A 56841-nucleotide genomic window follows, 5' to 3' on the forward strand; every position below is an offset into this window, starting at 1 on the left:
CTCGGCCGCCGGGATGACGATGACCGCGTAGTCGACGGCACGCTTGACGACGCGGTCGTAGACCCGGTCGCGGGCCTTGGCCGTGAGCACCTTCGAATCGGTGAGCTCGGGCAGCCGGGCGGCGTCACCGGGACGCAGGACGCAAGCGGCCACGACGAGCGGGCCGGCGCAAGCGCCGCGCCCTGCCTCGTCGACTCCGGCGACGGGCCCGAGGCCCCGCCGGTCCAGCGCGCCCTGCAACCCCCAGAAGAGGTCGCCACGCACCACTGCCCGCGGCGGCCGAAGCGGATCGGCCGGTGTGAGCGGTACAGGAACTCTCAAGGCCTTACCGCCTCCGGTCGACCGCCTTGCGGACTCCGGACGACATCCGCCTGCCGAGGAACACGACGGGCCACGCCGCGGCGATGCCGACGCCCAGGGGAAGCCCCTGCTGCCAGGCCGACGCTCCGAGCGCCACCGGCTGCGCGCTCGCCTGCGGGTTGTGGTCCGAAACGCCACCCCAGCGGCCGGGCGGGAGCACGATGACGCGCGCCTTGCCGATGATGTTGTCGACCGGGACGGCGCCGTTCACGCCACCGCCGCCCTGGAAACGGGAGTCGCTCGAATTGTTGCGGTTGTCGCCCATCACCCAGACGTATCCGGCGGGCACCTTGACCGGCTCGAACGTCTTCTCGGTGGGCGCGATGCCCTCTTCCCAGTGGACGTACGGCTCGTCGAGCGCTTTGCCGTCCACGACGACCCGGTTGTTGTCGCAGCACTGCACCGTCTGGCCGCCGACCGCGATGATCCGCTTGACGAAGTCGCGCTCGTCCGGCGGCGCGAACCCGATCAGCGAACCGAGGGCGCGGAAGCCGGTGACGAAGATGTTGCTGGACTCCGGCGTCTCGATCTCGCCCGCCCACGCCGGCGGTCCCTTGAAGACCACCACGTCGCCCGGGCCGGGATCGGTGAAGTCGTACGTGATCCGGTCGACCAGGATCCGGTCGCCCGTGCACCCGGCGCAGCCGTGCAGGGTGGTCTCCATCGATCCCGAGGGGATCATGTAGACCTTCGCGAGGAACTGCTGGATCAAGATCGTCAGCACGAGCGCGACGACGATCAGGATCGGCAGTTCCTTCCAGAACGACCGCTTCTTGTTGACCTTGCCGAATTTCTTGGAACCGGATCGGCCCCGTCGGGAGGCCCGGGTGGGGCGCTCCTCTTCGGGGCGATCGGGTTCGTCATCGGAGGTGCTCTGGGACACGGGTTCGACCACGACGCCAGGTTACCTGTAACCGTGTGGCTACCTACTTGGCGGAGGTCGTCTCGCGGTTTTCGCGGCGTTCCTTGATCTTGGCGGCCTTGCCGCGCAGCTCGCGGAGGTAGTACAGCTTCGCCCGGCGGACGTCGCCGCGCTTGAAGACCTCGACCTCGGCGATGTTCGGCGAGTGCACCGGGAAGGTGCGCTCGACGCCGATGCCGAACGACACCTTGCGGACCGTGAAGGTCTCGCGGATGCCGCCGCCCTGGCGACGCAGCACGACGCCCTGGAAGATCTGGTTACGCTCGCGGTTGCCCTCGATGACGCGGACGTGAACCTTGAGCGTGTCGCCCGGTCGGAAGTCCGGGATGTCGGAACGCAGTGACTGCGCGTCCAGCGCGTCCAGGGTGTTCATCGGTGGTCCGTCCTCGTCTTCGTATGGCTTACGTACAGCTTGGGCGCGCAGTGTCGGGCACTGCGACCTACCCGGGGGCTGATGGCGTTCCGGTGTACGGCGCCGGCTGCGAAGCCGCGCGTCCACTCACGCCAACCTGTCAAGTATTGCAGACCGGGACTCAGGTGCTTGACCCGGCCTGGCCGCTGCCCTCGTCCAACCGGTCGAGGACCTTGAGATCGTGCTTGTCGAGACTACCTTCCGGCAGCAGGCCGATCAGTTCGGGCCTGCGCCGTACGGTGCGTTCCAGTGCCTGGTCGCGGCGCCAGCGGTCGATGAGCGCGTGGTTTCCGGAGCGCAGGACGTCCGGTACGGCCAGGTCCCGCCAGACCTCCGGACGCGTGTAGCTGGGGCCTTCGAGCAGGCCGTCGGAGAACGAGTCCTCCTCGGCGGAGCGGGCGTTGCCGAGTACGCCGGGCAGTAGCCGGACGACGGCTTCGACCATGACCAGTACCGCGGCCTCGCCGCCGACGAGCACGTAGTCGCCGATGGAGACCTCGTCGACGGGCATCCGCTTCGCGGCGTCGTCGATCACGCGCTGGTCGATGCCCTCGTAGCGGCCGCAGGCGAACACCAGGTGTTCCTCGGCGGCGTACTGGTGGGCCATGGCCTGGGTGAACGGGCGACCGGCGGGGGTCGGGACCACGAGGCGGGTGTTCTCGCCGCAGACGTCGTCCAGGGCGGGGCCCCAGATCTGCGGTTTCATCACCATGCCGGGTCCGCCGCCGTACGGCGCGTCGTCGACCGCGCGGTGGACATCGTGCGTCCAGTTTCGCAGGTCGTGTACGCCGACCTCGATGAGGCCGCGGTCGATCGCGCGGCCGAGCAGCGCGGCGCGGAGGGGGTCGAGGTATTCGGGGAAGATCGTGACGACGTCGAGGCGCATCAGGCGTCCAGCAGGCCTTCCGGCGGGTCGAGGACCACACGGCCGCCCGCGACGTCGACGGCCGGGACGATCGCCTTCACGAACGGCACCAGCACCTCACGTCCGTCGTGCTCGATCGACAGCAGTTCGCCGGCGGGCGAGTGCACGATTTCGAGCACCTTGCCGACGACCGTGCCGTCGGCGAGTTCGGCCCGCAGGCCTTCGAGTTCGTGGTCGTAGAACTCGTCGGGGTCTTCGGTCGGCGGCAGCGTCGAGGTGTCGGCGATCAGCAGCGCGCCGCGGAGGGTTTCCGCGACGTCCCTGGTCAGCACCTCTTCGAAACGCACCAGCAGCCGCCCGCTGTGTTCGCGGGCGGCTGCGATGGTGAGGTTTCTGCTGCTGCCGTCACGCAGCTTCGTCGTGACGGCCGAACCGACCGCGAACCGCTGTTCCGGCGAGTCCGTGCGCACGTCCACCGCGAGTTCCCCGCGGATTCCGTGCGCCTTGGCGATCCGGCCGACTACGACGTCCATCCCGATGTGTTCCTGTGTCCCTGGTCAGCGATCGGTGTCGACGACGTCCACGCGGACGCCGCGGCCACCGATGCCGCCCATGACGGTGCGCAGGGCGGTCGCGGTACGACCGCCCCGGCCGATCACCTTGCCGAGATCGTCGGGGTGCACGTGCACCTCGAGCGTGCGGCCACGACGCGTGGTCAGCAGCTCGACCCGGACCTCGTCCGGGTTGTCGACGATCCCGCGCACCAGGTGCTCGAGGGAGTCAGCGAGGAAGCTCACGCCTCGGCCTTGTCACCCTCGGCGGCCTCGGCCTTGTCGGCTTCGGCCTTCTTCGGGGCGGACTTCTTCTTCGGCGTGGTGGCCTCGGCGGAGGCCGAGTCACCGGCGGCGGCGAGCGCGGCGTTGAACAGGTCCTGCTTCGACGGCTTCGGCTCGGCGACCTTCAGGGTGCCCTCGGCGCCCGGCAGGCCCTTGAACTTCTGCCAGTCACCGGTGATCTCGAGGATGCGCTGGACCGGCTCGGTCGGCTGGGCGCCGACGGACAGCCAGTGCTGGGCCCGCTCGGTGTCGACCTCGATGAAGCTCGGCTCTTCCTTCGGGTGGTACTTGCCGATCGTCTCGATGGCCTTGCCATCACGGCGGGTGCGCGCGTCGGCGACGATGATGCGGTAGTACGGCGCACGGATCTTGCCGAGACGCTGCAGCTTGATCTTGACGGCCACGGGTGTGGGTACTCCTCAGTTCTCTCTGATGCATGTGGAAGGCGCACGCCTGCCGCGTGGGGACACGGCTGCGCACACCCGAAGGGTGAGCTCGGGCGCGGTGAGAGGGTCCGGCCAAAGCAGGCAAGCGAACATTCTGCCAGATGCCGGTCGGCCGTCAGAACGCGGCTATGCCGAGCGAGGCGAGAAGGATCGTCACGGCCGGGAGGAAGTTGTTCACCTGATGGGCGACCACGCTGCCGAGCAGCCGCCCGGTGAACACCCTGGCCAGCCCGATCGGGATCGCGATCACCAGCAGCAACGTGGTGCGCAGCGGTTCGAGGTGGCTCGCCGCGAAAACGGCCGTGGAGACCAGGAACGCCGCGATCCTCCCCCAGCGTTCGGTGCGCCACGTCAGCCGCTCGACCGCTCCCCACAGCAGGCCGCGGTAGATGATCTCCTCGCAGATCGGCCCGACCAGCCACAGGTAGATGAACATCACCACGGCCGCCGAAACCGACATCCGCCGGTCCTCCACGAGCGCGCTGATCGCCGACGTCGCGTTCTCGTTGCCCACGACCTGCGTCCAGGCCCACGCGGCGAGCGAGGTGAACCCGAGCCCGAGCACCCCGAGCTTGAGACCGACCTTGACGTCGGCCCAGCTCCAGCCGATCCGCAGGTCGATGACCGGGCCGTTCCCCCGCAGGCGGGTGATCAGCAGCGCGACCCCGGCCGCGATCATCGTCGGCACCATCGTGCCCAGCAGCACCATGCGCATCGGCAGGGGCTGGCCTGGCTGGACGTCACCGAGCAGGACGCTGATGAACGCCGCCGACGCCAGCAGGACGGCCTCCACCAGGAGGAAGGCCCCGAATCCCCAGCGATGCGGCGGTGGCGTGTCGGGCGCGGCCACCTCACCTCCGGCAGCGAGTTCGTCCGGCGGCGCGGCCTCGGGGATCGGCTCCCTGGGCTGAGATACGGTCACGCCGATCCTCCGGTGATCGTTCGGTTACTCACAGACTCTAACCGCCGCGTGCGGCGATCACCTCGCCGCGAAGAGCAATACAGCCGGAGGGAGGTTGTTGGCGGCGTGCGCGATGACGGCCGCGCTCACCCGCCCGGAGAGATAACGGGCGAGACCGATGGCGATGCCCTGGCCGAACAGCGCGATCGTGCGCGCGGCCTCCCCGTGCAGCTGGGCGAACACCAGCGCGGTGACCAGCAGGATCACCCACGAGGGCAGGCGATGGAAGCCCATCGCGTTCCAGAGCGAGCCGCGGAAGAGCAGTTCCTCGGTGACCGGGGCGGCGAGGACGACGATGACCGCGGCCAGCACCAGCCAGACGGTGTCGCCTTCGGCGGTCCCGGACAGTTCGGTGATCGGGCCCGGCGAGACGTCCGAGAAGGTCCTGTCGTCGCCGTCGGTCCCATAGACGGCGAGCAGGAGCAGGTTGAGGAGGTAGCCGGCGGCGAGCGCGGCCGCTCCGCAGGCGAGCCCGATCCGGACGTCGCGCCAGGTGGGTCTGAGCCCGAAGTCCGTGCGGAGCCCCTGCCCCCAGACGCGGGAGCCGATCGCGGGGCCGAGGCCGAGCACGAGGGTCGGCAGGAACGCGAGGATCAGCAGCGGGCCGACATCTCGGAGTTCGAGCGGGTCGTAGCCGCCGAAGCGGCCTGACAGCAAGAAGCTCATGACGAGCGTGACGAGGTGATATCCGGCGATGCCCGCGAAGAACGCTACGAATCCCCAGTGCGCTCCGAGCACCAGACGCTCGCGAGCCTGCCCGTCGTCCACCACGCCTCCACGCTAAGTGCCGCTCCGGTCACGGGTGGAGTCGGGTCAGGCGTAGATCTTGCCACGCAGCACGATGTGACTCGGATGGCGCAGTACGGCGAGGTCCTCACGCGGATCTTCGGCGTAGACAAGGAGATCCGCCGAAGCGCCGTCGACGATCCCGGGTACGCCGAGCCACTCGCGTGCGGCCCACGAGGCCGACGCCAGTGCCTGTTCCGCGGACATGCCCGCCTTGTGCAGCGCCTCGATCTCGTCGACGAGCCTGCCGTGCTCGACCATGCCGCCCGCGTCGCTGCCCGCGTACACCTGGACACCGGCCTCGATCGCCGTCGAGACCATGTCGCCGACGCCCGCGTGCAACGCGCGCATGTGGCCGGCGTACACCGGGTATTTGCCCGCCTTGTCGGCGATGCCGGGGAAGTTCTCGATGTTGATCAGGGTCGGCACGAGCGCGATCCCGCGTTCGGCCAGGACACCGAGCTGGTCCGAGGAGAGTTCCGTGCCGTGTTCGAGGCAGTCGATCCCCGCGTCGATCAGGCCCGGCAAGGCGGCCTGGCCGAACACGTGCGCCGTCACCTTGGCGCCCTCGGCGTGCGCGGCGGCGATGGCCTCGGCGAGGACGTCGTCGGGCCACAGGGGCGCGAGATCGCCGACGCCGCGGTCGATCCAGTCGCCGACGAGCTTGACCCAGCCGTCGCCGTCACGGGCCTGCTCGGCGGCCGCCTTCGGCAGCTCGGAAGGATCTTCGAGCTCGATACCGAGACCGGGGATGTAGCGCTTGCGCAGGGCGAGGTGCTGTCCGGCGCGGATGATCCGAGGCAGATCCGCGCGAGCCTGCAACGGCCGGACGTCGATCGGCAGCCCGCAGTCGCGGATCAGCAGCGTCCCGGCGTCGCGATCGGTGATCGCCTGTTCGGTGGCCTCTGCGAGCGTGGTCGGGCCGCCGACCCCGATCCCGGGATGGCAGTGCGCGTCGACCAGGCCGGGAACGAGAAAGCCTTCCCGGACAACGGTTTCCGCTCCGGCGACCGGTTCCGTGGTGATGCGGCCGCCGGTGACCCACAGCTCGCGGTGCTCGCCGTCCGGCAGGACGACCCCCGCCAGGTGCAGCGCCTCCACGGGCTACTTGTCCTTCGGCAGCTTGAACTTCTTCGGGTCGAACCCGGGTACGTCGTTCATGCCGCCGAGCTGGGAGAGGTCGGGCATGCCGCCGGGCATCCCACCGCCGGGCATGCCGCCCGGGGGCAGCATCGGCATGCCGCCGGGGAAGCCGCCGCGGACCTTGGGCTGCGTCGGGCCGCGCCCCTTGCCCTTCTTCCCCTTCTTGCCCTTGCGGTTCTTGCTGCCGCCGCCTCCGCCGCCGAAGCCGAAGCGGCCCGCCATCTGCGCCATCATCTTGCGCGCCTCGAAGAACCGGTTGACCAGGTCGTTGACGTCGCGGACGGCGACACCGGACCCCTTCGAGATCCGGACCCGGCGCGAGGCGTTGATGATCTTCGGATCCGCCCGCTCGGCGGGGGTCATGCCGCGGATGATCGCCTGCAGCTTGTCGAGCTGCTTGTCGTCGACCTGGGAGAGCTGGTCCTTCATCTGACCGGCGCCGGGCAGCATGCCGAGCAGGTTGCCGATCGGGCCCATCTTGCGGACCGCGAGCATCTGCTCGAGGAAGTCTTCGAGGGTGAGCTGGCCGCTGCCGAGCTTGGCCGCGGTCTGCTCGGCCTTCTCCTGGTCGAAGTGCTGTTCTGCCTGCTCGATGAGGCTGAGCACGTCACCCATGCCGAGGATCCGGCTGGCCATCCGGTCCGGGTGGAAGAGGTCGAAGTCCTCGAGCTTCTCACCGTTCGACGCGAACAGGATCGGCTGGCCGGTGACCTGGCGGACCGACAGCGCGGCACCACCGCGGGCGTCACCGTCGAGCTTCGTGAGCACGACGCCGGTGAAGCCGACACCGTCGCGGAACGCCTCGGCCGTGGTGACCGCGTCCTGACCGATCATCGCGTCGACGACGAACAGCGTCTCGTCCGGCGAAACGGCGTCACGGATGTCCGCGGCCTGCTTCATCAGCTCTTCGTCGACACCGAGACGACCGGCGGTGTCGACCAGGACGATGTCGTGCTGGGCGCGCTTGGCCTCGTCGATGGCACGGCGGGCGACGTCGACCGGGTCACCGACACCGTTGCCGGGCTCGGGCGCGAAGACCGCGACCCCGGCCCGCTCGCCGACGACCTGCAGCTGGGTGACCGCGTTGGGACGCTGGAGGTCACAGGCGACCAGCATCGGCGCGTGGCCCTGCTTCTTCAGCCACATCGCGAGCTTGCCGGCGAGCGTCGTCTTACCGGCACCCTGGAGACCCGCGAGCATGATGACCGTCGGCGGGTTCTTCGCGAACGTGAGCCGCCTGGTCTCGCCGCCGAGGATGGTGACGAGTTCCTCGTTGACGATCTTGATGACCTGCTGCGCCGGGTTCAGCGCGCCGTGCACCTCGGCGCCCTTGGCGCGCTCCTTGATGCGGGCGATGAAGTCCTTGACCACGGAGAGCGCGACATCCGCCTCGAGCAGCGCGATACGGATCTCGCGCGCGGTGGCGTCGATGTCGGCGTCGGAGAGCCTGCCCTTGCGAGACAGGGTCTGCAGGGCGGACGTGAGCCGATCGGAGAGGGTGTCGAACACGGGTGTGCACGCTCCAGCTGGGTCGTTTGTGGCTTGCCGGTACGGACCGGCGGCTTCCCAGGGTAGTCGGTGTTCGACGCAGGCGTTGACACGGTTGCGGACTCGGGCCGCACGCAAAACAGGGCTCCGGGACCGGTCGCCCCTCGCGGACCGGTACCGGAGCCCCTACGGAAGGCTCGCCTCCCCGCGAGCCGACCGTGAGCACACTTGGCGAGTTTCGCGGGATTCGGTATCGCCGGACCCCCAGTACCAGGCGATTTCGCTCCCCGCGCTTCTCTCCGCGCGATGGCATAACCTTGCCTGGTCACCACAGGGTCACGGCAGCGTGAAGACCCCCAACTGTCCCTGGGTAGAACTACTCAACTGGTCTTGGCCGACGACGAGGCCCGCTTCGCCCGCGTCCGCGCCTGACGCGCCTTGTCCGCGGCCTCCCTGGCCTTCTCGACCGGGGCACGGTCGGCTTCGACGGCACTCTGCTGCAGGGCCGCCAGCAGCCGCGTCACCCCCTCCGCCTGTTCGGCGGCTGTCGGCTGGAGGACGTCGTCACCGTCCAGTTTGGCCTGGATGAGCGCTTCGAGCGCTTCACGGTAGCGATCGGTGTACCGGGCGGGGTCGAAGTCCTGCGTGAGGTCCTCGATCAGCGCGACCGCGTGCCGCAGCTCTCCGCGCCGCAGGTCGACGTCCTCGTGCAGGAACGGGAAGTCGGGCCGCCGGATCTCGTCGGGCCACAGCATCGTCTCCAGCAGGATCACCTGGTCCCGCACGCGCAGCGCGCCCAGGGTCTCGCGCTGCCGCAGCGTCACCTTCACGATCGCGATCCGCCCGGACTGCTGCAGCGCCTCGCTCAACAGCACGTACGGCTTGGTCCCGGTCGGCTCCGGTTCGAGGTAGTAACTGCGCGCGAAGTACATCGAGTCGACCTGCTCGGCGGGGGTGAAACCGACGACGTCCATCGACTGGGTGGTCGGCCCGAGCAGCGACGCGAAGTCACCGCCGGTCAGCAGGACGACGTCGCCGTTGGGCACGGGGTGGCCTTTGGCGATCTCGGTCGTGGGCACCTCGGCTCCGTCGACCTCGCAGACCCACTTCACCCGCACCCTGCCGCCGTCCGGCTCGTGCACCTGGTGGAGGGGGATGTTGTGCTCTTCGGTCGCGCTGTACGCCTTCACCGGGATGGCGTAGGTCCCGAAACCGATCGTGCCTTTCCACACCGCGCGCATGGCCCACCTCCGCCTGATCAGCGTATCCACGCGCCGAAGCGGCGGGACAGCTACAAACGGGTGTCAGGGGCCACTGATTCGCTCACACATTCGAATGACGGGCGTGATTCGGCGAGCGCTTCCGCCGAACAGTCGACAGCGGTGGCGGCCGCTCGGAGCACCTCCGCGACGACCTCGACGTCGACGACCGGGGCGGTCGACAGCGCGCCTTCGCTTCCGACCTCGACCCGGCCCGCCATGCCTTCGAGCGCGATGGCCAGCGCCTGCTGGCCCGCGACGAGGTGCCGGACCACCTTGAGCAGTTCGGGGACGGTCGCGGCGGTGCCGGACGCGGTCAGGGAGACGGCCAGGTCGTCCGCGCAGGCCCGGAAGTGGGAGGCGACGACGGTCGGCGGCAGCGAGGTCCGGTGTGGTCCGGGCGGGTTCTGCTCGTGACCGAGCACGCGCTCACCGCCCTCCGGCGCCTTCGGGTTTCGACCGCGCACATCCTGCCACCGTCACCCTCCGCACTTCGCGCGACACCCCGGGGCGGGAGCAAGGGACCTTTGCTCCCACCCCCGGGGGCCGTCAGGAAGCGGCCGCCAGCAGCGCGGCTTCGATCTTCGACCGCCACGCCTGGTCGACCCGGCCGGTACGCGGCGCGACGGCGAACGAGTCGACGACGGCGCCACCGAGGGTGGCCACCTTCGCCCAGCGCACCTCGGCTTCGCATCGCCGCAGCGCGCCCGCGACCCGGTACAGCAAGCCGATCCGGTTCGCGGCCCGCAGCTCGACCACGACGGTGTCCTGTCCGCTGGTCTCGTCGTCGAACCAGATCACCTTCGCGTTCGCCGTGGGAGTCTCGCCGTAGTCCCGTTCCTTCGCGGCGAGCCGCTGGGTGAGCGGCAGCGTCCCGGCCACCGCCCGCGCGAACTGCTCGCGCAGCAACGTGACGTCGGGCAGCGAGCCGAACTTCGGCGATGCCGTGAACACGCCCGCCCGTCCCCCGTCGTGCCCGCGCAGCACCGCCGCGTGGACTTCCAGGGAGTTCAGCGCGAGCACCCCGGCGGCGGGCGCCAGGAGTTCGGCGCGGGCGGGGACCGCGAGCACCACGGTCACGACCTTGCCGGCGGCGGTGATCCGCACCTCCCCGCGGCCGGACTTGACGGCTTCGGCGACGAGCTCCCGTTGTTCGGCGCCCATCGGCTCCGGCGGAACGAAACCCTTGCCGTGCAACGCTTCCTCGCAACCGGACACGAGTTCGGCGAGCAGCCGGGCCTTCCAGTCGGTCCACACGCCCGGACCGGTGGCCAGCGAATCGGCCGTCGTCAGCGCGTGCAGCAGTTCCAGCAGGACCAGGTTCTCGTCGAGGGTCTTCGTCACCCGCTGGATCGTGGCCGGATCGCTGATGTCCCGCCGGGTCGCGGTGTGCGGCAGCAGCAGGTGATGCCGGACCATCGCCGACACCAGCGCCGCGTCGGCCGATGTCAGCCCGAGCCGGGCCGCGACCTGGGCGCTGATCTTCGCGCCGAGTTCGGAATGGTCCGTGTCGCGGCCCTTGCCGATGTCGTGCAGCAGCGCGCCGATCAGCAACAGGTCCGGCCGCGAGACGGTGGTCGTCAGTTTCGACGCCTCCACGGCGGCGCGCACGAGATGCCTGTCGACGGTCCACGAATGCACCGGCGACCTCGGCGGGAGATCCCGCACCGCACCCCATTCGGGGAACAGCCGCGCCCACAGGCCCGTGCGGTCGAGCGCCTCGACGGCGTCGACCAGGCCCTCTCCCGCGCCGAGCAGTTCCACCAGCGCCTTGAGGGCGTCGGCGGGCCACGACGCGCGCAGTTCCGGCGCGGTGTCGGCGAGTGCCCGCAGGGTCCCGTGCGCGATGGGCTTGCGGATCCGCGCCGACGCCGCCGCGACCCGCAGCAGCAACGCCGGGTCCTTGGCGGGCAGCGCGTCCCGCGCCAGCGCGACCTCGTTCCCGTGCAGGACGACACCTTCGTCGAGCGGCGTCCGCGCCGGCCGCCGCCCGAACCGCGCCTTGGGCGGCTCCACAGTGGACCGGAGCGCCACGTCGACGGCGTACGCGATCGTCCTGCCGACGCCGGAAAGCTTGCGCGCCAAGGTGAACCTGTCCCCGAACCCGAGTTCACCGGCGACCGTCTCGGCCTCCGGCGCGCTGAGGATGTCCCGTTCCCGGCGCAGTTCCCGGCGCAACTCCGTCCGGACGTCGAGCAGCAGGCTCTTGGCCGCCAGCAGTTCCTCGCCGGGTCTCGCCGTCAGCTGTGCCGCCGCCAAAGCCTCCAGGACCGCGAAGTCGCGAAGCCCGCCTCTGCCGTGCTTGAGGTCCGGCTCGGCGGACTGCGCGATCTCGCCGCTGCGGGCCCAGCGCTGCCGCACCGCGTCCGACAGTTCGCCCACCCGTTTCCGGGCGGTTCGCCGCCACTGGTCCCGCGCCGCGGCCGCCAGCCTGGCGGTGATCTCGGCGTCCCCGGCGATGTGGCGGACGTCGAGCAGCCCCATCGCGGTCCGCAGGTCCTCGGACGCCACCTTCAGCGCCTCACCCGGGGTGCGGACCGAGTGGTCGAGGCCGATCTTGGCGTCCCACAACGGATACCAGATCGCGTCGGCGATCTCGCCGACACGGGAGTTTCCGTTGTGCAGCAACAGCAGGTCGAGGTCGGAGAAAGGCACCAGTTCGCGGCGCCCCAGGCCGCCGACGGCGGCCAGCGCGACACCGGGTTCAGCGGTGTCGACACCGGCCGCCGCGGCGCCCTTGCCCAACCAGAATTCGTAGAGGTCGACCAGGGCCGCCCGCAGCGCGGCCGCCCCTAGCCTCCCGTGCCTGCCCTCGAGCAGTCGCTCGGTGGCCTTGACCAGTTCACCCCCGTCGGCCATCCGTGACGCCTATAGAGCGTCCGAGCCGCGCTCGCCGGTGCGTACCCGGATGACCGTCTCGACCGGCGTCACCCAGATCTTCCCGTCGCCGATCTTGCCGGTGTGGGCGGCGGTGGTGATCGCGTCGAGGACCTTCTCGACGTTGGCGTCGTCGGTGACGACCTCGACCCGCAGCTTCGCCACGAAGTCGACGGAGTACTCGGCGCCCCGGTAGACCTCGGTGTGGCCCTTCTGCCTGCCGTAGCCCTGCACCTCGCTGACCGTCATGCCGAGCACGCCCAGCTGTTCCAGCGCGGAGCGGACGTCGTCGAGCGTGAACGGCTTGACGATCGCGGTGATCAGCTTCATGCCTTGCTCTCCTCGAGTTTCGTGGCCGCGCTTCCGGTGGGCGCCTTGACCGGGATGCTGGTCGGCTGGCCGAGGCCGCCGCCCGAACCGGTGAAGTCGTACGCGCTCTCCGCGTGCTGGGCCTCATCGATACCACTGACCTCGTCCTCCGCGCTGACGCGGAACCCGCCGAGCTTCTTGATCACCCAGCCGATGACGAAGGTGAGCACGAACGAGTAGCCGAGGACCACGGCGGCCGCGAGCGCCTGCTTGCCCAGCTGGCCGAGGCCGCCGCCGTAGAACAGGCCGTCGACGCCGAGCGAGTTGACGCTGGTGGTGCCGAAGAAGCCGATGAGCAGCGTACCGACGAGACCGCCCACGAGGTGGACGCCGACGACGTCGAGGGAGTCGTCGAAACCGAAGCGGAACTTGAGGCTGATCGCCAGGGCGCACAGGGCACCGGCGACGAGACCGATGGCGATGGCACCGAGCGGGTTGACGAACCCGGCGGCCGGGGTGATCGCGACGAGACCCGCGACGGCACCGGAGGCGGCGCCGAGGGTGGTCGGCTTGCCGATCTTGATCTGCTCGACGAGCAGCCAGCCGAGGATCGCGGCCGCGGTGGCGACGGTGGTGTTGGTGAACGCGACGGCGGCGAGGTCGTTGGCGGCCAGCGACGAACCGGCGTTGAAGCCGTACCAGCCGAACCACAGCAACGCGGCGCCGAGCAGCACGAACGGGACGTTGTGCGGACGTCCGGTGCCCTTCGGCCAGCCCTTGCGCTTGCCGAGCACGATCGCGAGCGCCAGGCCCGCCGCGCCGGCGTTGATGTGGACCGCGGTGCCACCGGCGAAGTCGAGCGCCTTGAGCTGGTTGGCGATCCAGCCGCCGACCGAATCGGCGCCGATGAAGCCGTTGAACGAGAACACCCAGTGCGCGACCGGGAAGTACACGATGGTCACCCACACCGCGACGAACAGCGTCCAGCCCCAGAACTTGGCGCGGTCGGCGATGGCGCCGGAGATCAGCGCGGGCGTGATGATCGCGAACATCAGCTGGAACATCACGAAGGCGAACAGCGGCAGCGCGTCGGCGCCGGGCCAGGCGACCTCGGGCGTGCTGCTCGTCGCGGCGGTCGCGAACCCGGCGAGCTTGCCGGAGATGTTCGAGAGTCCGGCGAAGTCGAAGTTACCGAGCAGCCCTCCGCCCACGTCGTTGCCGAAAGCCATCGTGAAGCCGTACAGCGTCCAGAGGACACCGACGACGGCCAGCGCGATGAAGTTCATCATCAACATGTTCAGAACGCTCTTCGCGCGGACCATGCCGCCGTAGAAGAACGCCAATCCCGGTGTCATGAGCATGACCAGCGCGGCGCTGATCAACACCCATGCGGTGTCTCCTGCGTTCAGCACAATCTTCCTCCCGTGCCTGGGGTGTACTGCGCAGAAATCTTTGGACCGGGGTGTTTCCTCGGGCCGCGATTCAGGTTTCACCCGCGTGAACTGTCGGTACGGCGTTGTTACGTGCAGGTTTCCGGAGACCGGGTGCGTTCTGTCCGGTTGCGAAACGTCGTGGTCGAATATCCCCATGAACGCGCGTGAGCACGGCAATGACCCACTGCCACCGGAGGTCGTCCGGTCGCTGCTGTGCTCGGTCTGCGGCGACCCGGTCGGGTCAGCCGATCGCACGGTGCGTTGCGGACGGGGTCACTCGTTCGACGTAGCGAAGCAGGGTTACGTCAATCTTCTGCACGCGCGCATCCCGGCCGGCACGGCGGACACCGCGCCGATGGTCGCGGCCCGTGTCGACCTTCTGTCATCGGGTGCTTATCTCCCTCTCGCCGATACCCTCGCGAAGGTGGCTTCGGAGCACGTCGGGAACGGGCTGATCATCGACGCCGGCGCGGGCACGGGGTACTACCTCGCGCACGTGCTCGACGCCGTCCCCGCCGCGTACGGACTGGCGCTGGACGTGTCCGCCGTCGCCCTGCGCCGGGCCGCTCGCGCGCACGCGCGCGCGGGCGCGGCCGTGTGGAATCTGTGGGAACCCTGGCCGGTGGCGGACTCGAGCGCCTCGCTGATCCTCAACGTCTTCGCGCCCCGCAACGCCCCTCAGTTCCACCGCGTCCTGGCCGCGGAAGGGCTGCTGGTCGTCGCGACGCCGAATCCCGGGCACCTGCGGGAACTGGGCGACCTGGTGATCTCCGTCGACGGCGGCAAGGACGCGCGGCTGGAGGAGACCCTCGGCGAGCGGTTCGGCCGAGTGGACCGGCACGAGGTCACCCAGCGAGTGACGTTGTCGCCCGCCCAGGTCCGCCAGGTCGTCGAGATGGGCCCGAGCGCGCACCACCTCCACCGTGACGGACGCCGGGAACGCCTCGACGCGATCACCGGTCCGGTCGACGTCACCACGTCGTTCAACGTCACGCTGTACCGGCCGGTGCCCTGATGGAGGCGCCCGCGACCCTGCTCGCCGACGCCGCCTGGGTCAGCGCCCGCATCGGCGGCGCGGCGAAGCTCTACGGCTGCTCGCGGCCCGAAGTGCTCGGCACGATCTGGTGGTACTCGCTGTCCTCGGTCCTCGTCGCACCGTCGGTGGAATCCCTCGTGCGCGACGACGCGCCGTTGGACCCGTCGCTCGACGCCGTCACGATCGATCTCGTTCCGGACGGCCGCTTCACCGGTGCCCGGTCGTCCCGGGTCCTGGACGGCGGCCTGGCCGGACTCGGCGAGGCGTTCGCCGCGACACTGGGCACCGCGATCGGGACGATCTCGGGCGTCACGGGAGCGAATCCGCGAGCTTTGGGCGCGATCGCGACGGATTCGATCGGCAACCGTCTCCTGTGGACCGGCGACACCGACCGGGCGATCGCGCTGGCGGCGCCGCTCGTGGCCGCGATCGGACTCGGGATGCCGGAGCCGCGGTTCTCGCGGATCGGGCGGAACACCGTGGTGCGCCGTGCTTCCTGCTGCCTGATCTACGAAGCGGGCAATCCGAAATGCACCAGCTGTCCCCGGCAGACACCGGAGGAACGGGACCGCCGGCTTCGCTCGGCCCTCGGGTAGCGCGGGTGTCGTGAGTGTTTTGGGTCGTTCTAACGACACTTACCACTCACGACCACCTCGACCGAAGATCCGGCGCATAGGGGCGGAAACCGTGATCACCTTGGACCGCGAGTAGCCACGAGCTGGGAACGATGGCCACGGAGTGGGACGCGAGGTAGCGTCGGGCGCGATGAGTGAACGCACCTGGGGTTTCCGCACCCGCGCCCTGCACGCGGGCGGGACACCCGACCCGGCGACCGGCGCCCGCGCCGTGCCCATCTACCAGACCACGAGCTTCGTCTTCGAGGACGCGGCCGACGCGGCGAACCTGTTCGCGTTGCAGAAGTACGGCAACATCTACAGCCGCATCGGCAACCCGACGGTCGCGGCCTTCGAGGAGCGCTTGGCCAGCCTCGAAGGCGCGATCGGCGGGGTCGCCACGAGCAGCGGCCAGGCGGCCGAGTTCCTCACCTTCTCGGCCCTCGCCGAGGCGGGCGACCACATCGTGTCCGCCGGCGGGCTCTACGGCGGGACGGTCACCCAGCTCACCGGGACGCTGCGCCGCTTCGGCATCGAGACCACCTTCGTCAGCGGAGACGGCATCGAGGACTACGCGGCCGCGATCACCGACCGGACGAAGCTGCTCTTCACCGAGATCATCGGCAACCCGGGCGGCGGGATCGCCGACATCGCCGGGCTGGCCGAGCTGGCGCACTCCCACGACATCCCGCTGGTCGTCGACGCCACGCTGGCGACGCCGTACCTGTGCCGTCCGATCGAGCACGGCGCGGACATCGTGCTGCACTCCGCCACGAAGTTCCTCGGCGGGCATGGCACCACACTGGGCGGGGTGGTCGTCGAATCCGGGAAGTTCGACTGGGGCAACGGGAAGTTCCCGCGGATGACCGAGACCGTCGAGAGCTACGGCGGCCTGAAATACTGGGAGAACTTCGGCGAGTACGCCTTCTGCACCCGGCTCCGGGCCGAGCAGCTGCGCGACATCGGCGCCGTCCTCTCCCCGCATTCGGCCTTCCTCCTGCTGCAAGGGGTCGAGACCCTGCCGCAGCGCATGGACGCCCACGTCGCCAACGCGCGAGCCGTCGCGGAGTACCTCGCGAACGACAGCAGGGTGGCCTGGGTGAATTACGCGGGCCTGCCGGATCACCAGCACCATGACCGCGCGAAGAAGTACCTGCCCGCCGGGCCGGGCGCCGTGTTCTCCTTCGGTGTCGACGGCGGCCGCGGGGCCGGGGAAACCTTCGTGAACTCCGTCGAGCTGCTGTCGCATCTGGCGAACGTCGGGGACGCGCGGACGCTCGTCATCCACCCGGCGTCCACCACCCACCAGCAGCTTTCCGAGGACCAGCTGCGCGCGGCCGGCGTCGGCGCGGACCTGATCCGGCTGTCAGTCGGTCTGGAGGACGTCGACGACATCCTGTGGGACCTCGATCAGGCACTCGGCAAGGCGGTGGCCGGATGAGCCACGACGTCGGCGCGGTCGAACGCCGCCGCATCCTCTCGCGCACGAGGTCGGTGACCATCGTCGGCGCTTCGAACAACCCGGCACGGCCGAGCTACTTCGTCGCGACGTACCTGCTCTCGTCCAGCAAGTACCAGGTCAACTTCGTGAACCCGCGGCTGGACGAACTCCTCGGGCAGCCGGTGTACCCGTCCTTGGCCGACGTCCCCGGGGAGGTCGACCTGGTCAGCGTGTTCCGCAAGCACGACGACCTCCCCGGCGTCGCCGAGGAGGTCGTCAAGGCCGGGGCGCGCACGCTCTGGCTCCAGCTGGGCCTGTGGCACGAATCCGTCGCCGATCAGGCGAAAGAGGCCGGACTGGACGTGGTGATGAACCGCTGCGTCAAGATCGAGCACGCCCGGTTCGCCGGTGGGCTCCACCTCGCCGGTTTCAACACCGGCGTGATCAGCTCCCGCCGCCAGTCCGCCCCCTGACCGCTATCGCACCGAGGTGCTCACCGTGAACGGCAGCCACTGGACGGTGACCCCGTTCGCCGGGGACACGGGCATCCGCCAGTTCTGGCAGCCACGGCCGGGAATCCGGTCCCAGATGAACAGCGGAGCACCCTGGGTACCGGTGCAGCCCTGGTCCAGCAGCTTGCCCGCGTTCTGGACGGCGTACCGGTACACCCCCGTGCCGACGGTCTGCGGTTCGATCGTCCACTTCTGACACGCGCCGGCGACACGATCGTAGGTGGTCACCGGGTTCCCGCTGGCCGTACTGCAGCCGGTGTTGTCCAGCACCTGCCCGGAATGCTTGGCCCGGAACTGGTAGTAGCCGTCACCGGTGCCCCACGGGAAGAACTTCTGGCAGTCCGCGCCGTTCGACGGCCACTGCTGCACCTTGGTCCCGTTGTTCCAGCCGCACGCGGCGACGTCGGCGTAGAGACCGCTCGACACCGCTTGCAGCGAGACCCAGGCGTCGTCGCCGAACTCCCCGCCCGGGTCGAACGTGGTGGCCCGGAACCGGTAACTGTGGTTTTCCTGCAGCAATCCCGGTGGCACCGTCCAGGTGGCCGTCGAACCTGAAGGGACGTCCCACTGCCAGTAGTCCCCGATCATCGTTTCGCCTTCGTAGACGTAGAAGACCGCGGTGACGTTGCCACCGTCGGGATCCGTCGGCGTGAAGCGCAGCGTCGGAGTGAGGGACTTCGTGTGGATGACGCCGCCGACGTCGACGCGGTCGGAGATGTCGTGCCCGGCGGCGGGATTCGGCCGCTGGTTCCGGTACGTCACCTCGATGTACGGCGACTTCCCGCCTTCACTGGACGAGAACTTCTTCCAGCCGAAGGAATCCGACTCGTTCTCCGCTTTCAGCACCATCGAACCGGTGGTGACCCCCGCGCCCGCCCAGGCGCCGATCAGGTTCCCGATCGGGGTCCGGACCCAGTCGGCCGGGCAGGCCGCGCTGTTGCCCTGGGTCGCGTTCGTCGTCGCCCAGCGGGTGTAGGGCGGCGGCTGGTTCGCCCAGCGGGTGCCGGTGCCGACGAGGGCGGTGTCCCAGATCTCCCAGTTGCGCGGCGAGCACGAGTAGGAATGATTGCCCCACAAGGACAACGTGGCCGATTCGATCTCCGTGCCACGGAACCTCGCCACGTCGAAGTGGAGATACGACCGGGCCTTCGTGGCGCCGCCGTCATAGGTGCCGATGCGGAGTTCCGTGGCACCCGACTGATCGGTGTTGGCGATGTTCGACTGCGTGAAGGTGTCGAAGTTCGTCCACAACGAGACCCCGGGATCGACGATGACGGGGTAGGCCCGCGCCGGGTCGTCGAAATACCCGGCGTCGGGTGTGACGTTCAGGCCGAGGGTCCCCCGTTCCTTGGCCGACATGACCTTCCCGACCTTCACCTTCGCGGCCGGGTCGCCGCTGCGCCGGTCGATCCGCGAGTCCCACATCTCGGCGGCGGGCACGCCGCCGACCACCGCCCCCGACGCCGTGACGAGCTGGGTGTTCCCGTCCGCGTCGGTGCGCGGCGTGAGCCCGGTGGCCCGCAGTGGCAGCGCGAAGGTCAGCGCGCGATCAGGACGGCGCTTGACGACGAAGAACTGCTCGAACCCGGTCCGGGTGGCCTTGACCTGCAGGTCTACGCCGGGCTGGACCTCCGGGTACGTGGCGACCTCGCCGTTCAGCACCGGTTCGGGCAACGCGTCCGGATACTGCAGGGCGACCTTCCCGTCGGGGCCCGCCACGGTGGCGAGATCACCCTTGCCGCCCGCGCCCGCCAGCACGAGATCTCGCGGATGCGCCTTCGGCCGGACGAGACCGTCGGCGCCCTTGACCAGCGTCAGGTCGACCGGGACCCAGTCGCCGCCGCGGCGGACGTGGACCGGGCCGCCGTGCACCTGGGTGGTGAAGGAGCCGTCGGGATTGGCGAAAGTGGCCGAGTTCTCCGTCCGTTCAGAGAGGATCTCGACCGGCTTGTTCTGCGCACGTGCTGCCGTTTGGGGCGACGTCGCTTGCGCGGGAACGGTGAACACGGCGCTCCCGGCCAGGCACGCGGCGACGAGCGTGAGGCCCCGCCGCGGGATTCTTCGGGCTTCGACTGACACTTGGTTCTCCCCAGCAGAAGTGACAAGTTGACACATCGCTTACGCATGTCACATCTGCGGGGTTGCCCGCCGCTTGGAAAAATCCGGACACGTGAGAGGGTGGCGGTATGGCCAAACCGACGCCGCTGCAGCTCAGGAACATCGTCATGGCCCTGCTCATGGCAGGTGCCCTGGTGTGGAACCTGTCCATCGACGGCGCCGTGTGGCTCACCGCGATCTTCTCGGTCGGGATCGTCCTCTCGCTGTTCTCCGCGTACCTGAACCGGCCCGGCGCTCAGCCCTGAGCACCCTCGAAGCGCGCGGCGACATCGGCACGGCCGCGTTCGGAGAGCGCTCCGAAGAGGCGTAGGCGCGCCATCCCGCCATCGGGATAGATGTCGAGCCGGACTTCGGTCACCTCGGGCCCCGAGGCGAGCGCGAACCGGTGCCGCGTGTCCGGCTGCAGCCGCGTCTTCGGCAGCAGCTCGACCCACTCGCCGTCACCGTCCCGGCCACTCAAGGCCGCCCAGCCCGGCGCGTTGCCCTTGAGGTTGCTGTTGTCGAACTCGGCGAACCGGACGACGCCCGCGCCGGCGAGGCGCACGGTGACCCAGTCGTTCCCGTCGTCCCGGCGCCGCGCCGTCTCCCAGCCCTCGGCCTGATGCGCGGCGAGACCGGGCGAGAACAGGTTGTTGGGCGAGGAATAGAACATGTTGCTGCACCCGGTGACCACCGCGCCGTTCTCCAGCGCGGCGAGGTCGAGCGCGCCGAGGTCGAGCAGGCGCGGATCCGGGATCGGGGTGCCGTGCACCCGCAGCCGGGCCACTCCGCCGTCCGGATGCATGGTCAGCCGGACGTGCGTGTAGCGCTTGCTCCCGCCGATATCGAAGTAGTTCTCCTGGTGTCCCCCGGCCGCGCCGCGCTTGACCAGCACATCCCAGTCCACTGTGGATAGTTCGGCCGCGCTGGGGTACCCCTCGACGGCGCACGCCTCGACCGAGACGAACGGCGGGTAGTTCCCCTTGAAGAACGCGGTGTCCACGATGACACCGGTGATCACGCCGGCCAGGCCGAGCCGGACGACGGCCTGGTCGTCGCCGGGCTCACGGTGCCGCCGGGTCTCCCAGCCGTCGTAGACCTGCCCCTTGGGCCCGAACGTCTCGGTCTGATGCGCGGGCGCCCACGGATTGACCAGGTTCTCCTTCTCGGCGAACAACTCGTCCGTCGCCCACATCACGGTCCCGCCGAATTTCCGCGAGGCCAGGTCGGGCAGTGCTGTCCACTCAGGACGGTCGTTCACGGTCTCCTCCATCTCAGCAGTCACCCCGGGTCAGCAGAACGCCTGCCGGGTCGTCACCGGTGATCTCCTCGCCCCGCAACCACGTGCTCCGGACAACGCCCGCGAGCGGACGTCCGTGGTAGGCGCTGACCGGGTTGCGGTGCTTCAATTTCGCGACGTCGACGACGAAAGCCTCGTCGGGCGCGAACACGCTGAAGTCGGCGTCGTAGCCCGGCGCGAGGTGCCCCTTGCGCCGCATCCCCGCCTGCGCGGCCGGATGTTCGGCCATCCAGCGGACGACGTCGGTGAGCGCGAACCCGCGCTGCCGCGCCTGGGTCCAGACCGCGGGCAGGCCGAGCTGCAGTCCCGCGATCCCGCCCCAGGCGAGGCCGAAATCGCCGCTGTCGAAGCGTTTCAGCTCCGGCGTGCACGGCGAATGGTCGGTCACCACGCAGTCGATGACGCCGTCCGCGAGGCCTTGCCACAGCAGTTCGCGGTTCCCGGCCTCACGGATCGGCGGGCAGCACTTGAACTGCGTCGCCCCGTCCCCGATCTCCTCCGCGGTGAAACTCAGGTAGTGCGGACAGGTCTCGGCGGTCAGCCGGACACCGTCGCGCCGCGCGCTTTCGACCATCGGCAACGCGTCCGAGGACGACAGGTGCAGGATGTGCGCGCGGACGCCGGTCTTCCTGGCGAGCTCGATGACCTGCGCGATCGCCACGTTCTCCGCACCGCGCGGACGCGAGTGCAGGAAGTCCTCGTACTTCTCGCCGTGCGGGTCGGGCGCGTGCTCGATCGCGTCGGAGTCCTCCGCGTGCACGATGATCATGCCGTCGAAGGTCCGCAGTTCGGTCATCGCCTCTTCGAGCCCGCGCGCGTCCAGCGGCGGGAACTCGTCGACGCCGGAATGCAGCAGGAACGACTTGAAGCCGAACACCCCGGCCTCGTGCAGGCCGCGAAGATCCGCGAGGTTGCCGGGGATCGCGCCGCCCCAGAACCCGACGTCGACGTGCACCCGGCCCTCGGCGGTCTTGCGCTTCACCTCCAGCGCCGCGACGTCGACCGTCGGCGGCAGGCTGTTCAGCGGCATGTCCACGATCGTGGTGACCCCGCCCGCCGCGGCCGCGCGGGTCGCCGAAGCGAAACCCTCCCATTCGGTGCGGCCGGGGTCGTTGACGTGCACATGCGTGTCCACGAGACCCGGCAGTACCACGACGTCTTCGCCGAGTTCGAGCACCCGATCGCCGTCGAGCGCGGCTCCGGCGGGTTCCACCGCGACGATGCGGCCTTCGTCGACACCGATCGTCGCGGGTACCTCTCCGGCGGCCGTCACGGCTCGCGCGGCCTTGATCACCAGGTCCATCTAAGCCTCCAATTTCCACTCAGTGGAATCGGGGTTTCGCACTCCGACATTAACTCCGGCCACCCTGCTCGTCAACGAGCCCGGGCGGCGCTACCTTCGCTTGGTGCAGTTAGAAGCCGAGTTCACCAGCGAACCGTTCCACGGCGAGGGTCCGCCACCCGAGCATGCCGTCAAAGCCCGCGACACCGCGGAAGACGCGGGCCTGTCCGCCGACTTCGGCCCGCTCGGCACCCTCGTCCGCGGCGACGCCGACACCCTGCTCGACGCGCTCCCCGCCATCGCCAGAGCGGCGCTGGACGGCGGCGCGACCCGCGTGACCCTCCAGCTCCGGCAGGTAGGCGACGACTCGGCCGAACCCGCGGTCGAACTGCACAGTGCTCTCGCCCGGCTCATCGGCGATGTCGAACGCGAACTGGGCGGCAAGCTCGACACCCTCGACCGCGCCGCCAAGCAGCGCGCGGTGCGGCTGCTCAAGGAACGCGGCGCGTTCGGCCTCCGCAAATCGGTGTCGACCGTCGCCGAGGCGCTGGGGGTCACGAGGTTCACGGTCTACAACTACCTCAATCGAGACCAGGACTGAAGAGCTCTTTCAACAAAATGTTGACGGCAACGGAAGCGCCACCGTACCGTCAGTTCCCGTGCCGCTCACCATTCGAGAGTTCGACGAGGCTCCCGCTCAGGACGTCCGGCCGGCGCTGACCGCCTGCCTCGACGTCCCACGCTGGGTGGAATCCCTGCTGGCCAGGCGCCCCTACGGCGACGTCGCCGCGCTGCTCGCCGCGTCCGAGGCGCTCACCCCGTTGCGCCCCGAAGAGGTCCGGCGCGCCATGGCCGCCCATCCCCGGATCGGGGAGAAAGCGGGCGGCGAAAGCACCGAAGCGGGCTGGTCACGCTCGGAACAGTCCGGTGTGGACGGTGACGCGGCGCGCGAGTTCGCCGCGGCCAACGCCGAGTACGAAGCCACGTTCGGGCATGTGTTCCTGGTCTGCGCGAGCGGCCGAAGCGGTGCCGAACTGCTGGAGAACCTGCGTTCGAGGCTTTCGAACGGTCCGGAGAAGGAACTCGAAGTGGCCGGTCAAGAGCTGGCCAAGATCGCCGCGCTGCGGCTGGAAAAGGCGGTGACGGCATGAGTCTCGTGACCACGCACATCCTCGACACCGCCGCGGGACGGCCGGCGTCCGGCGTCGGAGTCCGGCTCGAAACCGGCGCGGGCGAACCCGTCGCCGCGGGGCGGACCGACGCGGACGGCCGGATCCGCGACCTCGGCCCCGACACCCTGGAACCCGGGGTGTACCGGCTGGTCTTCGACACCGGCGCCCACCTCGGCCCGGACTCCTTCTTCCCCGAAGTCACCTTGACCTTCCGCATCGCCGACGGGACCGAGCACCACCACGTGCCGTTGCTGCTGAGCCCGTTCGCCTATTCCACCTATCGAGGGAGCTGATCGCCCGTGGCCATCACCCTGGGCCCCAACCAGTACGGCAAGGCCGAAGTACGGCTCGTCACCGTGCAGCGCGAAGGCACCGTCCACCACCTCAAGGACCTCACCGTCTCGACGTCGCTGCGCGGCGACCTCGCGGCCACGCACCTCACCGGCGACAACGCCGACGTCGTCGCGACCGACACCCAGAAGAACACCGTCTACGCCTTCGCCAAGGAGGCCCCGGTCGGTGAGATCGAGGACTTCGCGCTGCGCCTCGGACGGCATTTCGTCGACTCGCATCAGCACATCTCCGGCGCCCGGATCCTGATCGACGAACACGGCTGGAACCGCATCTCCGGTCACGATCACGCGTTCTCCCAGGCGGGCAGCGAAAAGCGGACGACCGCAGTGACCGTTCAGGACGGTCAGGCCTGGGTCGTGTCCGGTTTGGACGGTCTCGTCGTGCTCAAGTCGACCGGTTCGGAGTTCCACGGCTTCCCCCGTGACGGCTACACGACGCTGGCCGAGACGAACGACCGGATCCTCGCGACCGCCGTGACGGCGCGCTGGCGCTACCAGGGCGACGGGATCGACTGGGCCACGAGCCACGCGGAGGTCCGGCGGATCCTGCTGGAGACCTTCGCGGACAAGCACAGCCTCTCCCTGCAGCAGACGCTGTACGCCATGGGAGAGGCTGTGCTCAAGGAACGCGAAGAAGTCGCTGAAGTCCGGCTCTCACTGCCGAACAAGCACCACTTCCTGGTGGATCTCTCGCCGTTCGGGCTGAAGAACGACAACGAGGTGTTCTACGCCGCCGACCGCCCGTACGGCCTGATCGAGGGTGTGGTCCTCCGCGATGACGCCGAAGAGGCCGGCCTGGCCTGGCACACCCTCGCCGCTTTCTAGAAGTTCGTGAGTGGCAAGTGGGTTATCGAGGGGTAAAGGCAGAGATGACGTGTTGTGAAAGCCACTTTCGCAACGTTGAAGGTTGCGAAAGTGGCTTTCACAACATGTCCGCTGACCGGCACATCCTGTGAGACGTCGGTACAGGGGGTCGTGAGTGTTCCAGGTCGTTCTAACGACACTTGCCACTCACGACCCCCCGTACCGAACACGCCACCTTTGCCTTACCCCTCAAGAGAACCCGAATCGCCACTCACGACACACTCGCCGCCTTCTAAGGCGTCGGCAGCGGCATTCCGGTGACGCTCTGGTCGGCGGGGACGACCCCGTCGACCAGGTAAGCGTCCACGACCTTGTCCACGGCCGGGTTGCCGCCCGCGTAAAGCCCGTGGTCACCCTCACCGGTCACGGTCAGCATCCGCGAGTTCGCGAACCCGGCGTGTGCCCGTCGGGCGCCCTCGATCGCGGTGGCCGGGTCGTGCTCGGACTGCACGATCAGCACCGGCGGCACGCCCTTGCCGTCCAGCTTCGGCAACGGACGCGGCTGCTTGTCCCAGAACAGGCAGACCGACCCGCTCAACGTGCCACCGCCCGCCAGGAGCAGACCGCGGTCGAGGTTCCGCTGCGAGTCGCGGATCCGCGACTCACGGGTGCCGACGAAGCGCCCTTCGCCGCAGACGGTGTTCCAGAACGTGGCGTCCGCCGCGTCGGGGAAGTCACCCGCGGCCTCGACGGCGGCCTTGGCGTCGGCCTTCGCCTTCGGAGCGGGGTTCTCCATCGCGTCCCGGACCTTGACCATCAGGTCGGCCAGCGCCGGGAAGCTCGTCTTCTTGTACAGCAGGTAGATCATGACGTTCTCGAGCTGGATCGGCCCCTTCCCGTCCATCGGGTTGCGGGACAAGGCGTAGCGGACCCGTTCGTAGGTCTGCCGGACCTCTTCGCCGCTGGTGCCGAAGTGGTACTTGGCGTCATAGCGCGCCATCCACGGCAGGAAGTCCTGCCGCCAGCGCCGTTCGAAGCTGACCGGCTGCCGGTCGAACGTCTTCTGCCAGTCGGTGGTGAAGTCCGTCGACGAGTCCAGCACGAACCGTCCCGTCCGCTGGGGGAACTGCTGCGCGTAGTGCGCCCCCAGCCAGGTGCCGCCCGAGTAGCCGACCCAGTTGATCTTGTCCCGGCCGAGCAGGACGCGGAGCAGGTCGTAGTCCTTGATCGTCTGGTACGTGGTGATCAGCGGCCCGAGTTCGCCGTTGGCGTTCTGACAGGACTTGGCCGCGTGCTCGGCGTTGGCCAGGATCTGGTCCAGGTTGCGCGGGTCGCGGTCCCGCGGGTCCAGCTGGCGGATGGCGTCGGCGGCGCCCCGGCAGGTGACGTTGGTGCTCTTGCCGGTCCCGCGGACGTCGATGCCGATGACGTCCTGGTGTTCGCGCAGCTTCTCCTGCCCGCGGAAGGTCACCGGGAACCAGCGGCCCTCCCCGCCCGGACCGCCCGGGTTGGTGAGCACCGACGCCGTCGACGGCCCGGTGGACTTCAGCCTGCTGACCGCGATGGTCAGGTCCTGCCGCTCCCCCGCACGGTCCCAGTCGCGGGGTGTGCGATAGGACGCGCATTCGAGTCCGCCGATGTCGGTGCCCGGCGGCAACGAGACCAGTTCCTCCGCCGCGCAGGGATGCCAGTCCAGGGTCTGGCCGGTGTAGTAGCCGGGGATTCCCGTCGTGTTCAGCGTGCTCGCCGAAGCCGGCACGGCTCCGGCGAGCAGTCCGCCCACGACCACCGGGATCACCCCGGCGGTCAGTAGCCGCTTCATCTGCTGCCCCCTTCTTCCTTGATTCCCAACGGCTCCCGACGCTAGGGCGGGGCACACCCGGCGAACATCGACCGCAGGTAGCGCCGGAAGGTGAACCAAGGGTTGAGGGGCGGCTAGGACCGGGGCACAAGTCCGGCCGCGGCGGCCTTGCGCTGGAGTTCGGCCGGAGTGCTCGCGTTCCGCGCGTCGGGCGACTTCGTGGACGCGGCGGCGGTGCCGCCCAGCGCCTTGAAGATCAGGTCGGCTTCGGCCTTCATCCCGGCGGCGTACGGGTGGTAGGCCACCGCGCGGAACAGGTTGGTGTCCTTGCCGCTCACCCAAGCCGCGTCGCCTGAGCAGGCGTCGTGACCGCTGCTGGGCCCATAGGTGTCGACGTAGCGGGCGCCCTGTTTCCGGGCGGCGGTCGAGACGGCCTTGTTGAGCGCGCGCTCGACCTCGTCGGCCCAGGCGTAGTCGCCGTCCGCGAACGGGAGGACGCTGGGGCAATAGCCCTTCGACGGCGTGATCCGCGGATACCCGACCAGCACGATGGTCGCCGCCGGCGAACGCTCCCGGACACCCTTGACCACGCGTTCGAGGTTCCGCTCGGTGTTCTTGAGCGCGGCGAGCAGGGTGTCCGTGCCGTTGATCGTGAAGTGGTCCTTGCACGGCGAACCGGTCGGATCGTCGTCGCGCAGACCGGGGCAGGTTCCGATCAGGCTGCCGAAGACGCCGTAGTCGTTGCCGCCGATGCCGATCGTCACCAGGTCGGTGTCCAGGGTCAGCGCGTCGAACTGCGCCGGCGCCGACCCGAGCGCGAGACTCGGCGAGGGAACCGTCTGCGGGCTGAGCATGTTCGTGGTGTCCGCCGACGAGCAGCTGACGTCGGTGAACGCGCCGGACTTGTAGTAGAGCCCGAGCTTGGTGGCAAGCCAGGCCGGGTAGTTGTTGTTCGACCGGAAGCACCAGCTCGCCTGCTGCCACGGGATCAGCGGACCCGCGGTGTAGGAGTCGCCGAGCGCGACGTACTTGCGGAACGACGGGGTCTCGGCGGCGCTCGCCGGTACCCCCAAACTCGCTAGTGAGAAGACCGCCAGCAGCGTGGCGAGGACAAGTCGGGTGGTGCGGCGCATGGCGACCTCGTGATCCGTCGTTGGACTACCGGCCGATCCTGACAAGTTCCCACCTCCGTCCACAATAGAAGTGAGCATCTTTCACGTTTCAGGGGTTAGATAGAACGCTCTATCATGGGGACGTGACTGGAACGCGGGAACGCATCGTGAACGCCGGCGCCGAGCTGCTCCGGCGGAACGGGTACACCGGCACCGGTGTGAAGCAGATCGTCGAGGCCGCGAACGCGCCCTTCGGCTCGCTCTACCACTTCTTCCCCGGTGGCAAGGAGCAACTCGGCGAGGAGGTCATCCGCACCTCCGGGATGATGTACCTCGCGCTGTTCGAGATCTTCTTCGCCGACGAGCCGGACCTGATCCACGGGATCGAAGCGGCCTTCGCCGGCGCCGCCGACACGCTCGTGGCGACCGACTACGCCGACGCGTGCCCCATCGCGACGGTCGCGCTGGAGGTCGCCAGCACCAACGAGAAGCTGCGGATCGCGACGGCCGACGTCTTCACGGCGTGGATCGAGACCGGCGCCGAGAAGCTGGGCAAGTACGGCCTCGGCCCCGCGGCCGCCCGGCGGCTCACGATCGCCTTGGTGAACAGCCTCGAAGGGGCGTTCGTGCTGAGCCGATCGCTGCGTGACACCGAGTCGCTCGAGATCGCGGGGGCGTCGACGGTCGCCTTGGCGCGCACGCTGCTCCCCGACGCGTGAAGCACCGACGGCCGGTTGCTGAACACCGGGATTTCCCCGCAACGGGCAACGACTTCCGGCCGACCTAGCGGTCGTCAACTCCGGAATGCCTTTGGGGAGCACATGATCATCAGGAAGCTCGTGATCAGCACCATCGCCGCGGCCGCGCTGCTCACCGCGGGCGCGGTGCCCGCCACCGCCGCCGAGGTCCAGCCGTCCACCCTCACCACGTCCACCAGCAGCACCAAGATCGACGCCGGGAAGACCGTCACGATCTCCGGGAAGCTCACCAAGTCCGACGCGACCCCGATCGCGGGCGCCGAGGTGGGCATCTCCTTCTGCTTCAACGGCTTCTGCGGCGAGGCCCAGGCGAAGCCGGTCACCGACGCGACCGGCGCGTACACCGCGACGCTGTCCCCGATCCGCACCGGCAACTACCACGCGGACTTCTTCTCCACCGACCCGGCGATCGCGAACTCGCGCGCCGACACCCCGAAGATCGTCGTGCTCCACCCGGCGAAGATCACGTCGTTCGCGGCGGGCCGGAACGCGGCCAAAGCCGTGACCGGCGCCGGCACGATCGACTTCCCCGGCCGGTACACCGCGAACCCGATCCCGGTCGAACTCCAGTACTTCTCGTTCGGTGACTACCGCTGGACCACGGCGGCGACGGTCGACGCCACCTGGAACGGCACCACCTGGGCCTTCTCGGCCTCGGCCGAGCACCGCAAACCCGGCGTCTGGCGGGCCTTCTACGCGGGCGCGCCCGAAATGTTCCACGCGGCGGCGAGCGACCTCGTCTTCGTGCTCTGACGTTCCGTGAAGGACTCCTTGAGGGACCCTGGGTCCCTCAAGGAGTCCTTCACGGACAGCTAGCGGGACGCCAGGTAGGCCCGCCAGTCACCGACGGAGGTGATGTCGGTCAGCCCGGGCGAGTCCGCAAAGGACGGACGCAGGACCGTGGCGAGGCAGGCCGCGCCGTCCTCCAGTTCGACGACGCCCAGCTCCAGTTCCGGCGGTTCCGCGGGGACGAGGTGGTCCCGCAACACCGCCAGCGGCAGGTCGTAGACCTCCCCGACCACGGATCCGGAACCGCCTTCGTACATCGCCGGGAACCGGTCGCCCACGGAGAAGTAGTGGTACTTCGGCGCGGACCGGGCCACGCAGCACAGCGGCGCGCCCTGCAGCTGTTCGTGCAGCGGACCGCCGCGCATCCCGCCGCCGTTGAGGAACATCAGAACCACGACATGATCCCTTCGATCCCGAAGTACACCCCGAACACCGCGGCCAGGATCCCGAGGATCCAGCCGATGTCACGGATCTTGCCCTTGCAGATCTTGATCAGCACATAGGCGACCAGCCCGGCGCCGATCCCATTGGTGATCGAGTAGGTGAACGGGATCAACGCGATGGTCAGGAACACCGGGATCGCGAAATCCAGGTCCCGCCAGGGGATCCGCGCGCACTGGGCCATCATCATCCCGCCGATGACCACCAGCGCGGGCGCCGCGGCCTGCGCCGGGACGACGGCCGCGATCGGCGTCAGGAACAGCGTCGCGGTGAACAACCCGCCGGTGACGATGCTCGCCAGCCCGGTCCGCGCGCCTTCGCCGACACCGGCGGCCGATTCGAGGAACACCGTGTTCGGGGCCGAACCGGTCACGCCGCCCGCGAGTGCGCCGGCGCCGTCGACCAGCAGGATGCGGCCCATCCCCTCGACCTTGCCGTCCTTGGTCAGCCCCGCCTCCTCGGAGACGCTGGTGATCGTGCCCATCGCGTCGAAGAACCCGGAAAGCACCAGCGTGAACAGGAAGACCGCCGCCGTCACCGCGCCCGCCGACCCGAAGCCGCCGAAGAGATCGATGTCGCCCAGCAGGCTGAAGTCGGGATGCGCGACGACCTGATCGGGCACCTTGGGCTCGACCAGTCCCCAGCCTTCGACGTGGAAAACGCTGTTGACCAGCACCGCGAGCCCGGTCGCGACGGCGATGCTGATCAGCACGGCGCCCGGCACGCCGCGGCTCACGAGCACGATCATCAGCAGCAGACCGAGGCAGAAGATCGCGATCGGCCAGCCTTCGAGGTGGCCGCCGATCCCCATCCGGACCGGCACCGTCGACTGGGCCGAGTCCGGTGTCCGCGTGACGAATCCGGCGCTGACGAGCCCGACCAGCGCGATGTAGAGCCCGATGCCGACGGTGATCGCGACCTTCAGCGGCATCGGGATCGCGTTGATGATCCGTTCCCGGATCCCGGAAACGGCCATGAACACGATGCAGACGCCTTCGAGGACGACGAGCCCGAAGGCCTGCGCCCACGTCATGGTCGGCGCCATCTGGAACGCGACGACACCGTTGACACCGAGACCGGCGGCGAGCGCCAGCGGCGCGTTGCCCACGAGTCCCATCAGGATCGTGGTGACACCGGCGGCCAGCGCGGTCGCGGTCGTGATCGCCTCGGTGGTCAGCTTCGCGCCGGTGATGTCGGCCGACGCGCCGAGGATGAGCGGGTTGAGCAACACGATGTAACACATCGCGACGAACGTGGTGATCCCGCCGCGCACTTCGCGGCCGATCGTGCTGCCGCGGTGGGAGATCTTGAACCAGCGGTCGAGCCCGGACAGCCGCCTCGGCTCGGACGAGGGCAGGTGGGGACGCTCTGTACCTAATTGGGTCATGCCTACTCCACAACGTTGTGGGGCGGGAAGAGACTAGTAGGCCTTCTTGTCGGGTTTCGACAGCCAGGCTTGGAAAGGCGCGAAGGAGTCCGGAAGGGACAGTTGGCCGACGGGTAGCGACCAGGTCTCGCGCGGGCGGGAAAAGAGCTCGTAGAACTCGCGGTCGTCGAAGCCCGCCTCGGCCGCGTCATGGCGGTCCGCGGCGTAGACGACCTTGCCGACACGCGCCCAGAGCGCGGCGGAAAGGCAGAGCGGGCAGGGCTCGCAGGAGGTGACGAGGACGCAGCCGTCCAGCTTGTAGTCGCCGATCGCCTGGCAGGCCGCGCGGATCGCGACGACCTCGGCGTGCGCCGTCGGGTCCAGCGTCGGCGTCACCTGGTTGGTCCCGGTGGCCAGCACCGAACCGTCGCGGACGATCATCGCGCCGAACGGGCCGCCCCCGCGTTCGACGTTCGTGGTGGCCAGCTGGACGGCTTCGGCGAGCCATTTCTGCTCGTCGGACTCCGAAATGGACAGACGGGTACCCACGGATGTGCTCCTAGCTCGAAAAAGTACGGGTTGTCAGGTGCCGGTGAGGTGTTCGGGACGCACCGGGACCCGGGGCAGCGCCAGCCCGGTGGCCGCGCGGATGGCCGCGACGATCGCCGGGGTGGACGAGATCGTCGGCGGTTCGCCGACCCCGCGCAGACCGTACGGCGCGTTGGGGTCGGGCCGCTCCAGGACGTCGATGTCCATCGGCGGCATGTCCAGCACGGTCGGGATCAGGTAGTCGGTGAACGACGGGTTGCGGATCTTCCCGTCCACGGTCTGGATCTCCTCCATCACCGCGAGCCCGAGGCCCTGCGCGGAGCCGCCCTGGATCTGGCCGAGCACCGCCTGCGGGTTGAGCGCCTTGCCGACGTCCTGCGCGCAGTCGAGCGCGACGACCTTGATCAGCCCGAGTTCGGTGTCGACGTCCACGACCGCGCGGTGTGCCGCGAAACCGTACTGGACGTGCGCGTTCCCTTGTCCTGTCTCGGGATCGATGGGCGTCGTCGGCCGGTGACGCCATTCGACGGTCTCGTCGAAGATCTCGTCGCCGAGGACGTCGGCGAGGTCCGCCAGCACGCTGCCGTCGGCCGAGACGACCTTGTTCGCGACGACCTTCAGCTTGCCGTCGGCGGCGAGTTTGCCCGCCAGGTGCTTGTGCAGCCAGGAGCGGACCGCGACGCAGGCGGCCTGGACGGCGCCGCCGGTGACGTAGCTCTGCCGGGAGGCCGACGTCGAACCGCCGTTGCCGATGTTGGTGTCCATCGGCAGGATCGTCACCTGCTCGATGCCGAGTTCGGTCCGGACGATCTGCTGCATGATCGTCACCAGGCCCTGGCCGACCTCGCACGCGGCGGTGTGCACGGTCGCCGCGGGTTCGCCGCCGACGAGCTGCAGCCGCACGCGGGCCGTCGAATAGTCGTCGAAACCCTCGGAGAAGCAGATGTTCTTGATCCCGACCGCGTACCCGACGCCCCGGACGACACCCTCGCCGTGCGTGGTGTTGGAGACGCCGCCGGGCATCCGGCGCAGGTCCAGCTCCTCGTGCGTGACCGGCAACGGCTTGGCACGCAGGCGTTCCAGCAGTTCGGCCACCGGCGCGGCCGAGTCGACGATCTGCCCGGTGGGCATGACGCTGCCCTCGGCCATGGCGTTGCGGATCCGGATGTCGACCGGGTCGATGCCGCACGCTTCGGCGAGTTTGTCCATTTGGGACTCGTAGGCGAAGCCCGCCTGCACCGCGCCGAAGCCGCGCATCGCACCGCAGGGCGGGTTGTTGGTGTACACGCCCCAGCAGTCGACCGAAGCACTGTCCACATTATACGGACCGACGCCGAGCGTGGCGGCGTTCGCGACCACCGCGCCGGTGGACGAGGCGTACGCGCCGCCGTCCAGGTACAGCTTCGCCCTCACATAGACGAGCCTGCCGTCCTTGTCCGCGCCGTGCTCGTAGTACATCTTCGCCGGGTGGCGGTGCACGTGGCCGTAGAAGGATTCCTCGCGGTTGTAGACCATCTTGACCGGCTTGCCGGTGTGCAGCGCCAGCAGGCACGCGTGCACCTGGATCGAGAGGTCCTCGCGGCCACCGAACGCGCCGCCGACCCCGCCGAGCGTCAGCCGCACCTTGTCCTTGGGCAGGCCCAGCGCGGCGACGATCTGCTGCTGGTCGACGTGCAGCCATTGCGTGGCCACGTAAAGGTCGACGCCGCCTTCGGTGTCCGGGATCGCCATGCCGGACTCGGGCCCGAGGAAGGCCTGGTCCTGCATGCCGACCTCGTAGACGCCGGACACCACGACGTCGGCCTTCACCGACTGGTCGCCGTGGCGGATCTTGGCGTACCGAACGACATTCCCACCGGGGTGCAGCTCCGCGCCCTCGCCGGCGACGGCCTTCTCGGAGTCCGTCACCGGTTCGAGAACCTCGTACGAGACCTTGATCCGCTTCATGGCGCGGCGCGCGGTCTCGGGATGGTCCGCGGCGACGAGCGCGACGGGCTCGCCCTGGTAGCGCACGACGTCGACGGCGAGCACCGGCTGGTCGGCGTGCTCCAGGCCGTACTTGTTCACGCCGGGCACGTCTTCGTGCGTCAGCACCGCGTAGACCCCTTGCACGGCAAGGGCGTCGGTGATGTCGACGCCGGTGATCCGCGCGTACGGATGCGGACTGCGCAGCGTCGCGCCCCACAGCATGTCCTCGTGCCACAGGTCCGAGGAGTACGCGAACTCGCCGCGCACCTTGACCGTGCCGTCCGGGCGCAGCGGGCTCGTCCCCACCCCGTTTTCAGTGGTCCGTGTGGAGACTTCAGTGGTGGTCATACCGTCTCCCTCAGCCGCGCACCGGCCACGGCCAGCTCGCGGGCGATCTCGTCTTCGGATTCCTCGCGCAGGGTCCCGCCGGTCACCACGGTGGCGCCGCCCACGAAGAGCCGCTCGACCGGCGGGGTCGCGCCGAGCACCAGTGCGGCGACCGGGTCGATGATCCCGGCGTAGTTCAGGCCGTTCAGGTTCCAGACCGCGAGGTCGGCGAGCTTGCCGACCTCGATCGAGCCGAGGTCCTTTTCCCTGCCCAGGCAGCGTGCGCCGCCCATCGTGCCCATCCACAGCGCCTCGCGGGTGGTCAGCGCACGCGGCCCGCCGCGCTGCCGTGCTTGCAGCAGCGACTGGTGCAGTTCCTCGCCGAGGCCGCCGGATTCGTTGGAGGCGGCGCCGTCGACGCCGAGCCCGACCGCGACGCCCGCGTCGAGCAGTTGCCGGACCGGGGCGATCCCCGCGCCGATCCGCCCGTTGGACGTCGGGCAGTGCGCCGCTCCCGTGCCCGTGGCGCCCATCCGCCGGATCGCTTCCGGGGCGAGGTGGATCGAGTGCGCGAGCCAGACGTCTTCAGCGAGCCAGCCGAGCTTGTCGGCGTACTCGGCCGGGGTGCAGCCGACTTCGGCGAGGCATTGCTTTTCCTCGTCGATCGTCTCGGCGAGATGCGTGTGGAGGCGGATTCCCTTGCGGCGCGCCAATTCCGCGGCCCCGGTCATCAGCCGCTCGCTCACCGAGAACGGCGAGCACGGACCAGCGGCGATCTGCAGATGAGCACCGGCCGAGGTGTCGTGGAACCGGTCGATCGCGGCCTCGGTGCCGAGCAGCGCGGCCTCGGTCTCCTCGACGAGGTTGTCCGGCGGGAGCCCGCCCTGCGATTCGCCGCGGTCCATCGAGCCGCGGACGACGTGCAGCCGCACGCCGACCCGGATCCGGGCGGCGGCGAGGGCTTCGACCTGGTCTCCGCCGTCACGCGGGAAGACGTAGTGATGGTCGGCGACGGTCGTGCAGCCGGTGGTCGCGAGCCGCGCGAGCCCGGCGGTGGCCGCCGCGTGCGTGATTTCGGCGTCGAGCCTGCCCCAGATCGGGTACAGCGCGACGAGCCATTCGAACAGCGTGTGGTCGGCGGCGAGGCCGCGCGTGGCCCACTGGTAGAGGTGGTGGTGGGTGTTGATCAGACCGGGGGTGACCAGGCAGCCGGAGCCGTCGACGCGTTCGTCGTAGTCACCATAGGGTGCCTTTCCCGCACCGACCGCCGTGATGCGGTCGTTCTCGACGACGACGTGCCCCGAGGCGTGCTCGGCGCCCGCGCCGTCGACGGTCGCGATCGCCGCGTTCTCGATGACGGTCTTCACGGCGTCTCCCCCCTGGTCGCGGCCAGCCGGACGGCGTCGAGGATCTTCTCGTATCCGGTGCACCGGCACAGGTTCCCCGCCAACGCCTCGCGGATCTCCTCGTCGGCGGGGTTCTCGACCCGGTTGAGCAGATCGTGCGCGGCCACCACGAGGCCGGGCGTGCAGAAGCCACATTGGACGGCACCCGCGTCCACAAAGGACTGCTGGACACGGTCCAGCTTGTCGCCCTCGGCGAGTCCTTCGACCGTGCGGACCTCGCGGCCCTCGACCTGACCGGCCGCGACCAGGCACGAACACACCGGGACCTCGTCGAGGTACACCGTGCAGGAACCGCATTCGCCCTGCTCACAGGCGTTCTTGGAGCCCGGGAGGCCGAGCCGTTCCCGGAGCACGTAGAGCAGGCTCTCGCCCTCCCAGACGTCGTCGGCCTGGCGGGACTCGCCGTTGATCGTCACGTTCACGCGCACTCGCGTTCACCCTTCTGGAAGTCGTTCCACGCCCAGGTCAGCGTGCGCCGCGCCAGGACGGACAACGCGTGCTTGCGGTAGTCGGCGCTGCCGCGGACGTCGTCGATCGGCGACGCCGCCTCCGACACCAGCTCCCCGAACCGGCGTTTGACCGAATCCGTGACGGACGCCTTGGTGGACCAGGGAAGTTCGGCGGAGAGGAATTCTTCGGCCGCGCTCGCCCGGCGCGGGGTCGGGGCCGCGGAGCCGACGGCCGCGCGGATCTCGCGGGTGTCCAGGTGCAGGGCCAGCGCGAACGAGCAGACCGCGATGACCATCGCGTTGCGCGTCCCGACCTTGGCGAACTGCTGCGGCCCGGCCTCGGCGGGCAGGTGCACCGCGGTGATCAGCTCGTCGGGTTCGAGGGCGTTGCGTTTGACGCCGAGGTAGAACTCCTCGGCCGGGATCCTCCGCGTCCCGCGTACCGACGCGGCCTCGACCTCGGCGCCGAGCACGAGCAGCACAGGGTGCGTGTCACCGGCGGGCGAAGCGGCGCCCAGGTTCCCGCCGACGGTGCCGCGGTTGCGGATCTGCGGCGACCCGACGGTGCGCGAGGCCATCGCCAACGCGGGCAGAACTTCACCCAGCTCAGCGATCACCCGAACGTAGGGCACGGACGCGCCGAGCCGGATCATGCCGTCGGCTTCGCTCCACTCGGCGAGTTCCGTGACACGGTTCAGGTCGAGCAGCGCGCCGGGGCGTCGGTGGTCGAAATTGAGCTCCACCATGACGTCCGTGCCGCCCGCGATGGGTACCGCGTCGGGCCGCTCGGCCTTGACGGCGAGCGCCTCGGTCAGCGAGCTGGGGCGCAGGAAATCCACTCTCGGGCTCCTCGGTTCGGTGGAGTGCTGTGACGGCTGACTCAGTAGACGCCCTGCCCCGGTATGGCGGCAACGGTGCCGAAGCATGAAATCTCCCCAGCACGGGCCGGTCGTTTTGTGGTTTCCTACAAACCTGATGACGACCGTGAAAGCTCTGCTGGCGCTACCCGGGCTGCGCTTGCGTGTGCGCGCCGGGACGGCGCTGCTCGACCGTCCGGTGTCCCGGGTCTATGTCACCGAACTGCCCAATCCCGGGCGGTACGTGTCGGCGGGCGAACTCGTCGTGAGCGGGCTGCTGTGGTGGCGTGGGCCGGGTGATTCCGAGGGTTTCGTCGCCGAACTGGTGAAGGCCGGGGCCGCGGCGCTGGCGGCATCCGGAGCGGATTCCGACGGGATTCCCGAAGACCTCGTCGAAGCCTGCACGCGACACGGGATTCCGTTGCTGGAGGTGCCGACGGATCTGTCGTTCTCGGTCGTCACCGAACGCGTCGTGCTGGCGTTGGCCGCGGCCGCGGAAGGCGCTCGCAAACGTTTGCTTTCAGCGGCGACGGAAGACGCGTCGGTGGAAACGCTGCTGGAGCGGGCACGGGCCGAGATCGGCCTCCCCTGCTGGGTGGTGCCCGCGGGCACGCCGTCGGATCTGGTGCGGCGCTTCGTCGCCGCGGGTGGACGGTCCCTGGAGGCGGACGACGTCTCCGTCCGGCCGGTCGGCGGCAGGCACGCGCTGCCGTGGCTGCTCGCGATCGGTGGCCCGCTGACCGCCGCCCAGGCGGAGATCGCCGAAGAACTCGCCGGGCTGATCGGGCTCGCGCGCACGCGGGCGGACGAGGTCCGCGCGGTCACCGACAGGGTGCTCGAACCGCTGCTCGCCGCGCTCGACGAGGGAAGCGATCCGCACGCGGCGCTGACCGCGACCGGGCTGCGCGGCGATCTGCGCGTCGTCGTCGCCCGTACCGAAGGATCCGAGGCGGCTCGCGGGATCCTGACCGAGCTGCTCCCACCCGGCGCCCTCGTCGGGCCCGCCGGGGAGACGACCTGGGCGCTGGCCGAAGACGACGGCGAGTGGCCGGAGGACTGGCCCGCCACGGCGACCGCCGCACTGTCCACAGTGGAGGCCCTGTTGCCGTGCCGCCGCGTGCTGATCGGGGTCAGCGATCGCTCCCCGGTTTCGGTGCTGCGGGGCGCGAAAGAGGTCGCGCGCTACGCGCTGGCCGTGGCGACGGAACGGCCGGGCACGATCGAGGTCGTCCCCGGCGGCGAGATCGGCATGCACCGGCTGCTGCTGGCCGGCGCGCCCGACGACCTCCGGGCGGCGTTGCGGCGGCGGGTGCTGGGCCCGCTGCTGAGTTACGACGCGGAACAGGGCACCGATCTGGTGCACACCCTGCGCGTCTTCCTCGAATGTTCCGGCTCGCCGACGCGGGCCGCGCGGGCGCTGCACGTCCACGTCAACACCTTGCGGTACCGGATCGGCCGGGCGAGCGAGCTGCTCGGCACCGATCTGACCGAGTTCACCGAACAGCTCGACGTCTATTTGGCCTTGTCGGCAGGGAGCTGAAATGGGCATCACCACGGCGAAGGAAGCCGCCTACGACCCGCGTGTGGTCGCTTTCGGGCGGATGATGGGCGCGGCGAACCGGCTCGAATACCTGCTCGGCCGCGCGCTGGAGACCGAATGCGGGATCTCGCATCTGATGTTCGAGGTCCTGCTGATCGTCGGCAGGGCGGGCGAGGCCGGGATGAGCATGCGCGCGATCGCGCAGGAGCAGGTGCTGACCACCGGCGGCGCGACCCGGCTGGTCGACCGGATGACGACGCTCGGCCTGGTCGTCCGGACGACCGATCCCGAAGACCGCCGCGTGCAACTCGTCCGGCTGACGGCGAAGGGCGAGGAGACGACCGTCCGGGCCGCGCTCGTCCACGTCGAGAACATCCAGCGGCTCTTCCTCGACCCGCTGCCCGCGGACCATCGCGAACGGTTCGCCCAGGACCTGCGGGCGCTGAGCCATTCCGCGCGTGACGCGCTCCCCCGGCTCCGCTAGGAATATCTGACTGGTCAGGCATCGTTGGGTGTCGTCATGAGGCTCATCTATGTCTTCGACGCGTACTGCGGCTGGTCCTACGGTTTCGCCAGGACCATGGCCGACGTCGCGCACCGGCATCCGGACCTGCCGGTCGAAGTGGTTTCCGGCGGTCTGTTCCTCGGCGGGCGGCGCGTGCCGATCCGGCAGTTCGGCTACGTCCAGGGAGCCAACGCCGAGATCACCCGCCGCACCGGGGCGCCCTTCGAGGAAAGCTACGAACGGCTCATCGCCGACGGCGAGTTCGTCATGGACTCCGAGGCCGCCGCCTGCGGGATGGCGGCGCTGCGCGAAGTCGCGCCGGACCGCGCGGTGCGGCTCGCGGCCTTGCTCCAGGAGGCGTTCTACCTCGACGGGCTGAGCCTGTCCGAGGTCTCGACGTATCGCGTGGTAGCGCAGCGGGCGGGTCTGGACGGGGACGCCGTCGAGGCCGCGCTGGACCGGGTTTCCGCGGCGGACGACTTCCGGCGGGCGCGGGAACTGGGCGTCACGGGGTATCCGACCCTGCTGGCCTCCATCGGGGACCAGGTCGTGACACTCGTCGCCGGGAACGCGAGCGCGGACGAAGTGGAGCGGCGGATCGGCGCGCTGGTTTCCTAAACTCGACGGCATGTCCTCCTCATCGGTGTTCCGGCCGGCGACCCCCGCGGACGCCGACGCCGTCGCGAAGATCTGGTACCACGGCTGGCAGGACGGCCATCTCGGCCATGTGCCCGACTCGCTCGTCCGGGTCCGCACGCGCGAATCGTTCTGGACGCGGGCGGCTCAGCGCGTCGCCGACACGACCGTCGCCGTGGTTCATGGCGAGATCGCGGGGTTCGTGATGGTCGTCGGCGAGGAGGTCGAGCAGGTCTACGTCTCGTCGGATCATCGCGGCAGCGGGGTGGCCGGGGCGTTGCTCACGGAGGCCGAACGGCTCGTTCGTGACGGCGGGCATTCCCGCGCTTGGCTCGCGGTGGCGCCGGGGAACACGCGGGCGCGGCGGTTCTACGAGCGGTGCGGGTGGGTCGACGACGGTTTGTTCGACAATCGGGCTTTCGGTCCGGATGAGCCGATTTCGGTGCCCTGTCATCGTTACGTGAAGGCGCTTCCGCATTTAGAGGACTAATTGCGGACGTTGCCGGACCACAGGGGGACTACCCCAGGGTATGACAGTCGACCGTGTCATTCGGGCGAAGTCGCCAGCCGACTTCTTCCGCATTTAGAGGACTAATTGCGAACGGTTCCGGATCACCCACTAGTGGGAATGTGCGAGTCACTGGTGACTTAAAATTACGAACACATGTTCGATTTTCAGGTGTATTCTGGAGAGGTGTCCGAGACCTTCCTCCCTGAACTCCCGCAGGAGTTGTGGCGTGCAGGCAAGCTGGAGCTTGCCCATGGCGTGCAGCAGTTCTTGCAGGTGATGCGGGTGGCGTCCGCCGGGTTGGGGCAGTATTTGGCGGAGATCGAGTCCCGGGGCGTGAAGGACTTGTTCGGGTACGGGTCGACGATCAGATGGTTTGCTGATGTGGCGGGGCTTTCATTTAAGGAGGCTCGGCCTGCGGTGAATCAGGCGATCGCGTTGAATCCGACGCGCGCTTTGGATGGGAGTGCGGTTCCGGCGGTCGCGCCCACTACCGCTGCTGTAGCGGCGGAAGGGTTGGTCGGGGGTGAGCGGATCCAGCAGGTCTTGGAGATCTTGGCGAGGATCCCTGCTGACACGTCGGTGGAGGATCGGGAGAGTGCGGAGAAGATCCTCGGCAACCTCGCCCGGGACGCCGGTCCTCGGCAGTTGGCGGACGCGGAGGCGAACCTTCTCGCCTGGCTCGATCCGGACGGGAACGAACCGAAGGATCCTGAGCCGAAGCAGCCGCGTCGCGAGGTCACTCTGGAGCGTCGCAGGGACGGGTTCTGGAAGCTGACCGGTTTGCTCGATGACGAGTTAGGTGCTCGCACGGCCGCCGCTTTGGAGGCGCATGCGAAGCCGCGGCCGGTGGACGAGTTCGGTCAGGCTGATCTGCGCATGAAATGCGAACGGCAGGGCGATGCCTGGGCCGAGTTGCTCGATCTGGCCATCGCGTGCCCGGATCAACCCGGGACGAGCGGGTATCGGACCTTGGTGCACGTGACCATCGGCCTGGAAGAGCTGAAGACCGGGATCGGGAAAGCCTGCCTGGATTTCGTCGGGACGATGACCGCCCGCGAGGCGCGGATGGCCGCCTGCGACTGCCTGATGCTCCCGGTCGTGCTCAACGCCGCCGGGGAACCTCTCGACGTGGGGCGGCTGCGGCGGTTCGTCACTCCTGGCCAGAGACGGGCGCTCAACATCCGGGACCGGGGCTGCGCGTTCCCGGGCTGTCATCGGAGACCCAAGAATTGTCACGCTCACCATATTCATCACTGGGCAGACGGCGGACCTACCGATCTTCGGAACCTAGTCCTGCTTTGTAGCTTCCATCACCGCCTCATCCACCATGGCGACTGGCAAGTCCTCATGGCGGCCGACGGGCTCCCGGAGTTCATCCCACCCCAATACCTGGACCCGCTACAACGAACCCGGCGCAACACCCACGCATGACCCGAGGAGCCCGCCAGCCAGCACCGGCGACGGGCCCCTCGGCATGCCCACAGACCGCACAGAAGCTCACCTGCCGCCTCGATCAAGTGGGTCGTGAGTGTTTTGGGTCGCTAGGGCCAACCGTGTCTTAGACACCTACGGACGGGCGGTTTCGCGTGACGGAAGGGACGACACTCGTGATCAGACGGACGACACTCGTGATCGGAGGGACAGGACCCGGCTGCGCGCACGTGCCGTCCGACCAGCCACGCGAAACCACCGCCTCGGTCAGGTGGGTCGTGAGTGAAAAGTGTCGTTAGAACGACCCAAAACACTCACGACCCACCCGGCGAACCCGGCGAACCCAGGTAAGCCAGCGCCATCCCGGTCGTTTCGACGGCCCACGCGTCCCAGCTCAAGCCGTCCGGCCAGAACCGGCCGCTGGCGGCCCGGTGCACACAGGAGCCGATGAGGGTCCGGGCCACCATGCGGACGGCCTCTTCCCGGTCCGGCCGGCGAACCTCCGGAAGACAGGGCCGGACGGCGTCCACGAAATCGCGCTGGATCGTGGCCAGCGCCTGAAGGCCCCGATCGCGTCCCTCGGCGCGCTGGCTGTCGAGCAGTTCGGGGAAGATCCGGTCGTGGCGGGCGAAGGTGTCCGCCAGTGCCCGGACGAACGCGCCGACGATCCCGCCCAGACCGGGCGCCGCGGTGCGCAGCGCCTCGCCGACGCCTGTCTCCAGCTGCCCGAGCAGCTGGTCCTTCACGGCGTACAGCAGCTGGTTCTTGCCGGAGAACCGGCGATAGATCGCCCCCACCGACATGCCCGCCTGCTCGGCGACCGCCCCGACGGTGAACTCCTCGATGCCCTGGGCCGCCAGGACGTGCTCGGCGGCGGCCAGCACCTTATGCAGGGACTCACGGCTGCGGGCCTGCTGCGGCGGGCGGAAGCCCTGATCGACGGATGGCTGACTCACCGGCCGCACGTTACCGCACCCAGATGCGAATGATAACTTCCGTTCGCATTTCACCGCAGCGAGGAGGCAGCACCATGGTGAGCATCGAGGTAGAGGGCGCCTACGTCGATTTCCCGATCTTCGACGCCAAGACCCGGTCACTCAAGAAACAGGTGCTCGGCAAGGTCGGCGGCAAGATCGGCACCGACGCGAAAGTCCCGATCATCGAAGCCCTGCGGGACATTTCGCTCTCCTTGAGCGACGGCGACCGGGTCGGTCTGGTCGGGCACAACGGCGCCGGGAAGTCGACGCTCCTGCGGTTGCTGTCCGGCATCTACGAACCGACCCGGGGCACCGCGCGGGTCGACGGCAGGATCGCGCCGGTGTTCGACCTCGGCGTAGGGCTGGATCCCGAGGTCTCGGGCCACGAGAACATCCTGATCCGGGGCCTGTTCCTCGGCATGTCCCGCAAGCAGATGACGAAACGGGTCGACGACATCGCGGAGTTCACCGAACTCGGCGACTATCTGCACCTGCCGTTGCGCACCTACTCCGCCGGCATGCGGGTGCGGCTCGCGCTCGGCGTGGTGACCACCATCGACCCCGAGATCCTCATCCTCGACGAGGGACTCGGCGCGATCGACGCCGCGTTCCTCGCCAAGGCACGCGAACGACTGGTCGACCTCGCCCGCCGCTCCGGCGTGCTGGTGTTCGCCTCGCACTCCGACGAACTGCTGCGGGAACTGTGCACCACCGCCCTGTGGATGGACGAAGGCCGGATCCGCGCGCACGGATCACTGGAAGAGGTGCTCGCCGATTATCACGCGGTCCGTCGCGCGTAGCCGTCCAGCTCGGCCCGGGAGAACGACAACTCCCCCGCGTCCACGGCCCCGCAATCCAAGCCCCGCACCAAGAAACTCGCCAAAGCCTGAGCGGTCGCCGGCTCGTCCAGCACGCCACGACCGGTCTGGTCGGCGTAGTCCCGCAACCGGCCCAGCGCCGCCGGGAATCCCTCGCGGAAGAACGCGTACGTCGCCGCGAACCGGGTCGGCAGCTGGTGCGGATGCAGGTCCCAGCCCTGATAGAAACCGTTCTCCAGGGAGCGCCGCACAAGCCGAAGATGCTCGCGCCAGGCCGGGAGGATCGCGTCGCCGACGGGCAGCTTGTTCGTCGAGCCGTCGGAAAGCCGGACACCGGTGCCCGCGGCCGAAACCTGCATGAGCTGCTTGGCGAAATCGGCGGCCGGATGTTCCATGCTCTGATACTCGGCGCTGATCCCGAGACCGGCGCTGTAGTCGTACGTCCCGTAGTGCAGTCCCGAACACCGGCCGCGCGCGGCCTGGATGATCCGCGGCACCGCGACCGTCCCGTCGATGTCCACAATGGACTGCGCCGTCTCGATCTGGACTTCGAACCGCAAGGCCCCGTCGGGCAGGCCGTACGCGGATTCGAGGCGCTCCAGGACGTCCGCCGCCACCTCGACCTGCTCGACGGCGGTCACCTTCGGCAGCGTGACGACGAAACCTTCCGGCAGCGGCCCGCTTTCCAGCAGACCCGCCAGGAAGAGGTCGAGGGTACGGATGCCGCGGCGCCGGGTCGCCTGCTCGAAGCTCTTGAACCGGATGCCGACGAACGGCGTCCCGCCGGTGACGGCGAGGGTCCGCCCCGCGGCGAGCGCGGTGGCGTCCTCCTCGTCGTCGCCCGGCCTGCCGAGGCCGTCCTCGAAGTCGATCCGCAGATCCTCGATCGGCTCGGTCAAAAGCTTGGTCCGGACCCGGTCGGCGATGTCCGCGTCGAGGCCCAGCTGATCGGCGTGTTCACCGAAGACCCGCAGGGCTTGTTTGCCCCAGTCCGCCACGAGCCGCGTCTTGTACCGCGACGCGGGCACGTACACGGTGTGCACGGGCTGGCGGCCGGGCGGCTCGCCGGGATAGCCGGCCACGACACGCGCGTCCGCCTCGGCGAGGCGCGCGTCAGCGGCGGTGTAGACGTCCTCGGTGAGCCGCCCGTTCCCCATCTGTCTACTTGATCCGTTCGTAGGCGGGCAGGGTCAGGAAGTCCGGGAACTCGTCGGCGAGCGCGACCTGCTCGAACAGCTCGACGGCGGGCTCCAGCAGCTCCGGCTTGATCTCGGCGGCGAGTTCGCCGCGGACCTCGGCCAGCACACCGCGCACCAGCTCTTCGGTCACCTTGTCGCCGGTGTCGAGCTGAGTGCCGTTGCGCACCCACTGCCACACCTGCGACCGCGAGATCTCGGCGGTGGCCGCGTCCTCCATCAGGTTGTGGATGGCGGCCGCGCCGTTCCCGCCCAGCCAGGAGGCGATGTAGCGGATGCCGACGTCGACGGCGGCGCGCAGACCGGCCGCGGTGGCCCCACCCGGCGTCGAAGCCGCGTCGAGCAGCTGGTCGGCGGTGACGGAGACCTCGTCGCGGGTCCGGTCGAGCTGGTTCGGCTTGTCGCCGAGGACCTTGTCGAACTCCTCGCGGCAGATGTCCACCATGCCCGGGTGCGCGACCCAGGAACCGTCGAAGCCGTCGCCTGCCTCACGGCTCTTGTCGGCGCGGACCTTGTCGAGCGCGGCGGCGGTGACCTCCGGGTCCTTGCGGTTCGGGATGAACGCGGCCATGCCGCCGATCGCGAACGCGCCGCGCTTGTGGCAGGTGCGCACCAGCAGTTCGGTGTACGCGCGCATGAACGGCGCGGTCATGGTGACCGAGTTGCGGTCCGGCAGCACGAACTTCTCGCCCGCGTCGCGGAAGTACTTGATGACGCTGAACAGGTAGTCCCAGCGGCCGGCGTTCAGGCCGGAGGCGTGCTCGCGCAGTTCGTAGAGGATCTCCTCCATCTCGAACGCGGCCGGGATGGTCTCGATCAGCACGGTCGCGCGAACGGTGCCGTGGTCGATGCCGAGCGTCTTCTCCGCGTGGGTGAAGACGTCGTTCCAGAGCCGGGCTTCGAGGTGGCTCTCCATCTTCGGCAGGTAGAAGTACGGGCCCTTGCCGCGGTTGAGCAGCTCCTGCGCGTTGTGGAAGAAGTAGAGACCGAAGTCGACCAGCGCGCCGACGGCCTGGCGCCCGCCGAAGGACAGGCCGCGCTCGTCGAGGTGCCAGCCGCGCGGGCGGACGACGATGGTCGCGTGCTCGACGTCGTCCTTCAGCGCGTAGCTCTTGCCACCGCTTTCCAGCGTGATGCTCTCGCGGACGGCGTCGTACAGGTTGACCTGGCCGGAGACGACGTTCGCCCAGTGCGGCGTGTTCGCGTCCTCGAGGTCGGCGAGCCAGACCTTGGCGCCGGAGTTCAGCGCGTTGATGGTCATCTTGCGGTCGGTCGGGCCGGTGATCTCGACACGGCGGTCACGCAGCGCGGGCGGGGCCTCGGCCACCTTCCAGTCGCCTTCGCGGACCTGCTTGGTCTCGGGCAGGAAGTCGAGCTTGCCGGTGGTCCTGGCCTCTTCGCGGCGCTTGCCCCGGGCCTGCAGCAGCTCGTCACGGCGGGCGGCGAAGGCCTCGTGCAGGCCCGCGACGAAGGCGAGCGCCTCCGGCGTGAGAATCTCGCCTCCACGCTCGACGGGCGCACCGAGCACCTGGGCTGAGATCTGGTCAGACATGTGAAACACCCCGCGTCGGAAAAGATCGGCTAAAGATAACGTCCCTACGGTTTTACATGACGGACTATAGTTTCTGCATAGCGGAACATCAACGCCGACGTTAGGAGTACCACGGTGGCAGCGGAGAAGAACGGGCGCGATGGCGGCGTCCAGTCACTTCAGCGGGCCTTCGAGCTCCTCGAACATCTCGCGGACACCGGCGGGGAGGCCAGCCTTTCGGAGCTGGCGACCCTGTCCGGGCTGCCGATGCCGACCATCCACCGGCTGATCAGGACACTGGTGGACCTGGGTTACGTCCGGCAGAACACCAACCGCCGGTACGCGCTGGGCGCCCGGCTCATCCGGCTGGGTGAGAACGCCAGCATGCAGTTCGGCTCGTGGGCCCGGCCGCTGCTGGCGGAGCTGGTCGACGAGGTCGGCGAGACCGCGAACCTCGCCGTCCTGGAGCGGGACGAGGTCGTCTACGTCGCCCAGGTGCCGTCGAAGCACTCGATGCGGATGTTCACCGAGGTCGGCCGCCGCCTCCTGCCGCACGGCACCGGCGTGGGGAAGGCGATGCTCGCGCATCTGCCGTCCGACGACGTCACGGCGCTGCTCGCCAGGACCGGCATGCCTTCGTACACCGAGCACACCTTCACCGACCAGGACGCGCTCCTGCGCGAGCTGGCGAAGATCGCCGAGCAGGGTTACGCGCTCGACGAGGCCGAGCAGGAACTGGGCGTCCGCTGCGTCGCCGTCGCGGTCCCGGGCGCGCCGGTGCCGGCGGCCGTCTCGGTGTCCGGGCCCTCGGGACGGCTCACAGTAGAGGCCGTCGAGCGGATCGCGCCCGTCGTCCAGCGGATCGCGAACTCGCTCGGCTCCACCCTTTCGCGTGACGGGGTCACCGTTTGAGCCTGGTCTCCAAACCGTCGAGCATCCTCTCCAGCCCGTAGCGGAACTTCTCGTCGCGAAGCCGCTCCGGGTCGGCGTCGGCCTTGGCGATCCGTTCCCGCTGATGCGGATGCTCCCGCGCCGCCTCCTCGACGGCGGGACGCAGCTGTTCCGCCCACTCACGCTCACTCTTGCCGCTTTTCGCGACGGTGGTCAGCCAAGCCGCCTCGGTCGTCCCCATGCCGACGACATAGGAGATGACCGCGCTGATCGCCTGCTCGACCTCGTCGCCGGGGAAACCCGCGGTCACGAAGACGGCCAGCAGCCGCTCGTTGAGCCGCATGACGTTCGGCCCGAGGTACGACAGCCCGACCGAGCCGAGCAGTGATGCGACCCAGGGGTGGCGCAGGATCATCGCGCGGACGCTCTGCGCCCCGACGACGGCCGCGTCGCGCCACCTCTCCGGATCGTCGCCGTCCGGCACGGTGATTTCGCCGTAGACCTCGTCGACGACCAGCTCGATCAGCTCGTCGCGGTTGGCCACGTGCCGGTAGAGCGAGGTCGCGCCCGCGTTCAGCGCGGTGCCGAGCCTGCGCATGCTCAGCGCGTCGACCCCTTCGACGTCCAGGATCCGGACAGCCTCGGCGACGATCTGCGCCTGGCTCAACGCGGGCTGGTCCCGTTTGCGACGCGGCCGTGTCCACACCGACTGGATCGCTTGTTCCTCGGTTGCTGCCATGCCGCCCACTTTAGCGCACGACGTGCCCCCTTGCGAACACTGTCGCCGCCTGCGTACAGTGTGCGCATCAGCCGAACAACGTACGCAAACACTTCTGGGGGTATCCCGATGAACGAGCCGGACAGGCGCGACCCGCGCCGCTGGTGGATCTTGATCGTGCTGTGCCTGAGCACGCTCGTGCTGGTCGTGGACAACATGGTGCTGACGGTCGCCGTGCCGCCGCTGGCCGAAGACCTCGGGGCGAGCGCCCAGGACACGCAGTGGATCCTGGACTCCTACATCCTGGTGTTCGCCGGCCTGCTGCTCACCTCGGGAAGCCTCGGGGACCGCTTCGGCCGCCGGAAGGTGATGGTCATCGGCCTCCTCCTGTTCGGAGTGGCCTCACTCGTCGCCGCGTTCGCCGCGAATCCGCTCGAACTGATCGCGTCCCGGGCGGTGATGGGCGTCGGCGGCGCGCTGATCATGCCGAGCACCCTGTCGATCCTGATCACCGTCTTCGACGACGAAGAACGCCGCAAGGCGATGGCGGCCTGGAGCGCGGTCGCGATGATCGGCCTGATCGGCGGCCCGGTGCTGGGCGGCGTGCTGATCGCGTGGTTCTGGTGGGGCGCGGTCTTCCTGATCAACGTGCCGATCGTCGTCATCGCCGTGCTCGCCGCGTTCACGCTGATGCCGGAGTCGAAGGGCCCGTGGCAGAAGCCCGACCCGCTCGGCGCGATCCTCTCCGCGGCCGGCATGGTCGCGCTGGTCTGGACGATCATCGAACTGCCCAAGCACGGCTTCGCCGAAGCCGGGACGCTGATCCCGCTGGCGATCGCGGTGGTGAGCCTGACCGGGTTCGTGTTCTGGGAGCGGCACACGCCGTCACCGATGGTCCCGCTCAAGCTGTTCGGCAAGCGCAACTTCAGCGGCGGCAGCCTGTCGCTCACGCTGGTGCAGATCGGCAACGGCGGCCTGCTGCTGCTCCTGACCCAGTACCTGCAGTTCGTGCTCGGCTACACACCGACCCAGGCGGGCCTCGCGTTCATCCCGATGGCGATCGCGTCGCTGCTCTGCAACACCCTCGGCGCCACGCTGGGCCAGAAGATCGGCAACCGCGCGCTGGCCACGGTCGGCATGATCGTGATGGCCGCCGGGTTCGGCATGCTCGCGACGCTGTCGGTGGACGAAGGATTCCTCCTGCCGGCGATCGCGCTGTTCCTGCTCGGCGCCGGTGGCGGGCTGGCGATGCCGGCCGCGATCTCGGCGCTGATGGGCGAGGTCCCGGAAGAGCAGGCCGGTGTCGGCTCCGCGCTCAACGACACCATCCAGCAGCTGGGCGCCGCGCTCGGCATCGCGATCCTGGGCAGCATCGTGTCGAGCCTGTTCACCTCGCACATGCCCGACACCACCCCGCCGCAGGCACGGCTTTCGATCGGCGACGCCTTCGCGACCGGCGACGACGGCCTCATGGCGGCGGCCCGGGAGTCGTTCACCTCGGCGATGTCGACGACGTTCCTGATCAGCGCCGTGGGCGTGCTGGCCGCGGCGGCGGTCGCCTTCCTGGTGATGCGGGACAAGAAGGCGGACCATGCGCTCGTCAGCTGCTGAGCAGAGCCTCCACGAAGGCGCCGGGCTCGAACGGCGCCAGGTCGTCCGGCCCCTCGCCGAGGCCGACCAGCTTGACCGGGACCCCGAGTTCGCGCTGCACCTGGAAGACGATGCCGCCCTTCGCGGTGCCGTCCAGTTTGGTCAGGACGATGCCGGTGACGTCGATGACCTCCGAGAACACGCGGGCCTGCATCAGCCCGTTCTGCCCGGTGGTGGCGTCGAGCACCAGCAGCACCTCGTCGACCTTCGCCTGCTTCTCGACGACGCGCTTGACCTTGCCCAGCTCGTCCATCAGGCCGGTCTTGGTGTGCAGGCGGCCGGCGGTGTCGACCAGGACCGCGTCCACGCCCGCCTCGGTGCCGCGTTTGACGGCGTCGAACGCGACCGCCGCCGGGTCCGCGCCTTCCTTGCCGCGCACGACCTCCGCGCCCACCCGCTCGGCCCAGGTCTGCAGCTGGTCCGCCGCGGCGGCGCGGAAGGTGTCGGCCGCGCCGAGCACGACGGTGCTCCCCTGCGCGACGAGCACCCGGGCGAGTTTGCCGGTGGTGGTCGTCTTGCCGGTGCCGTTGACCCCGGCGACCAGCACGACAGCGGGCTGCTTCACGCCGTCGACGGTGTGCGGCAGCGCGCGGACGGCCCGGACCGCGTCGGTCGACAGGGCGGAGGTCAGCACCTCCTGCAACACCGCGCGAGCGTCTTCGGACGTCCGCACGGCGCGGCGCTTCAGTTCCTCACGAAGGCGCTCGACGATCTCGGTGGTCGTCGCCGCGCCGAGGTCCGCCATGAGCAGCGTGTCTTCGACGTCCTGCCAGGAGTCCTCGTCCAGGTCGCCCGCGCCGAGCAGGCCGAGCAGGCTCTGCCCGAACACCGAACGGGATTTGCCCAGCCTGCCGCGCAGCCGCTCCAGGCGACCGGAAGCGGGGGCGATCTCCTCCGCGGGAACGGGTTCGGGAGCAGTTTCCTCGGCCGGTTCGGGCAGTTCGACGTCGCGCACCGTGCGCTGCGCGGAATCCCTCGGCACCGACGCGTCGTCCCCGACGGCGGGCTGGCCGTCGGTCTCCGGGCGATCCTCGACGGGATGCTCGGCCTCTTCGGCTTCTTCGGTCTTCTCACCGCCCGGAGCGAGCGCGATCCCGCCTGTCGCGGTATAGCCGCCGCCCTTCGGCTTCTCGACGACGTCGGCAGCCTTGGACTCGTCCAGGCTGATCCGGCGGCGGCGCGCGATGAGCAGCCCGGCCACCAGGACGGCGACCAGTACCACGACGGCAACGACAACGATCCAGAACCAGGGGGTGCTCGACACGGCGTCAATCCTCGCATCCGCGCACGGCCCGACGTAGACGCCCCACGGGAAGGAAGCCGATCTTGTCAGACACCCACTGGATAGGACTCATTTCGGACAAGAAGAAACGGTGTCGCTTGCGCGGTCTCCGGAACGACGGCTAGACCACTCCGAATGACGGTTTTCTCCGGCACTGGGGTCCGGGTGATCGGGCTCATCTCCGGCACGTCGATCGACGGGATCGACGTGGCGGCCGCCGAACTGCGCGCCGACGGGGACACAGTGGTGCTTTCCCCGCTCGGCAAACTCGAAATCCCGTATCCCGAAGCGCTCCGCGAGGCGTTGCTCGACGCCCTGCCGCCGAATCCGTGCAGCGCCGAACAGCTCACCAAACTCGACACCCTGGTGGGACAGGCTTTCGGCGAGGCGGCCGCGCGCGGCGTCGAGGAACTGGCCGGTGGTGACGCGGACGTCGTCGCTTCGCTGGGCCAGACGGTGTTCCACTGGGTCGAGGACGGAACCGCCCGCGGCACCCTGCAACTGGGCAACCCGGCGTGGATCGCCGAGCGCACCGGTCTGCCCGTCGTGGCCGACCTCCGCGTGCGCGACGTCGCCGCCGGCGGGCACGGCGCACCGCTCGCCAGCACGCTGGACGCGTTGTGGCTCCGGGAAATGGCCGCCCTCGGCCCGGTCGCGGCGCTCAACATCGGCGGTATCGCGAACATCACCGTCGTCCCCGCGAACGGCGACGTGCTCGCCTACGACACCGGACCCGGCAACGCCCTGATGGACATCGCCGCGCACCGGGCGACCGGCGGGCGCGCGGACATCGACGGCGCACTCGCCCTGCGCGGCGACGTCCGGCCCGACCTGCTGGCGAAACTGCTGCTCGACCCGTACTACGCGGCCGCGCCGCCGAAGTCGACCGGCAAGGAACTGTTCCACGGCGCGTACCTCGACGCGGCGCTCGACGGACTCCCGCCGGTCGGCGCGGAAGACCTCCTGGCGACCTTGACCGAACTGACCGCGGTGACGATCGCGGCGGAATGCCGTCACCACGGCATCGTCACGGTGATCGTCTCCGGCGGCGGCGCCGACAACCCGGCGCTGATGGCCGCGCTCGCGAGGAATCTGCCCGACGCGGCGCTGAAGACCAGCGACGACCACGGATTGCCCAGCGCGGGCAAAGAGGCATACCTGACCATTCTGCTCGGCTGGCTGACCTGGTCCGGCGTCCCGGGGAACCTCCCGTCGGCGACCGGGGCCCGGGGCGACCGCCTGCTCGGCAGCATCACCCCGGGCGCGGGTCCCCTGCGGCTGCCCGCCCCTCATGGATCGATCGTGACCCGGCTACGGGTGGCGGCGACGACCGGCGAGCGATAGGAGATACGGATGCGCGCACTTGACCTCGCGATCATCGGGCTTTTTCTGGTCGGCATGCCCTTGCTGGGCGTCTGGATCGGCGGCAAACAGAAATCCGGCTCCGACTACTTCGTCGGTGAAGGCAAGATCTCCTGGTGGGTGGCCTGCCTTTCGGTCGTCTCCGCGGAGACGTCCACCCTCACCGTGCTTTCCGTGCCGACGGTGGCCTACATCGCCACCCCCGGCGAAGGCGGGATGACCTACCTCGCACTGGCCATCGGCTACATCGTGGGCCGGATCGTGGTGTCGATGGTGCTGCTGCCGCGCTACGTGGCGGGCAACCTGGTCACCGCGTACGCCTTCCTGGGCAAACGATTCGGGAGCGGGCTGCAGGGCACCGCGTCGGTGACCTTCCTGCTCACCCGGACGCTGGCCGACGGCATCCGGCTGTTCGCCACCGCGATCCCGATCAAGGTGGTCATGGCGGCCTACGGCCTCAACGTCTCGTACTGGACCATCGTGGTCGGGCTGGGCATCGCGATGGTGCTCTACAGCTTCTTCGGCGGGGTCCGCGCGGTCGTCTGGGTCGACGCGATCCAGATGCTCTGGTACATCCTCGGCGCGGTCGTGGTGATCTGGGCGATCTCCGGCAGGCTGTCGGACGGCTGGCTCGGGAAAGCCTTCGACGCCAACAAGTTCCAGATCCTCGACTTCTCCTCGAACATGCTCACCGGGCAGTACGCGTTCTTCACCGCGGTGATCGGTGGCGCGGTGCTCTCGATGGCGTCGCACGGCTCGGACCAGCTGATCGTGCAGCGCCTGCAGGCCACGAACGACCTGCGCGCCGCGCGGAAGGCCTTGGTCGCCAGCGGTTTCGTGGTGTTCATCCAGTTCGCGCTGTTCCTGTTCATCGGCGTGCTGCTGTGGGCGCTGTACAACGGCCTCGCCCCGACCAAGCCGAAGCCGGAAGGACTGGGGCTGGCCAACAAGGACGAACTGTTCGCGAACTTCATCGTGAACGAGCTGCCGAGCGGGCTTTCGGGCTTCGTGATCGCCGGGATCCTCGCCGCCGCACTGAGTTCGTCACTCGGCGCGCTGGCCTCGTCCACGGTGACCGACGTCTACGAACGGGTGATCGGCCGGGAGCTGCCGGAGGCCCAGCGGCTGAAGCACGGCCGGATCTGGACGATCATCTGGGCGGGCGCGCTGATCCTGTGCGCGGGTTTCTTCGCCTCGTCCAACAAGACCTCGGCCGATCCGATCGTGGTGCAGGCGCTCGGCATCACCGGCTACACCTACGGCGCACTGCTCGGCGCGTTCCTCTTGGGGCTGCTGATCAAACGGGCCAGGCAGGCGGACGCGATCGTGGCGTTCGTTTCGACGGTGGTCGTGATGGCGTTCATCATCCTCGGCGTCAAGTTCAACAAACCGGACGGCAGCCTGATCGGCGTCGACTTCGGCAAGGCGTCGGGGAACACGGTGGCGCTGGCCTGGCCCTGGTACACGCTGTGCGGCGTGGTGATCACGCTCGTCGTGGGCGGATTGCTGTCGCTGCGGCACAGCAGCCCGGATCCGCTCACCGAAGAGGTGAGCAAAGAACCCGAATCCGTTTGATCACAACGGTTTTCCACCAATGTGACCCGCGTCACATTTATGAACCAGGCCTCTGATCGTCCCCGTGTCGGTTGCGGGACCCGCCGGCTCACGGCGGGACGAGGAGAGGCGAACTCATGAAGCGAACGACCGTGGCCATCGCCGTCGGCGCACTGCTGATCGGCGGTGGCACGACCGCGTACGCCGCGACAAGCACCGGCGTGCCGGACGCGATCAAAGTGCCGGAAGGGAACAAGCGTCTCGCCACCTACCGGGGCGAAGGCGTCCAGATCTACGGCTGCACCAACGGGGCGTGGACGCTGATCCAGCCGGCCGCGACACTGAGCCACCGCGGGCGGACGATCGCGCTGCACAGCAAGGGTCCGGTGTGGACGTCCACTGTGGACGGAAGCACGGTCGGGGCGGCGGCGGTGCCCGGCGCCTCCGTCCCCCGGCCGAACGCGGTGCCGGAACTGCTGCTGAAGGCGAACCTGAACAGCGGTGACGGGATCTTCGGCAAGGTCACCTACGTCCAGCGGCTCGACACGCGCGGCGGACTCGCCCCGGCGGGCACGTGCGCGGCCGGCGCACAGACGGCCGTCCGGTACTCGGCCGATTACGCCTTCTGGGTCGCGAAGTAGCGACGTCGGCGGAGGCAAGCGAGCGGTCGGTACAGGGGGTCGTGAGTGGTAAGTGCCGTTCTAACGGCACTTACCACTCACGACCCCCTCGGCCCAGTGCGTTCCGGTGCCGCCTGCCTGGATGTGCTGTACCGAACACCAGGGCAGTACGTCGCGAGCGCCACGTTCGAGACGATGAGTGTCCCAGGCGTGGCGCTCGGGACACGCACACCGACCCGACGCGGGGAACGCCGTTCACCCCCGCCCGAGCATGACACCTTTGCCTTACCCCACAAATAGACGCTAAGCGGGAACCGGGTCCTCTTCGGCCGTGCGGAGCCGCTGCGAGATCACCTTGGTGATGCCGTCGCCCTGCATCGAAACGCCGTACAGGGCGTCGGCGATCTCCATGGTCGGCTTCTGGTGGGTGATGATGATCAGCTGCGAAGAGTCCCGCAGCTGCTCCAGCAGCCCGATCAGCCGTCGCATGTTGGTGTCGTCGAGTGCGGCCTCGACCTCGTCCATGACGTAGAAGGGCGAAGGCCGGGCGCGGAAGATCGCGACCAGCATGCCGACGGCGACGAGCGACTTCTCGCCACCGGAAAGCAGCGAAAGCCGCTTGACCTTCTTGCCCGGCGGGCGCGCTTCGACATCGACACCGGTGGAGAGCAGGTCGTTGGGCTGGGTCAGGACCATCCGGCCCTCGCCGCCCGGGAACAGGACGCCGAACACGGTCTCGAACTCGCGCGCGACGTCCTCGTACGCCGACGCGAAGACCTCGAGGATCTTTTCGTCGACCTGCTTGATGACGGCTTCGAGGTCCTTGCGGGTGTCCTTGAGGTCTTCGAGCTGCGTCGAGAGGAACTTGTACCGCTCCTCCAGCGCCGCGAACTCCTCCAGCGCCAGCGGGTTGACCTTGCCCAGGAGGCTCAGGTCCTTCTCCGCGCGCTTCGCCCGGCGGGCCTGGGTGTCACGGTCGAACGGCATGGGCGGCGGCGGGGTGACGTCCTCGCCGCGTTCCTTGGCCGCCTCGTACTCGGCCATCTCCCCCGCGCTCGGCGGCACGGGATTGTCAGGGCCGTACTCGGTGACGAGGTCTTCCAGGCCGATGCCGAAGTCCTCGGCGATCTTGGTTTCGAGCTGCTCCAGCCGAAGCCGCTGCTCGGCGCGCAACACCTCGTCGCGGTGGACGGCGTCGGTGAGCTTCTCCAGTTCGCCGGTCAGCTCGCGGACCTTGCTGCGGACCTGGGTCAGCGCGGTCTCCCGCGACTGCCGCTGCGCCTGCGCTTCGTCCCGTTCGTGGGCGGCGCGCTGCACGGAGACCTCGATGCGCTCCAGCGCGATCTCGCCGCCGTTGACCACCGCGTTGGCGATCTCGGCGCCGCGTTTCCTCGCGGCCCTGGACTTTTCGGCCCGCTCGCGGGCCTGCTGCTCGGCGTGCGCGGCCCGGCGGAGCGATTCGGCCTTGCCCTGGATGCTCCGCGCGCGCTCCTCGGCGGTGCGCAGCGCGAGGCGGGACTCCATCTCCTCCTGGCGGACCGTGCCGAGGTCTTCGGCGGCCTGGTCGCGCTCGGCGGTGTCCGGATCCTCGTCGACTTCCTGTTCGGCGACGGCGGCCAGGCGCTCTTCGAGTTCGGCGAGCTGCTGCAGCGCCTGCTCCCGGCTCTGCTCGACCTTCGCGCGCTGAGTGCTCAGCCGGTCCATCTCGGCCTGCGCGCCGCGTGCGGCCTGCTGCAACCGGTTCAGCCGCTCGGACGAGCGCGCCTTGCGGACCTTCGCGTCCCCGAGCGCTTCCTTGGCCCTGCCGACCTCTTCGCGCCGCGCCTGCTGCCCGGCGCGGGCGCCTTCGAGTTCCGCGGCGGTGCGTTCCAGCGCGCGCTCGGCGGCGTTCAGCCGGTCGCCCGCCTCGTCGACCGCGGCCTGCACCTCGATGACGCTCTCGCTCCGGGCCGAGCCGCCGACCGCCCAGCGGGCGCCGAAGACGTCACCCTCGGGCGTGACCGTGCTGACCTCGGGATACACCTCGACGAGACGGCGCGCGGACTCCAGACCGTCCACAATGGCCACCCGGTCGAGCGCGTGCTCGACGGCGGACCGCAACGCGGGCGGCGCCGTGACCACTTCGCGCGCCCAGCGCGCACCCTCCGGCAGCGACGGCCAGGAGCTGGTGTCCACAGTGGATCCGAGTCCGCCGAGCAGGATGCCCGCGCGACCGGAGTCGTTGTCCTTCAAGAACTTCAACGCGGCGAGCGCGTCGGCGCCGCCGTTGACCGCGACCGCGTCGGCGACCGGGCCGAGCGCCGCGGCCAGCGCGACCTCGTGGCCCGCCTCGACGGTGAGCAGCGCGGCGACCGAACCGAGCAGACCCGGCAGTTCGTGCTGCGCGCCGAGCAGCGCGCCGGCGCCGTCCTTGCGGCGCAAACCCATCGACAGCGCTTCGACGCGGGCCTTCTCCGACGCGATCTCGCGTTCGGCCGCCCGCTCGGCCTTGACCAGTTCCTCGACGCGCGCCTTGGCGGCGCTGTTGGCCTCCACCGCACGGTCGTGGTGAGCCTGGAGGTCGAGGTCGTCGGACTCCTCCACGCCGCCTTCGGCCTTGGCCTCTTCGAGTTCCTCGACGGCGATCTCCGCGCGCTCGGCGGCCTCTTCGAGCGACACCGTGAGCCTGTCGATCTCGTCGGAGGTGGCACCGTTCTTGCTGCGCAGCGCCTCGACCTGTCCGGCGAGCTTCGCCAGCCCTTCCCGCCGGTCGGCGATGGCGCGGACGGCGGCCATATGCGCGCGCTCGGCGGCCTGGACGAGATGTTCGAGCTGCTCGCGCTTCTGGACGGTCTCCGAAAGCACCATGCGCGCCTCGGCGACGGCCTCGTTGAGCTCCTGCTCCTGCTCGGCGACATGCTCGGCCTCGGCGAGCAGCTCCTCGGGGTCGCGGCCGGTGCTCGCCTGCTGCACGTCGGACGAGAGGTGCCGCTGACGCTCCAGCGCGAGCCGCACGGTGCCGCGCAACCGCTCCGTCAACGCGGAAAGCTTGTACCAAGTCTCCTGGGCCGCGGCGAGGCGCGGCGCGTCCTCGGCCAACGAGGCTTCG

At 69.3% G+C, this 56841-nt stretch carries 56 protein-coding genes (2 of these 56 running past the window's edge); 22 read left to right on the plus strand and 34 right to left on the minus strand.

Going from position 1 to position 56841, the window contains the following annotated elements:
* The 16 genes from B0293_RS27760 to B0293_RS27835 form a co-directional block, all read right to left on the minus strand.
* Positions 1-267: the 5' end (the start) of a ribonuclease HII gene (locus B0293_RS27760; protein ID WP_005154703.1), read on the minus strand. 513 nt of this gene lie to the left of the window's left edge; only the first 267 of its 780 coding nucleotides appear in the window; its start codon is at positions 265-267; its stop codon lies off the left edge, out of view.
* A gap of 58 nt (positions 268-325) precedes the next feature.
* The gene (lepB, locus tag B0293_RS27765; protein WP_005154711.1) at positions 326-1255 is read right to left on the minus strand and encodes a signal peptidase I; all 930 of its coding nucleotides are present in this window, start codon (positions 1253-1255) and stop codon (positions 326-328) included.
* A 31-nt stretch (positions 1256-1286) separates the two neighbouring features.
* Positions 1287-1655 (minus strand): 50S ribosomal protein L19, encoded by a 369-nt coding sequence (gene rplS, locus B0293_RS27770; RefSeq protein WP_005154717.1) that lies wholly within the window; start codon positions 1653-1655, stop codon positions 1287-1289.
* Between the two features lie 160 nt (positions 1656-1815).
* Positions 1816-2580, minus strand: coding sequence for a tRNA (guanosine(37)-N1)-methyltransferase TrmD (trmD, locus tag B0293_RS27775; protein WP_005154719.1), 765 nt, complete (start codon positions 2578-2580; stop codon positions 1816-1818).
* A complete protein-coding gene (gene rimM / locus B0293_RS27780) occupies positions 2580-3092 on the minus strand; it encodes a ribosome maturation factor RimM (RefSeq protein WP_005154722.1) in 513 nt (170 codons plus the stop codon). Before rimM ends, trmD begins: the two co-directional genes overlap by 1 nt.
* 24 nt (positions 3093-3116) lie before the next feature.
* Positions 3117-3356 (minus strand): RNA-binding protein, encoded by a 240-nt coding sequence (locus B0293_RS27785; RefSeq protein WP_003103110.1) that lies wholly within the window; start codon positions 3354-3356, stop codon positions 3117-3119.
* The gene (gene rpsP / locus B0293_RS27790) at positions 3353-3799 is read right to left on the minus strand and encodes a 30S ribosomal protein S16 (protein WP_005154724.1); all 447 of its coding nucleotides are present in this window, start codon (positions 3797-3799) and stop codon (positions 3353-3355) included. The genes B0293_RS27785 and rpsP overlap by 4 nt, the downstream gene beginning before the upstream one ends.
* Positions 3800-3956: 157 nt before the next feature.
* The gene (locus B0293_RS27795) at positions 3957-4763 is read right to left on the minus strand and encodes a CPBP family intramembrane glutamic endopeptidase (RefSeq protein WP_005154730.1); all 807 of its coding nucleotides are present in this window, start codon (positions 4761-4763) and stop codon (positions 3957-3959) included.
* Positions 4764-4820: 57 nt separating this feature from the next.
* Entirely contained in the window at positions 4821-5570 is a 750-nt protein-coding gene (locus B0293_RS27800) for a CPBP family intramembrane glutamic endopeptidase (protein WP_005154732.1), read from the minus strand.
* A 45-nt stretch (positions 5571-5615) separates the two neighbouring features.
* Positions 5616-6689, minus strand: a complete 1074-nt coding sequence (locus B0293_RS27805) for an amidohydrolase family protein (protein WP_005154734.1) — start codon at positions 6687-6689, stop codon at positions 5616-5618.
* 3 nt (positions 6690-6692) lie between these two features.
* Positions 6693-8240, minus strand: coding sequence for a signal recognition particle protein (gene ffh / locus B0293_RS27810; RefSeq protein ID WP_005154738.1), 1548 nt, complete (start codon positions 8238-8240; stop codon positions 6693-6695).
* Between the two features lie 359 nt (positions 8241-8599).
* On the minus strand, positions 8600-9460 hold the full coding sequence (ku, locus tag B0293_RS27815) for a non-homologous end joining protein Ku (protein ID WP_005154741.1): 861 nt from the start codon (positions 9458-9460) through the stop codon (positions 8600-8602).
* 50 nt (positions 9461-9510) lie between these two features.
* Entirely contained in the window at positions 9511-9903 is a 393-nt protein-coding gene (locus tag B0293_RS27820) for a hypothetical protein (RefSeq protein ID WP_005154743.1), read from the minus strand.
* Positions 9904-10027: 124 nt separating this feature from the next.
* A complete protein-coding gene (locus B0293_RS27825; RefSeq protein ID WP_005154744.1) occupies positions 10028-12337 on the minus strand; it encodes a [protein-PII] uridylyltransferase in 2310 nt (769 codons plus the stop codon).
* A 9-nt stretch (positions 12338-12346) separates the two neighbouring features.
* The gene (locus B0293_RS27830) at positions 12347-12685 is read right to left on the minus strand and encodes a P-II family nitrogen regulator (RefSeq protein WP_005154745.1); all 339 of its coding nucleotides are present in this window, start codon (positions 12683-12685) and stop codon (positions 12347-12349) included.
* Entirely contained in the window at positions 12682-14076 is a 1395-nt protein-coding gene (locus B0293_RS27835; RefSeq protein ID WP_005154747.1) for an ammonium transporter, read from the minus strand. The genes B0293_RS27830 and B0293_RS27835 overlap by 4 nt, the downstream gene beginning before the upstream one ends.
* 175 nt (positions 14077-14251) lie before the next feature.
* On the opposite strand from B0293_RS27835, the gene B0293_RS27840 reads away from it, so the two are divergent.
* The 4 genes from B0293_RS27840 (at position 14252) to B0293_RS27855 (ending at position 17661) form a co-directional block, all read left to right on the plus strand.
* Positions 14252-15112: a putative RNA methyltransferase gene (locus B0293_RS27840; RefSeq protein WP_005154757.1), complete on the plus strand. Its 861-nt coding sequence runs from the start codon at positions 14252-14254 to the stop codon at positions 15110-15112.
* Positions 15112-15729, plus strand: coding sequence for a (2Fe-2S)-binding protein (locus tag B0293_RS27845; RefSeq protein ID WP_005154759.1), 618 nt, complete (start codon positions 15112-15114; stop codon positions 15727-15729). Before B0293_RS27840 ends, B0293_RS27845 begins: the two co-directional genes overlap by 1 nt.
* A 169-nt stretch (positions 15730-15898) precedes the next feature.
* The gene (locus B0293_RS27850) at positions 15899-17188 is read left to right on the plus strand and encodes an O-acetylhomoserine aminocarboxypropyltransferase/cysteine synthase family protein (protein ID WP_039916784.1); all 1290 of its coding nucleotides are present in this window, start codon (positions 15899-15901) and stop codon (positions 17186-17188) included.
* Positions 17185-17661: a CoA-binding protein gene (locus B0293_RS27855; protein WP_005154763.1), complete on the plus strand. Its 477-nt coding sequence runs from the start codon at positions 17185-17187 to the stop codon at positions 17659-17661. The genes B0293_RS27850 and B0293_RS27855 overlap by 4 nt, the downstream gene beginning before the upstream one ends.
* A 3-nt stretch (positions 17662-17664) precedes the next feature.
* Here the strand turns inward: B0293_RS27855 and B0293_RS27860 are convergent, their stop codons facing one another.
* The gene (locus tag B0293_RS27860) at positions 17665-19779 is read right to left on the minus strand and encodes an RICIN domain-containing protein (RefSeq protein ID WP_005154765.1); all 2115 of its coding nucleotides are present in this window, start codon (positions 19777-19779) and stop codon (positions 17665-17667) included.
* A gap of 107 nt (positions 19780-19886) precedes the next feature.
* On the opposite strand from B0293_RS27860, the gene B0293_RS43770 reads away from it, so the two are divergent.
* Positions 19887-20063, plus strand: coding sequence for a hypothetical protein (locus B0293_RS43770; RefSeq protein ID WP_005154771.1), 177 nt, complete (start codon positions 19887-19889; stop codon positions 20061-20063).
* Here the strand turns inward: B0293_RS43770 and alc are convergent.
* Both alc and allB read right to left on the minus strand, forming a co-directional pair.
* The gene (alc, locus tag B0293_RS27865) at positions 20054-21070 is read right to left on the minus strand and encodes an allantoicase (protein ID WP_005154774.1); all 1017 of its coding nucleotides are present in this window, start codon (positions 21068-21070) and stop codon (positions 20054-20056) included. The two genes, B0293_RS43770 and alc, sit on opposite strands and share 10 nt — an antisense overlap.
* A gap of 1 nt (position 21071) precedes the next feature.
* Complete coding sequence (gene allB, locus B0293_RS27870) at positions 21072-22400, minus strand: allantoinase AllB (protein ID WP_005154777.1); 1329 nt, start codon at positions 22398-22400, stop codon at positions 21072-21074.
* 103 nt (positions 22401-22503) lie between these two features.
* Between allB and B0293_RS27875 the strand changes: the two genes are divergently transcribed.
* Genes B0293_RS27875 through pucL form a run of 4 tightly spaced genes read left to right on the plus strand, consistent with a single transcriptional unit; the run spans position 22504 to position 24729 of the window.
* The gene (locus B0293_RS27875) at positions 22504-22980 is read left to right on the plus strand and encodes a helix-turn-helix domain-containing protein (RefSeq protein WP_005154779.1); all 477 of its coding nucleotides are present in this window, start codon (positions 22504-22506) and stop codon (positions 22978-22980) included.
* A 58-nt stretch (positions 22981-23038) separates the two neighbouring features.
* Positions 23039-23530, plus strand: coding sequence for a 2-oxo-4-hydroxy-4-carboxy-5-ureidoimidazoline decarboxylase (gene uraD / locus B0293_RS27880; RefSeq protein WP_005154781.1), 492 nt, complete (start codon positions 23039-23041; stop codon positions 23528-23530).
* On the plus strand, positions 23527-23844 hold the full coding sequence (uraH, locus tag B0293_RS27885) for a hydroxyisourate hydrolase (protein ID WP_039916789.1): 318 nt from the start codon (positions 23527-23529) through the stop codon (positions 23842-23844). Before uraD ends, uraH begins: the two co-directional genes overlap by 4 nt.
* A gap of 6 nt (positions 23845-23850) precedes the next feature.
* Positions 23851-24729 (plus strand): factor-independent urate hydroxylase, encoded by an 879-nt coding sequence (pucL, locus tag B0293_RS27890; RefSeq protein WP_005154785.1) that lies wholly within the window; start codon positions 23851-23853, stop codon positions 24727-24729.
* A 271-nt stretch (positions 24730-25000) separates the two neighbouring features.
* Here pucL and B0293_RS27895 read toward each other — a convergent pair whose 3' ends face one another.
* Positions 25001-26530, minus strand: a complete 1530-nt coding sequence (locus tag B0293_RS27895) for an alpha/beta hydrolase (protein WP_005154786.1) — start codon at positions 26528-26530, stop codon at positions 25001-25003.
* Between the two features lie 113 nt (positions 26531-26643).
* Positions 26644-27642 (minus strand): SGNH/GDSL hydrolase family protein, encoded by a 999-nt coding sequence (locus B0293_RS27900; RefSeq protein WP_005154787.1) that lies wholly within the window; start codon positions 27640-27642, stop codon positions 26644-26646.
* A gap of 122 nt (positions 27643-27764) precedes the next feature.
* Between B0293_RS27900 and B0293_RS27905 the strand changes: the two genes are divergently transcribed.
* Entirely contained in the window at positions 27765-28340 is a 576-nt protein-coding gene (locus B0293_RS27905; protein WP_456061844.1) for a TetR/AcrR family transcriptional regulator, read from the plus strand.
* Positions 28341-28442: 102 nt separating this feature from the next.
* Entirely contained in the window at positions 28443-29132 is a 690-nt protein-coding gene (locus tag B0293_RS27910; RefSeq protein WP_005154789.1) for a hypothetical protein, read from the plus strand.
* A 59-nt stretch (positions 29133-29191) separates the two neighbouring features.
* Here the strand turns inward: B0293_RS27910 and B0293_RS27915 are convergent, their stop codons facing one another.
* Genes B0293_RS27915 through B0293_RS27945 form a run of 7 tightly spaced genes read right to left on the minus strand, consistent with a single transcriptional unit; the run spans position 29192 to position 36513 of the window.
* Entirely contained in the window at positions 29192-29563 is a 372-nt protein-coding gene (locus B0293_RS27915) for an allophanate hydrolase-related protein (RefSeq protein ID WP_005154790.1), read from the minus strand.
* Positions 29554-30996, minus strand: coding sequence for an NCS2 family permease (locus B0293_RS27920; RefSeq protein ID WP_005154791.1), 1443 nt, complete (start codon positions 30994-30996; stop codon positions 29554-29556). Before B0293_RS27920 ends, B0293_RS27915 begins: the two co-directional genes overlap by 10 nt.
* A 33-nt stretch (positions 30997-31029) precedes the next feature.
* Positions 31030-31524: a nucleoside deaminase gene (locus B0293_RS27925; RefSeq protein ID WP_005154793.1), complete on the minus strand. Its 495-nt coding sequence runs from the start codon at positions 31522-31524 to the stop codon at positions 31030-31032.
* Between the two features lie 33 nt (positions 31525-31557).
* Positions 31558-33840, minus strand: a complete 2283-nt coding sequence (gene pucD, locus B0293_RS27930; protein ID WP_005154796.1) for a xanthine dehydrogenase subunit D — start codon at positions 33838-33840, stop codon at positions 31558-31560.
* Entirely contained in the window at positions 33837-35186 is a 1350-nt protein-coding gene (locus B0293_RS27935; protein WP_005154799.1) for an 8-oxoguanine deaminase, read from the minus strand. Before B0293_RS27935 ends, pucD begins: the two co-directional genes overlap by 4 nt.
* On the minus strand, positions 35183-35653 hold the full coding sequence (locus B0293_RS27940; protein WP_005154801.1) for a (2Fe-2S)-binding protein: 471 nt from the start codon (positions 35651-35653) through the stop codon (positions 35183-35185). Before B0293_RS27940 ends, B0293_RS27935 begins: the two co-directional genes overlap by 4 nt.
* A complete protein-coding gene (locus tag B0293_RS27945) occupies positions 35644-36513 on the minus strand; it encodes an FAD binding domain-containing protein (RefSeq protein WP_005154803.1) in 870 nt (289 codons plus the stop codon). The genes B0293_RS27940 and B0293_RS27945 overlap by 10 nt, the downstream gene beginning before the upstream one ends.
* A 136-nt stretch (positions 36514-36649) precedes the next feature.
* Between B0293_RS27945 and B0293_RS27950 the strand changes: the two genes are divergently transcribed.
* The 5 genes from B0293_RS27950 to B0293_RS27970 all read left to right on the plus strand — a co-directional run bounded on the left by B0293_RS27950 (position 36650) and on the right by B0293_RS27970 (position 41154).
* The gene (locus B0293_RS27950; protein ID WP_039916793.1) at positions 36650-38071 is read left to right on the plus strand and encodes a PucR family transcriptional regulator; all 1422 of its coding nucleotides are present in this window, start codon (positions 36650-36652) and stop codon (positions 38069-38071) included.
* 1 nt (position 38072) lies between these two features.
* Complete coding sequence (locus B0293_RS27955) at positions 38073-38555, plus strand: MarR family winged helix-turn-helix transcriptional regulator (RefSeq protein WP_005154806.1); 483 nt, start codon at positions 38073-38075, stop codon at positions 38553-38555.
* Between the two features lie 36 nt (positions 38556-38591).
* Positions 38592-39194 carry a DsbA family protein gene (locus tag B0293_RS27960; RefSeq protein ID WP_005154807.1) on the plus strand — a complete coding sequence of 201 codons (603 nt, stop codon included), beginning with the start codon at positions 38592-38594 and terminating at the stop codon, positions 39192-39194.
* Between the two features lie 10 nt (positions 39195-39204).
* Positions 39205-39702: a GNAT family N-acetyltransferase gene (locus B0293_RS27965; protein WP_039916796.1), complete on the plus strand. Its 498-nt coding sequence runs from the start codon at positions 39205-39207 to the stop codon at positions 39700-39702.
* A 204-nt stretch (positions 39703-39906) separates the two neighbouring features.
* The gene (locus B0293_RS27970) at positions 39907-41154 is read left to right on the plus strand and encodes an HNH endonuclease signature motif containing protein (RefSeq protein WP_039916849.1); all 1248 of its coding nucleotides are present in this window, start codon (positions 39907-39909) and stop codon (positions 41152-41154) included.
* A 314-nt stretch (positions 41155-41468) separates the two neighbouring features.
* Here the strand turns inward: B0293_RS27970 and B0293_RS27975 are convergent, their stop codons facing one another.
* Positions 41469-42110 (minus strand): TetR/AcrR family transcriptional regulator, encoded by a 642-nt coding sequence (locus tag B0293_RS27975; protein WP_039916852.1) that lies wholly within the window; start codon positions 42108-42110, stop codon positions 41469-41471.
* A gap of 74 nt (positions 42111-42184) precedes the next feature.
* Here B0293_RS27975 and wzt point away from each other — a divergent pair, with 74 nt between their 5' ends.
* Positions 42185-42931, plus strand: coding sequence for a galactan export ABC transporter ATP-binding subunit Wzt/RfbE (wzt, locus tag B0293_RS27980; protein WP_005154822.1), 747 nt, complete (start codon positions 42185-42187; stop codon positions 42929-42931).
* On the opposite strand, the gene B0293_RS27985 is transcribed toward wzt, so the two are convergent.
* Together B0293_RS27985 and aceB are read right to left on the minus strand one after the other, a co-directional pair.
* A complete protein-coding gene (locus B0293_RS27985) occupies positions 42910-44106 on the minus strand; it encodes a DUF6986 family protein (protein WP_005154824.1) in 1197 nt (398 codons plus the stop codon). The two genes, wzt and B0293_RS27985, sit on opposite strands and share 22 nt — an antisense overlap.
* A gap of 4 nt (positions 44107-44110) precedes the next feature.
* A complete protein-coding gene (gene aceB, locus B0293_RS27990) occupies positions 44111-45697 on the minus strand; it encodes a malate synthase A (RefSeq protein WP_005154825.1) in 1587 nt (528 codons plus the stop codon).
* A 114-nt stretch (positions 45698-45811) separates the two neighbouring features.
* Here aceB and B0293_RS27995 point away from each other — a divergent pair, with 114 nt between their 5' ends.
* Complete coding sequence (locus tag B0293_RS27995; RefSeq protein WP_005154827.1) at positions 45812-46588, plus strand: IclR family transcriptional regulator; 777 nt, start codon at positions 45812-45814, stop codon at positions 46586-46588.
* On the opposite strand, the gene B0293_RS28000 is transcribed toward B0293_RS27995, so the two are convergent.
* Positions 46578-47306: a TetR/AcrR family transcriptional regulator C-terminal domain-containing protein gene (locus B0293_RS28000; protein WP_039916855.1), complete on the minus strand. Its 729-nt coding sequence runs from the start codon at positions 47304-47306 to the stop codon at positions 46578-46580. The genes B0293_RS27995 and B0293_RS28000 overlap by 11 nt on opposite strands.
* 108 nt (positions 47307-47414) lie before the next feature.
* Here B0293_RS28000 and B0293_RS28005 point away from each other — a divergent pair, with 108 nt between their 5' ends.
* The gene (locus B0293_RS28005; RefSeq protein WP_005154831.1) at positions 47415-48896 is read left to right on the plus strand and encodes an MFS transporter; all 1482 of its coding nucleotides are present in this window, start codon (positions 47415-47417) and stop codon (positions 48894-48896) included.
* On the opposite strand, the gene ftsY is transcribed toward B0293_RS28005, so the two are convergent.
* Positions 48886-50199 carry a signal recognition particle-docking protein FtsY gene (ftsY, locus tag B0293_RS28010; RefSeq protein ID WP_005154832.1) on the minus strand — a complete coding sequence of 438 codons (1314 nt, stop codon included), beginning with the start codon at positions 50197-50199 and terminating at the stop codon, positions 48886-48888. The two genes, B0293_RS28005 and ftsY, sit on opposite strands and share 11 nt — an antisense overlap.
* Before the next feature lie 153 nt (positions 50200-50352).
* On the opposite strand from ftsY, the gene B0293_RS28015 reads away from it, so the two are divergent.
* The 3 genes from B0293_RS28015 (at position 50353) to B0293_RS28025 (ending at position 53774) form a co-directional block, all read left to right on the plus strand.
* On the plus strand, positions 50353-51561 hold the full coding sequence (locus tag B0293_RS28015) for an anhydro-N-acetylmuramic acid kinase (RefSeq protein WP_052014377.1): 1209 nt from the start codon (positions 50353-50355) through the stop codon (positions 51559-51561).
* A 9-nt stretch (positions 51562-51570) separates the two neighbouring features.
* Positions 51571-53154 carry a sodium:solute symporter gene (locus tag B0293_RS28020; RefSeq protein ID WP_005154835.1) on the plus strand — a complete coding sequence of 528 codons (1584 nt, stop codon included), beginning with the start codon at positions 51571-51573 and terminating at the stop codon, positions 53152-53154.
* Between the two features lie 116 nt (positions 53155-53270).
* A complete protein-coding gene (locus B0293_RS28025) occupies positions 53271-53774 on the plus strand; it encodes a DUF3455 domain-containing protein (RefSeq protein WP_005154836.1) in 504 nt (167 codons plus the stop codon).
* 282 nt (positions 53775-54056) lie between these two features.
* On the opposite strand, the gene smc is transcribed toward B0293_RS28025, so the two are convergent.
* Positions 54057-56841, minus strand: the 3' portion of a protein-coding gene (smc, locus tag B0293_RS28030; RefSeq protein WP_005154838.1) for a chromosome segregation protein SMC. The gene runs 815 nt beyond the window's last position; only the last 2785 of its 3600 coding nucleotides appear in the window; its start codon lies beyond the right edge, outside the window; the stop codon is at positions 54057-54059.

Origin of the sequence: Amycolatopsis azurea DSM 43854 (assembly GCF_001995215.1) — a bacterium.
In the GTDB taxonomy this organism is placed as follows: domain Bacteria; phylum Actinomycetota; class Actinomycetes; order Mycobacteriales; family Pseudonocardiaceae; genus Amycolatopsis; species Amycolatopsis azurea.

Excerpts from the sequence above, each read along its gene's own strand:
- rplS (WP_005154717.1), bottom strand. The coding sequence starts at position 1,655 with ATGAACACCCTGGACGCGCTGGACGCGCAGTCACTGCGTTCCGACATC.
- trmD (WP_005154719.1), bottom strand. The coding sequence starts at position 2,580 with ATGCGCCTCGACGTCGTCACGATCTTCCCCGAATACCTCGACCCCCTC.
- rimM (WP_005154722.1), bottom strand. The coding sequence starts at position 3,092 with ATGGACGTCGTAGTCGGCCGGATCGCCAAGGCGCACGGAATCCGCGGG.
- ku (WP_005154741.1), bottom strand. The coding sequence starts at position 9,460 with ATGCGCGCGGTGTGGAAAGGCACGATCGGTTTCGGGACCTACGCCATC.
- B0293_RS27825 (WP_005154744.1), bottom strand. The coding sequence starts at position 12,337 with ATGGCCGACGGGGGTGAACTGGTCAAGGCCACCGAGCGACTGCTCGAG.
- B0293_RS27830 (WP_005154745.1), bottom strand. The coding sequence starts at position 12,685 with ATGAAGCTGATCACCGCGATCGTCAAGCCGTTCACGCTCGACGACGTC.
- B0293_RS27840 (WP_005154757.1), top strand. The coding sequence starts at position 14,252 with ATGAACGCGCGTGAGCACGGCAATGACCCACTGCCACCGGAGGTCGTC.
- B0293_RS27845 (WP_005154759.1), top strand. The coding sequence starts at position 15,112 with ATGGAGGCGCCCGCGACCCTGCTCGCCGACGCCGCCTGGGTCAGCGCC.
- B0293_RS27850 (WP_039916784.1), top strand. The coding sequence starts at position 15,899 with ATGAGTGAACGCACCTGGGGTTTCCGCACCCGCGCCCTGCACGCGGGC.
- B0293_RS27855 (WP_005154763.1), top strand. The coding sequence starts at position 17,185 with ATGAGCCACGACGTCGGCGCGGTCGAACGCCGCCGCATCCTCTCGCGC.
- B0293_RS43770 (WP_005154771.1), top strand. The coding sequence starts at position 19,887 with ATGGCCAAACCGACGCCGCTGCAGCTCAGGAACATCGTCATGGCCCTG.
- alc (WP_005154774.1), bottom strand. The coding sequence starts at position 21,070 with ATGGAGGAGACCGTGAACGACCGTCCTGAGTGGACAGCACTGCCCGAC.
- allB (WP_005154777.1), bottom strand. The coding sequence starts at position 22,400 with ATGGACCTGGTGATCAAGGCCGCGCGAGCCGTGACGGCCGCCGGAGAG.
- uraH (WP_039916789.1), top strand. The coding sequence starts at position 23,527 with ATGAGTCTCGTGACCACGCACATCCTCGACACCGCCGCGGGACGGCCG.
- B0293_RS27895 (WP_005154786.1), bottom strand. The coding sequence starts at position 26,530 with ATGAAGCGGCTACTGACCGCCGGGGTGATCCCGGTGGTCGTGGGCGGA.
- B0293_RS27900 (WP_005154787.1), bottom strand. The coding sequence starts at position 27,642 with ATGCGCCGCACCACCCGACTTGTCCTCGCCACGCTGCTGGCGGTCTTC.
- B0293_RS27910 (WP_005154789.1), top strand. The coding sequence starts at position 28,443 with ATGATCATCAGGAAGCTCGTGATCAGCACCATCGCCGCGGCCGCGCTG.
- B0293_RS27920 (WP_005154791.1), bottom strand. The coding sequence starts at position 30,996 with ATGACCCAATTAGGTACAGAGCGTCCCCACCTGCCCTCGTCCGAGCCG.
- pucD (WP_005154796.1), bottom strand. The coding sequence starts at position 33,840 with ATGACCACCACTGAAGTCTCCACACGGACCACTGAAAACGGGGTGGGG.
- B0293_RS27950 (WP_039916793.1), top strand. The coding sequence starts at position 36,650 with ATGACGACCGTGAAAGCTCTGCTGGCGCTACCCGGGCTGCGCTTGCGT.
- B0293_RS27955 (WP_005154806.1), top strand. The coding sequence starts at position 38,073 with ATGGGCATCACCACGGCGAAGGAAGCCGCCTACGACCCGCGTGTGGTC.
- B0293_RS27960 (WP_005154807.1), top strand. The coding sequence starts at position 38,592 with ATGAGGCTCATCTATGTCTTCGACGCGTACTGCGGCTGGTCCTACGGT.
- B0293_RS27965 (WP_039916796.1), top strand. The coding sequence starts at position 39,205 with ATGTCCTCCTCATCGGTGTTCCGGCCGGCGACCCCCGCGGACGCCGAC.
- wzt (WP_005154822.1), top strand. The coding sequence starts at position 42,185 with ATGGTGAGCATCGAGGTAGAGGGCGCCTACGTCGATTTCCCGATCTTC.
- B0293_RS27985 (WP_005154824.1), bottom strand. The coding sequence starts at position 44,106 with ATGGGGAACGGGCGGCTCACCGAGGACGTCTACACCGCCGCTGACGCG.
- aceB (WP_005154825.1), bottom strand. The coding sequence starts at position 45,697 with ATGTCTGACCAGATCTCAGCCCAGGTGCTCGGTGCGCCCGTCGAGCGT.
- B0293_RS28000 (WP_039916855.1), bottom strand. The coding sequence starts at position 47,306 with ATGGCAGCAACCGAGGAACAAGCGATCCAGTCGGTGTGGACACGGCCG.
- B0293_RS28005 (WP_005154831.1), top strand. The coding sequence starts at position 47,415 with ATGAACGAGCCGGACAGGCGCGACCCGCGCCGCTGGTGGATCTTGATC.
- B0293_RS28015 (WP_052014377.1), top strand. The coding sequence starts at position 50,353 with ATGACGGTTTTCTCCGGCACTGGGGTCCGGGTGATCGGGCTCATCTCC.
- B0293_RS28020 (WP_005154835.1), top strand. The coding sequence starts at position 51,571 with ATGCGCGCACTTGACCTCGCGATCATCGGGCTTTTTCTGGTCGGCATG.
- B0293_RS28025 (WP_005154836.1), top strand. The coding sequence starts at position 53,271 with ATGAAGCGAACGACCGTGGCCATCGCCGTCGGCGCACTGCTGATCGGC.